This is a genomic window from Chryseobacterium sp. c4a, assembly GCF_009900745.1.
Lineage (GTDB): Bacteria > Bacteroidota > Bacteroidia > Flavobacteriales > Weeksellaceae > Chryseobacterium.
The window spans coordinates 1-57671 of the sequence record NZ_WXVU01000008.1; the positions used below are offsets into that span (position 1 = coordinate 1).

At 36.2% G+C, this 57671-nt stretch carries 51 protein-coding genes and 1 pseudogene (1 of these 52 running past the window's edge); 22 read left to right on the plus strand and 30 right to left on the minus strand.

The annotated features are described in order from the left end of the window. Positions 1–64: 64 nt before the first annotated feature. The 3 genes and pseudogenes from GTR01_RS12070 to GTR01_RS12080 form a co-directional block, all read right to left on the minus strand. Positions 65–412 (minus strand): annotated as a pseudogene (locus tag GTR01_RS12070) (helix-turn-helix domain-containing protein); the annotation flags it as partial. A 240-nt stretch (positions 413–652) separates the two neighbouring features. Continuing rightward, complete coding sequence (locus GTR01_RS12075; protein ID WP_160138096.1) at positions 653–1576, minus strand: DUF3078 domain-containing protein; 924 nt, start codon at positions 1574–1576, stop codon at positions 653–655. 226 nt (positions 1577–1802) lie between these two features. Further along, positions 1803–2729, minus strand: coding sequence for a DUF3078 domain-containing protein (locus tag GTR01_RS12080; RefSeq protein ID WP_160138097.1), 927 nt, complete (start codon positions 2727–2729; stop codon positions 1803–1805). Between the two features lie 247 nt (positions 2730–2976). On the opposite strand from GTR01_RS12080, the gene GTR01_RS12085 reads away from it, so the two are divergent. The 4 genes from GTR01_RS12085 to GTR01_RS12100 all read left to right on the plus strand — a co-directional run bounded on the left by GTR01_RS12085 (position 2977) and on the right by GTR01_RS12100 (position 6938). Then, positions 2977–3744, plus strand: a complete 768-nt coding sequence (locus GTR01_RS12085; RefSeq protein WP_160138098.1) for a rhomboid family intramembrane serine protease — start codon at positions 2977–2979, stop codon at positions 3742–3744. A 34-nt stretch (positions 3745–3778) separates the two neighbouring features. Beyond that, a complete protein-coding gene (gene dprA / locus GTR01_RS12090; RefSeq protein WP_160138099.1) occupies positions 3779–4888 on the plus strand; it encodes a DNA-processing protein DprA in 1110 nt (369 codons plus the stop codon). Positions 4889–5078: 190 nt separating this feature from the next. After that, complete coding sequence (gdhA, locus tag GTR01_RS12095; protein WP_068940834.1) at positions 5079–6437, plus strand: NADP-specific glutamate dehydrogenase; 1359 nt, start codon at positions 5079–5081, stop codon at positions 6435–6437. A 132-nt stretch (positions 6438–6569) separates the two neighbouring features. After that, positions 6570–6938, plus strand: a complete 369-nt coding sequence (locus GTR01_RS12100; RefSeq protein WP_160138100.1) for an iron chaperone — start codon at positions 6570–6572, stop codon at positions 6936–6938. Positions 6939–6982: 44 nt separating this feature from the next. On the opposite strand, the gene GTR01_RS12105 is transcribed toward GTR01_RS12100, so the two are convergent. The 3 genes from GTR01_RS12105 to GTR01_RS12115 form a co-directional block, all read right to left on the minus strand. Further along, positions 6983–7294: a hypothetical protein gene (locus tag GTR01_RS12105; protein WP_160138101.1), complete on the minus strand. Its 312-nt coding sequence runs from the start codon at positions 7292–7294 to the stop codon at positions 6983–6985. A 202-nt stretch (positions 7295–7496) separates the two neighbouring features. Next, complete coding sequence (locus GTR01_RS12110; protein WP_160138102.1) at positions 7497–7985, minus strand: YkgJ family cysteine cluster protein; 489 nt, start codon at positions 7983–7985, stop codon at positions 7497–7499. Further along, complete coding sequence (locus GTR01_RS12115; protein ID WP_160138103.1) at positions 7986–8957, minus strand: ion channel; 972 nt, start codon at positions 8955–8957, stop codon at positions 7986–7988. A 143-nt stretch (positions 8958–9100) separates the two neighbouring features. On the opposite strand from GTR01_RS12115, the gene GTR01_RS12120 reads away from it, so the two are divergent. Beyond that, entirely contained in the window at positions 9101–9481 is a 381-nt protein-coding gene (locus GTR01_RS12120) for a group III truncated hemoglobin (RefSeq protein ID WP_160138104.1), read from the plus strand. 56 nt (positions 9482–9537) lie between these two features. Here GTR01_RS12120 and GTR01_RS12125 read toward each other — a convergent pair whose 3' ends face one another. The 10 genes from GTR01_RS12125 to GTR01_RS12170 all read right to left on the minus strand — a co-directional run bounded on the left by GTR01_RS12125 (position 9538) and on the right by GTR01_RS12170 (position 19671). Continuing rightward, positions 9538–10608 carry a calcium:proton antiporter gene (locus tag GTR01_RS12125; protein ID WP_160138105.1) on the minus strand — a complete coding sequence of 357 codons (1071 nt, stop codon included), beginning with the start codon at positions 10606–10608 and terminating at the stop codon, positions 9538–9540. 66 nt (positions 10609–10674) lie between these two features. Further along, a complete protein-coding gene (locus tag GTR01_RS12130; RefSeq protein WP_160138106.1) occupies positions 10675–11013 on the minus strand; it encodes a DUF6122 family protein in 339 nt (112 codons plus the stop codon). A 27-nt stretch (positions 11014–11040) separates the two neighbouring features. Further along, positions 11041–12279, minus strand: coding sequence for a hypothetical protein (locus GTR01_RS12135; RefSeq protein WP_160138107.1), 1239 nt, complete (start codon positions 12277–12279; stop codon positions 11041–11043). After that, on the minus strand, positions 12280–14295 hold the full coding sequence (locus GTR01_RS12140; RefSeq protein WP_160138108.1) for a hypothetical protein: 2016 nt from the start codon (positions 14293–14295) through the stop codon (positions 12280–12282). A gap of 17 nt (positions 14296–14312) precedes the next feature. After that, positions 14313–14981, minus strand: a complete 669-nt coding sequence (locus tag GTR01_RS12145; protein ID WP_160138109.1) for a hypothetical protein — start codon at positions 14979–14981, stop codon at positions 14313–14315. A gap of 121 nt (positions 14982–15102) precedes the next feature. Then, positions 15103–15825, minus strand: coding sequence for a DNA alkylation repair protein (locus GTR01_RS12150; RefSeq protein ID WP_160138110.1), 723 nt, complete (start codon positions 15823–15825; stop codon positions 15103–15105). A gap of 20 nt (positions 15826–15845) precedes the next feature. Then, on the minus strand, positions 15846–17132 hold the full coding sequence (locus GTR01_RS12155) for a cation:proton antiporter (protein WP_160138111.1): 1287 nt from the start codon (positions 17130–17132) through the stop codon (positions 15846–15848). A gap of 22 nt (positions 17133–17154) precedes the next feature. Beyond that, positions 17155–17784 (minus strand): DUF4919 domain-containing protein, encoded by a 630-nt coding sequence (locus GTR01_RS12160; RefSeq protein ID WP_160138112.1) that lies wholly within the window; start codon positions 17782–17784, stop codon positions 17155–17157. Next, positions 17784–19007, minus strand: coding sequence for a GTPase HflX (gene hflX / locus GTR01_RS12165; protein WP_160138113.1), 1224 nt, complete (start codon positions 19005–19007; stop codon positions 17784–17786). The genes GTR01_RS12160 and hflX overlap by 1 nt, the downstream gene beginning before the upstream one ends. 229 nt (positions 19008–19236) lie before the next feature. Continuing rightward, positions 19237–19671: an META domain-containing protein gene (locus tag GTR01_RS12170; protein ID WP_228452226.1), complete on the minus strand. Its 435-nt coding sequence runs from the start codon at positions 19669–19671 to the stop codon at positions 19237–19239. Positions 19672–19757: 86 nt separating this feature from the next. Here GTR01_RS12170 and GTR01_RS12175 point away from each other — a divergent pair, with 86 nt between their 5' ends. Both GTR01_RS12175 and GTR01_RS12180 read left to right on the plus strand, forming a co-directional pair. Then, positions 19758–21965 carry a S46 family peptidase gene (locus GTR01_RS12175; protein ID WP_160138114.1) on the plus strand — a complete coding sequence of 736 codons (2208 nt, stop codon included), beginning with the start codon at positions 19758–19760 and terminating at the stop codon, positions 21963–21965. A 76-nt stretch (positions 21966–22041) separates the two neighbouring features. Then, entirely contained in the window at positions 22042–22518 is a 477-nt protein-coding gene (locus tag GTR01_RS12180) for a YdeI/OmpD-associated family protein (RefSeq protein ID WP_160138115.1), read from the plus strand. A gap of 17 nt (positions 22519–22535) precedes the next feature. Here the strand turns inward: GTR01_RS12180 and GTR01_RS12185 are convergent, their stop codons facing one another. Beyond that, a complete protein-coding gene (locus GTR01_RS12185; RefSeq protein WP_160138116.1) occupies positions 22536–22817 on the minus strand; it encodes a hypothetical protein in 282 nt (93 codons plus the stop codon). A 220-nt stretch (positions 22818–23037) separates the two neighbouring features. On the opposite strand from GTR01_RS12185, the gene GTR01_RS12190 reads away from it, so the two are divergent. Beyond that, positions 23038–24261, plus strand: a complete 1224-nt coding sequence (locus GTR01_RS12190) for a spondin domain-containing protein (protein ID WP_160138117.1) — start codon at positions 23038–23040, stop codon at positions 24259–24261. A 96-nt stretch (positions 24262–24357) separates the two neighbouring features. Here GTR01_RS12190 and GTR01_RS12195 read toward each other — a convergent pair whose 3' ends face one another. The 4 genes from GTR01_RS12195 to GTR01_RS12210 all read right to left on the minus strand — a co-directional run bounded on the left by GTR01_RS12195 (position 24358) and on the right by GTR01_RS12210 (position 32461). Further along, complete coding sequence (locus GTR01_RS12195; RefSeq protein ID WP_160138118.1) at positions 24358–27465, minus strand: amino acid adenylation domain-containing protein; 3108 nt, start codon at positions 27463–27465, stop codon at positions 24358–24360. A gap of 627 nt (positions 27466–28092) precedes the next feature. Next, entirely contained in the window at positions 28093–29628 is a 1536-nt protein-coding gene (locus GTR01_RS12200; RefSeq protein WP_160138119.1) for a YifB family Mg chelatase-like AAA ATPase, read from the minus strand. A 268-nt stretch (positions 29629–29896) separates the two neighbouring features. Then, entirely contained in the window at positions 29897–31852 is a 1956-nt protein-coding gene (locus GTR01_RS12205; protein WP_160138120.1) for a right-handed parallel beta-helix repeat-containing protein, read from the minus strand. Between the two features lie 111 nt (positions 31853–31963). Next, entirely contained in the window at positions 31964–32461 is a 498-nt protein-coding gene (locus GTR01_RS12210) for a hypothetical protein (protein ID WP_160138121.1), read from the minus strand. Positions 32462–32679: 218 nt separating this feature from the next. On the opposite strand from GTR01_RS12210, the gene GTR01_RS12215 reads away from it, so the two are divergent. The 9 genes from GTR01_RS12215 (at position 32680) to GTR01_RS12255 (ending at position 41762) form a co-directional block, all read left to right on the plus strand. Then, the gene (locus tag GTR01_RS12215; RefSeq protein ID WP_160138122.1) at positions 32680–34278 is read left to right on the plus strand and encodes a Na+/H+ antiporter; all 1599 of its coding nucleotides are present in this window, start codon (positions 32680–32682) and stop codon (positions 34276–34278) included. 169 nt (positions 34279–34447) lie between these two features. Continuing rightward, positions 34448–35122: a 3,4-dihydroxy-2-butanone-4-phosphate synthase gene (gene ribB, locus GTR01_RS12220; protein WP_160138123.1), complete on the plus strand. Its 675-nt coding sequence runs from the start codon at positions 34448–34450 to the stop codon at positions 35120–35122. A 13-nt stretch (positions 35123–35135) separates the two neighbouring features. After that, positions 35136–35897, plus strand: coding sequence for a siderophore-interacting protein (locus tag GTR01_RS12225; protein ID WP_160138124.1), 762 nt, complete (start codon positions 35136–35138; stop codon positions 35895–35897). Positions 35898–35973: 76 nt separating this feature from the next. Next, the gene (locus tag GTR01_RS12230) at positions 35974–36411 is read left to right on the plus strand and encodes a universal stress protein (protein ID WP_160138125.1); all 438 of its coding nucleotides are present in this window, start codon (positions 35974–35976) and stop codon (positions 36409–36411) included. Between the two features lie 71 nt (positions 36412–36482). Continuing rightward, positions 36483–37823, plus strand: a complete 1341-nt coding sequence (locus GTR01_RS12235; RefSeq protein ID WP_160138126.1) for a TolC family protein — start codon at positions 36483–36485, stop codon at positions 37821–37823. A gap of 26 nt (positions 37824–37849) precedes the next feature. Continuing rightward, on the plus strand, positions 37850–38890 hold the full coding sequence (locus GTR01_RS12240) for an HlyD family secretion protein (protein WP_160138127.1): 1041 nt from the start codon (positions 37850–37852) through the stop codon (positions 38888–38890). 6 nt (positions 38891–38896) lie between these two features. After that, positions 38897–40450, plus strand: a complete 1554-nt coding sequence (locus GTR01_RS12245; protein WP_317167598.1) for an MDR family MFS transporter — start codon at positions 38897–38899, stop codon at positions 40448–40450. A gap of 42 nt (positions 40451–40492) precedes the next feature. Then, positions 40493–41176: a siderophore-interacting protein gene (locus GTR01_RS12250; RefSeq protein WP_160138128.1), complete on the plus strand. Its 684-nt coding sequence runs from the start codon at positions 40493–40495 to the stop codon at positions 41174–41176. A 10-nt stretch (positions 41177–41186) separates the two neighbouring features. After that, a complete protein-coding gene (locus GTR01_RS12255; RefSeq protein ID WP_160138129.1) occupies positions 41187–41762 on the plus strand; it encodes a Crp/Fnr family transcriptional regulator in 576 nt (191 codons plus the stop codon). 154 nt (positions 41763–41916) lie between these two features. On the opposite strand, the gene GTR01_RS12260 is transcribed toward GTR01_RS12255, so the two are convergent. The 4 genes from GTR01_RS12260 to GTR01_RS12275 are packed head-to-tail and all read right to left on the minus strand — an operon-like array spanning position 41917 to position 45548. Then, a complete protein-coding gene (locus GTR01_RS12260; protein ID WP_160138130.1) occupies positions 41917–42879 on the minus strand; it encodes a T9SS type A sorting domain-containing protein in 963 nt (320 codons plus the stop codon). Between the two features lie 45 nt (positions 42880–42924). After that, positions 42925–44319: an outer membrane beta-barrel protein gene (locus tag GTR01_RS12265; RefSeq protein WP_160138131.1), complete on the minus strand. Its 1395-nt coding sequence runs from the start codon at positions 44317–44319 to the stop codon at positions 42925–42927. Continuing rightward, positions 44312–44935, minus strand: coding sequence for an RNA polymerase sigma factor (locus GTR01_RS12270; protein WP_317167599.1), 624 nt, complete (start codon positions 44933–44935; stop codon positions 44312–44314). The genes GTR01_RS12265 and GTR01_RS12270 overlap by 8 nt, the downstream gene beginning before the upstream one ends. Positions 44936–44972: 37 nt before the next feature. Next, entirely contained in the window at positions 44973–45548 is a 576-nt protein-coding gene (locus tag GTR01_RS12275) for a DUF4840 domain-containing protein (RefSeq protein ID WP_160138132.1), read from the minus strand. Between the two features lie 276 nt (positions 45549–45824). Here GTR01_RS12275 and GTR01_RS12280 point away from each other — a divergent pair, with 276 nt between their 5' ends. The 4 genes from GTR01_RS12280 to GTR01_RS12295 all read left to right on the plus strand — a co-directional run bounded on the left by GTR01_RS12280 (position 45825) and on the right by GTR01_RS12295 (position 48764). Next, positions 45825–46709, plus strand: a complete 885-nt coding sequence (locus tag GTR01_RS12280; RefSeq protein WP_160138133.1) for a helix-turn-helix domain-containing protein — start codon at positions 45825–45827, stop codon at positions 46707–46709. 182 nt (positions 46710–46891) lie between these two features. Beyond that, positions 46892–47494, plus strand: coding sequence for an isochorismatase family protein (locus GTR01_RS12285; RefSeq protein WP_160138134.1), 603 nt, complete (start codon positions 46892–46894; stop codon positions 47492–47494). Positions 47495–47517: 23 nt separating this feature from the next. After that, the gene (locus GTR01_RS12290) at positions 47518–48261 is read left to right on the plus strand and encodes a pirin family protein (RefSeq protein ID WP_160138135.1); all 744 of its coding nucleotides are present in this window, start codon (positions 47518–47520) and stop codon (positions 48259–48261) included. Between the two features lie 11 nt (positions 48262–48272). Then, positions 48273–48764 (plus strand): cupin domain-containing protein, encoded by a 492-nt coding sequence (locus GTR01_RS12295; protein WP_160138136.1) that lies wholly within the window; start codon positions 48273–48275, stop codon positions 48762–48764. Between the two features lie 79 nt (positions 48765–48843). Here the strand turns inward: GTR01_RS12295 and GTR01_RS12300 are convergent, their stop codons facing one another. Genes GTR01_RS12300 through GTR01_RS12310 form a run of 3 tightly spaced genes read right to left on the minus strand, consistent with a single transcriptional unit; the run spans position 48844 to position 54552 of the window. After that, on the minus strand, positions 48844–50259 hold the full coding sequence (locus GTR01_RS12300) for an efflux transporter outer membrane subunit (protein WP_160138137.1): 1416 nt from the start codon (positions 50257–50259) through the stop codon (positions 48844–48846). Then, positions 50246–53404: an efflux RND transporter permease subunit gene (locus tag GTR01_RS12305; protein ID WP_160138138.1), complete on the minus strand. Its 3159-nt coding sequence runs from the start codon at positions 53402–53404 to the stop codon at positions 50246–50248. The genes GTR01_RS12300 and GTR01_RS12305 overlap by 14 nt, the downstream gene beginning before the upstream one ends. 29 nt (positions 53405–53433) lie before the next feature. Beyond that, on the minus strand, positions 53434–54552 hold the full coding sequence (locus GTR01_RS12310) for an efflux RND transporter periplasmic adaptor subunit (protein ID WP_160138139.1): 1119 nt from the start codon (positions 54550–54552) through the stop codon (positions 53434–53436). A gap of 304 nt (positions 54553–54856) precedes the next feature. On the opposite strand from GTR01_RS12310, the gene GTR01_RS12315 reads away from it, so the two are divergent. Next, positions 54857–55447 (plus strand): porin family protein, encoded by a 591-nt coding sequence (locus tag GTR01_RS12315; RefSeq protein ID WP_160138140.1) that lies wholly within the window; start codon positions 54857–54859, stop codon positions 55445–55447. Between the two features lie 447 nt (positions 55448–55894). Here GTR01_RS12315 and GTR01_RS12320 read toward each other — a convergent pair whose 3' ends face one another. After that, positions 55895–56659 (minus strand): LytR/AlgR family response regulator transcription factor, encoded by a 765-nt coding sequence (locus GTR01_RS12320; protein WP_160138141.1) that lies wholly within the window; start codon positions 56657–56659, stop codon positions 55895–55897. Then, positions 56656–57671, minus strand: partial view of a sensor histidine kinase gene (locus GTR01_RS12325; RefSeq protein ID WP_160138142.1) — the 3' portion only. 103 nt of this gene lie beyond the right edge of the window; 1016 of the gene's 1119 nt are visible here — the last part of the coding sequence; its start codon lies beyond the right edge, outside the window — the gene reads right to left on this strand; the stop codon is at positions 56656–56658. Before GTR01_RS12325 ends, GTR01_RS12320 begins: the two co-directional genes overlap by 4 nt.

Genomic DNA, 57671 nt, shown 5'->3' on the forward strand with positions numbered 1-57671 from the left:
AATCTGCACAGTCTTGATATACTTATTCCTTGTCTGTGGAGTTTGAAGATTGTTGGGAGCAAAACTTTTTTCTGATTTGAGTCCCATATTGCTTATCTGAGAGATCAATCATCGTATTAAGAACCTTAGTTTTTAACTTTTCATCAGCTAGTTCTTTTTCTAAACGTTTAATTTTTTGAGCGGGAGTTTCTTTGGAATTATGCATAGTATGAAGTTTGGGTTTACTCCACTCTAAGTTACCATATCTTCGCAACCAAACCAAAACGGTACTCTTTCCCTGAATACCATACTCTTTTTGAGCCTGCTTGTAAGTGTAATCGCCGTTTTCTACTCGAGAAACAATTCTTAATTTAAAGGCTATACTATAGTCCTTTTGTGTACGCTTTTCTCTTGTTAATCCTTGATGTTTCATAAATAAGTCGATTAGTTGTCAACTTATTTCAGGACGGGACATTGATACATAAAAAAGCTCTTCATTTTGAAGAGCTTTTTTTATTTTTTACCTGCAAGCTGCAACCTTTTTGTTTTTTTTCATCTTATAAGAAACAAACCATGAAAGCTCTTATATAAAGACTATATGAATTTATTAAAAGTTAGTAAAAAAAATAGCTCTTCATTTTGAAGAGCTATTTTCTATTAATTATATTGGAATTTATTTCTTTAACCAGCTTTGGTTATCCTTATTATCCGAACGCTTCTTTCCGTTATCAAAATTATAAGCCAAACCTACTCCTAATGTCTGTTTCAGCTGAGTTTTCCATATCTGGTTGTGATCATATAATAAATCCAGAGTTACATTTGTAGAAATATATTTATTGATTTTCATGCTTAAAACACCACTATATCCAAGAACAAGTCTTTCCGGATGATCCAGATAGTTTGAGAATACAGAAGCCGTATTAAGCAAAGTAATGTTTTCCATAATTTTCAGCTTATACATTGCTGTTCCCAGGAAACCGAATTGAAAAAGAGAAGAATCTCCATCATTTTTAAGCCCGTAAGTTCCTTTAGTTTGAAGATCTTCATCCAAAACAAAAGTCCATCTGGCATTAGCAGGACGTAAAGTCACTGTAAGGTTATCATTAGGACGGTAAGTAACCCCTGCTCCAACACTCAGGTAACCTGGTGCCATAAAGTTGGAAATTTTCTTTGCATCAGGATTATTTCCATCTTCATAACCTGGTGCAAATTGAGTCTGAAGACCCACACCCGCAGAGATATACCAATGTTTCGCAAACTCTCTACCATAGTTTGTAGATAAGTTGATCACATCTTGAGTTTTTCTTACTCCTGTACCTTGTGTGTTGTTTTGCCCATAACCAAGAATAATAATGTTTTCCCAAAGATCTTTACCTTTTTCATAAGTAAGGTTGTAATTAACCCCTGCAAGCCAGCCTACGTTGTTGGCACCACCACCAACCCAGTTTGAGAAGGCAGCCTGATTAAGCATTAAAGTATTTTGTCCCTGAATAGACCAGGCTTTAACGGTATCTGTTGCAGGAGCATCAGTTTTTGTTTCTTGAGCCCAAGCGATAGCTCCAAAAGAAATGGAAGCGATTAATAAAACTTTTTTCATAATTAACGATTTCCTACAAATGTATAAATAATAATTTACGCCTAAATAAAATTCACTTTAAATTGAATTGAAATCCAGGACTACCAGGCACATAATCTAATGAAAACAAAGCCTTTAAAAAACCATCCTACACATAGTAAACTTAAAACAACTTAAAATTGTAAGCTTAAAAAAATAAAAAGCACCTCATGACTGAAGTGCTTTTTTATTATTGAATTTGTATTCTTTATTTTTTAATCCACCATTGACTGTCTTTACGATCAGAGCGCTTTACTCCATTATCCAGAGTATAAGCAAAACCAATTCCCAGTGTTTGTTTTAACTGTGTTTTTTCAATCTGGTTGTGATCATACAGAAGATCTAACGAAATATTGGAAGAGATATACTTATTAACTTTTAAATTAAGAAGAGCTCCATACGCCAATACAAGCCTATCAGGACGATCCAGATAATTGGAAAAGACAGAAGCGGTGTTGGTCAAATGAATATCTTCCATAATCTTCACTTTATACATAGCCGTTCCCAGGAAACCGAATTGTAATAGTGAAGTAGCCCCGTCACTTTTTAAACCATAATTTCCAGCAAGCTGGAGCTCTTTATCCAATACAAACGTCCATCTGGCGTTGGTAGGACGCAAAGTTACCGTTAAGTCATCATTCGGTCTGTACGTAAGACCCATACCGACATTCAGATAACCGGGAGCCATAAAGTTTGAGATTTTTTTTGCCTCAGGATTATTTCCATCTTCATATCCCGGAGCAAACTGAGACTGAAAACCAGCACCTAAAGATAAATACCAACTTTTAGAAAACTTTCTCCCGTAGTTAGTAGAAACATTAATAACATCCTGTGTTTTTCTTATTCCTAATCCTTTGGTATCATTTTGCCCATATCCGAGAATAATAATATTTTCCCATAAATCTTTATCTTTTTCATAGGTAATATTGTAATTAGCACCCGCAAGCCAGCCTACATTATTGGCACCCCCTCCTACCCAGTTTGAGAAGGCTGCCTGATTAATCATTAAAGTGTTTTTCCCTAACACTGACCAGTATTTTACTGTGTCTACCACGATGGAATCTTTTTTCAATTCTTCTTGTGCACTTGCATACATTCCCATAAATATGGAAAGAATCAATAAAAACTTCTTCATTACTCTAAATAATTTTCAATGCAAAAATATTAATATAATTTTTTTTAAAGGCAAATTTTCCCTTAAACAATATACTTTTTCTAATTTCAACCCTCTGGCAAAAAAATACTTCAATAATCAATGCCAAAATAATTGATTCAAAAATAAAATTTGACACCTTTTGTCTTAAAATCAGGTAAGTAGAAACCATTTCATCGACAAATTTTCCGAAATTTAGCATTGGCTTTTGATTTGACGTAAAATATTCATGTTTAAAAATGTAATTTCCAAAAGAGCGATTATATACCCATTGCTGATGCTTTCTGCAATGTGGTTCGGATATTTTTTACAAATGCATGGCTTTTTTGGAAGTTGCTTCGGAGCCATTATACCTCTTGTTCCCGAAGGACTTCTGGGAGTGATTACCGCTCCTCTTTTACATGGAAATATTGATCATATCATAGGAAACTCTATTCCAATTGCCGCCCTGATGTTCCTGTTGTATCAATTTTATCCATTAGTGGCCAACAAAGTTTTCTTTACCGGATGGATAGCAACAGGCCTTTTGGTATGGCTGCTTCCTCCTATTGATATCATGACCGGCGAATATATGTACACTTGCACTATCGGAGCCAGTGGCGTAGTATATGTACTTGCCTTTTTCCTCTTCTTCAGCGGAGTTTTCAAATGGAACATGAAGCTTCTGACCATTTCCTTGCTTGTCGTATTATATTATGGAAGCTTAGTTTGGGGAATGCTTCCCGAAGAATTATTCTATAATATGCAAGAGCCAAGTAAAATATCATGGCAGGCACACTTATCCGGAGCAATTGTGGGCAGTATTATAGCTTTTATCTTTAAAAATGTAGGTGAAAAAAAGAAAAAATTCATTTGGGAATACCCTAATTATTACAGTGAAAAAGACGATAAATTGTGGCAGGAATACAAAGAAAATCACCCTGAAGATTTTCTGGAACTTCCTTACAAAAAAAGAGATGATATATGGGATCATTTGGATGAATTAAGAAGAAAGTAAAAACTTAATTCATTACATTTGATAAAAAACACACATGATCTCCGAAGAATATTTATATGCCATCGCTTTGCGCGAAAGCAGCCAAATTGGCGATATTAATTTCCATAAACTTATAAGAACCTTTGGAAGTGCTGAAAATGCATGGAAAAAAGCAAAAAAAGAATACAAAAAACTAACGGGCATTGGTCAAAAAACCGTTTCAGATATTGGAAATGAAAACCATCTGAAATTTGCAGAAAAAGAATTGAAATTTTGCGAAAAGAACAATATCCATATCCAATTAAGGCATCTTGAGGAGTTCCCTACCCTTCTTAATGAATGTATTGATGCTCCTTCTATTCTTTATCAGAAAGGAAATATCGACAATTCTATTCAAAAAATAAGCATTGTTGGAACCCGAAATATGACCTCCTATGGAAAGCAATTCATTGGAGATTTTTTTGAAGCCACTCAATCTTCAAAATATGTTTCGGTAAGTGGTCTCGCTTTAGGAGTAGACAAAGAAGTTCATGAAAAATCTATTCTCCATCACAAACCTACTGTTGCAGTTCTTGCTCACGGTTTTGAGTTTTTGTATCCTGCAAAAAACAGAAAACTGTCAGAGAAAATTCTTGAGGAAGGAGGCATGTTATTAACAGAATTCAATTCAACAAGAAAACCGGATCGTGAAAACTTCATTCAAAGAAACAGAATTGTAGCGGGACTTTCTCCGGCAACCATCGTTGTGGAAACAAGATTTGGAGGTGGATCTGTAAGTACTGCTGCTTTTGCTAATGATTATAACAGAGAAGTCTTTGCTCTTCCCGGAAAGATTACTGACACCCATAGCCAAGGCTGTAATCAATTGATATTATACAACAAAGCCATTGCTATTTCTACCATTAAAGATCTTATCAGCATGCTTGGACTAAACAGTCCTAAAGAAAAAATTGGAGAGCTATTTCCTTATAGTGAAACAGCAATACAATTAACTGATAGTCAGGAAACAATTTATCAAATCATAAAAGACCATCCTCAAATCTCATTAGACGATCTGACTCAGGAAATTGCCATTTCTTCCCATAAAATATTACCAATAATTTTAGAATTAGAACTTTTGGGGAAAGTAAAATCATTTTCCGGGAGGCAATTTATAGTAATTTAAGAATTAACGATTTCTTAATACTGCATTATTTCATACATAACATTTCATTTTTAATAAATTTTAATCACAAATTATCAATTTAATAATATTTCAAAACATTATTATTTAATTTTTAACAATGTTAAAATAGAGTGTTGTGAATCTTGAAAAAAAAATTAAATTTGTTGACAATAATATTCAACCTTAATATATGGAACAATATAATATTGACCAGAAAATCCAAGAGTTTATTGCAAAAATTGAAGCAAAAAATCCTAACGAACCGGAATTCTTACAGGCTGTAAAAGAAGTTGCCGTAACTGTAATTCCATTCATTGCTACGAGAAAAGAATATAACGGAATGAAGCTGCTTGAAAGAATGGCTGAAGCTGAAAGAATTATTATTTTCAGAGTTCCATGGGTTGACGATAAAGGAGAAATTCAGGTTAACAGAGGTTTCAGAATCCAAATGAACTCTGCTATTGGACCATACAAAGGAGGAATCCGTTTCCACCCTACTGTAAACTTATCAGTTCTAAAGTTCTTAGCTTTCGAACAAGTGTTTAAAAACTCTTTAACTACTCTTCCAATGGGTGGTGGTAAAGGAGGTTCAGATTTCGATCCGCAAGGAAAATCTGATATGGAAGTAATGCGTTTCTGCCAGGCTTTCATGACAGAATTATGCAAGCACATCGGCCCTGAAACAGACGTACCTGCAGGAGATATTGGTGTAGGAGCTAGAGAAATTGGTTACTTATTCGGACAATACAAGAAAATCAGAAACGAGTTTACCGGAGTTCTTACAGGAAAAGGTCTTGCTTACGGAGGTTCATTAATCCGTCCTGAAGCTACAGGATACGGTGTTGTATACTTCGCAGAGCAAATGCTTAAAACTATCGGACAGAATTTCCAAGGAAAAACAGTAACGGTATCAGGTTTCGGAAACGTAGCTTGGGGAGTTATCAAAAAAGCAACTGAGCTTGGAGCAAAAGTGGTAACACTTTCTGGCCCAGACGGATATATCTACGATAAAGATGGTATCAGCGGAGAAAAGATCGATTATCTATTAGAACTTAGAGCTTCTGGAAACAACAGAGCTGAGGACTATGCTAAAAAATATCCATCAGCTGAATTCCACGCTGGAAAACGTCCTTGGGAAGTGAAGTGTGATGTAGCATTCCCTTCTGCAACTCAAAACGAACTAGATTTAGATGATGCTAGAAAATTAGTTGAAAACGGATGTCTTTGTGTAACTGAAGCAGCTAATATGCCTTCTACACTAGATGCTATCAACTATTTCTTAGACAATAAAGTATTATTCTCTCCTGGTAAAGCTTCCAATGCTGGAGGTGTTGCTACATCAGGATTAGAAATGACTCAGAACTCTATCCGTCTTAACTGGACTTCTGAAGAAGTTGACGCAAGATTAAAGGAAATCATGATCGGTATCCACAAAGCTTGTAGAGACTACGGAAAAGACGAAGACGGTTATGTAAACTATGTAAAAGGTGCAAATATTGCGGGCTTCGTAAAAGTAGCAGAAGCAATGTTAGCTCAAGGAGTTGTGTAACACAAAATAACAAAGGTTGGGAGAAACTCCCGACCTTTTTTGATACAGCCTGTTCCCGGGATAATGGGAAAAAAGTAAAAAGTGAAAGGAGAAAGCGTTGCTATATGCAACGCTTTTTTTATTTTTATGGAGATGAAAAACACCTTCAAAAATATTGATGAATATATTCTCCTGTTTCCTGTAGAGGTTCAGGAAAAACTTATTGAACTAAGAGTATTCATTAATTCTCAAGTTCCCCATCTTGAAGAATATATTGGCTATCAGATGCCTGCTTTTCGGTATAAGGGGAAACCTCTTGTCTATTTTGCCGGATACAAAAGGCATATTGGGTTTTACCCGGGAGCCGGTGGTATCAAAAATTTTGAAAAAGATTTTGAAAAAAGAAATTATAAGTTTTCCAAAGGTGCTGTACAGTTTCCGCTCGATGAAGAGAATCCTTTGGATCTTGTACATGAAATCTTACTATTCAGAATAAAGGAAATTGAACAAAAAAAATCCTGAAATACAAGATTTCAGGATTCCGACTAGTGTTTGCTAAAGTACTATCACTTTTTCTTCTTAGACTTTTTTTCTTCTTTTGTTGCTTCTGCAGGCTTAGTTGCTTCCATTGTGGATCCTATAGTTGCAGTGGCTTCTGCTGCCGGAGTTGCTGTTGAGGCTTCCGTTGCAGTTGTATTTTGGCTTTTCGTGGTGGTAGAATTCCAATCCGTCTTAGCTTCTGATGTCTGTGGTTGAGTTTGATGAGTTGTTGTTGGGTTATTAGTCGTGCTTTCTACTGGCTTCTGAGTCTGTGTCTGAGCCGATACTGCGATTACTCCGACTAACGTAAACGCTGCTGTTAAAAATAACTTTTTCATAATGTAATATTTAAATGATTGTTTAAACTAAACGGAACATCATTTATAAAAATTATGCGTAAGTAACTTATTTAACGTACTTTATTATTTTTTAAGAAGAATTTACAAAAAATAATTGGGCTTATTTTCTTTGAAAAATAGGAGCTGAACGATGGAAGTATTTCCTGTATGAAAGGGTTTTCTCTGCTCTTCGGCTTCAAAATTACTTCCCTATATTCTTCATCATTTTTTCAACAAACTCAAAAGCCGCTGGACAGATAACCGTATTCTTCAGCATCAAGTTATTGATTTGATAGATTTTTTTACGGTCTGTATGTGGATATTCTCTACAAGCTTTCGGCCTTACTTCGTAGATAGAACAAGTATTATCATCATTAAGGAAAAAACAAGGCAGATTTTGCAATACTTTATCATTGTCTTCATCCACTCTTAGAAATTTAGCTTCAAAATCAGCAGGCTTCATGCGCAGATGCTTGGCAATACGTTCAATATCTTTTTCGGTATATAATGGCCCTGTAGTTTTACAGCAATTGGCACATTGTAAACAATCTATTTCTTCAAAAACTTCATCATGGGTTTCCTGCACTACATAATCGAGGTTTTTGGGCGGTTTTTTCTTTAGTCCGTCCAAAAATTTTTTGTGTTCTTTTTGCTTTTGTAAAGCTTGTTTTTTATAAAAATCTAAATTCATTTATTCTTTATTTCCTGCCTGAACGGGAAGATCAGCTTTTTGATATTCATTAATCTTATCCAGGTCTAAAATGGTGGCCAAATTCTTTTTATCAGGATAATACATTGGGACAAATTTCGCTCCATATACAATTTCCCCCGTTACAAAAGATGATCTCTGGACTACCGTGTTAGAAAATACTTCATCAAATGCCCGTACCTGAACAATAATTTCAATATCTGTACTTTTAAAATCTGCCTCAGAAAAGCCATAAAATGGAGAATTTTCATCAATCTTATGAACAACTGTCCAGTTCAATGCCAAGGTATTTATTTTACTTAAATGGGTTTGTAATCTGTAAAAATTACTTTTAGCAACATCATTTTCAATTACTTCAATAGCTGTAGATACAATCACATCAGCATCCGTCAGGGCATTATTTTTATAAGGAGCCAATCTGAACATTAAAGCTGTAGCATCTTCAAAAGGGGCAATCACGGCAATATCAGAAAACCTTAAATAGGCTCTCGGGCGTGAAAATCTTCCATAGAAAAGTCCTGTTGCAATGGCAAAGGTAAGCAATCCCAGAAAAGCTTCAAAAGTGGCTACCAAACTGGCTAAAAATCCAATAGGAGCAATCCTTCCATACCCTACTGTTGTAAAGGTTTGTGAACTGAAAAAGAAAACATCAATAAATTCATTCAACGGATCGCTTTTATCAATTCCTGTAAGGTGTTCTACTCCAATCAGATAATAGATCATTGCAAATACAAGATTGATCAGGATATAAGCCACTACCAGATATGAAATAAATCGAAACGAGGATAAATTCAGCATAGTATGATACCAACTGAGACTGTTGAAAACATTCACTCCTGTTCTTTTCACATTCGGGAGGCCATCCTTATTGATAAACCTTCCTGAGGCATTGCTTCCAAAACCACTATTTTCAGTGTTTTTCTGGCGGATCTTTTTTCTGAATCCTCTTGTCATTTTATATCATTTATTTCTGAATAATTTACTCATTGATCATTCCCTTGCTTCTATTTCCGGATACAAAGATAAAATATTGTTTTCATGAATTTTATCAATCGAATCATTAGTTATTCAATTTGATTTTGCAGTAAATTTGGGATATGAAAAAGCTTGAATCAAGAGAGGATATTGAACACCTGGTCAATTCATTTTATACCAAAGTAATCAAGGACGATACCATCAGTTTCTTCTTTAACGATATTGCCAAAGTAGATTGGGATAAACATATTCCTAAAATGTATTCGTTCTGGGAGTCTATTCTTTTCGGACAGATGACTTACAAAGGAAATCCGATGGGTGTACATTTTCCAATCAATGAAATACAAGCTATGGAGCAAAAACACTTCGACAGATGGTTGGAACTATGGAGAACCACTATTGAAGAGAATTTTGTAGGTGAAAATGCAGATATGGCCATCTACAAATCCGAAAATATTGCCAAGCTGATGGCTTTTAAAATGGAATTAGCGAGAAGACTCTAATGAGTTTCGGGGTTCGGATTCCGGGATATGAAATTCATACTACGAGGCAGCTCTCTTTAAGGGACAATCACTGTAAAGATATATGCAGCCAAATTTACCAATAACACTGTTCCGTACAGGATATTTGTCTTTCCACGGCTTAATGATAGCATTACGATAAAGACCGATAAAGAAAGCAAAATAATATCCTTTTTATCCAATCCCAGCACTAATGGGATATCATAGATAATACATACTACTGAAACTGCTGGAATTGTCAATCCGATACTTGCCAGTGCCGAACCTAATGCAAGATTTAAACTGGATTGGATTTGATTAGCTCTCGCAGCACGTATCGCTGCAACACCTTCAGGAAGAAGGACAACGGCTGCAATAATTACTCCCACTAAAGATTTAGGAGCTCCTACACTTTGTACCATCCCTTCAATGGTATTAGATAGTCCTTTGGCCATCAAAACAACAATGACAAGACAAACCACTAAGAATCCAAAACTGATAAGTGTTTTAGCTAGGGTGGGAATATAATGTTCTTCAGGATGTTCATCGGGAACTATAAAGTAACTTCTGTGTCTCACTGTCTGTACCATCAGGAAAACACCATAGATTACCAGACAGGCAATAGATACAAAAATAAGCTGAGCCTGATTATAGAACGGGCCATTGACACTTGATGTAAAATTAGGAAGAACCAGGGTAAGAATAAGAATTGAAACCGTACTTACCAGATAAGTAGTTGCTGAAGTTCTTGCAAAGAACTGTTCATGATATTTAACGCCACCTACCAGAATACAAATTCCTAAAATTCCGTTCAGGATCAACATTACGGCAGCGAAAACGGTATCTCTGGCCAGCGTGATCGCCTGATCTCCGCCGGCAACCATCAGTGAGATGATCAGAGCAACTTCAATGATGGTTATACAAAGAGCCAGAATAATGGTACCAAAAGGTTCTCCTACTTTATGAGCTACCATTTCTGCATGGTGAACTGCCGATAAAACACTCCCAATGAGTAAAATACCAGCAATAATATCATAAACAACGCCACTTCCCATAAGTCCGGAAAAGTAGTAACCTACCGCAAGGATAGGAAAAATATAGGTGTAATGTAAAAGTTCTTTCAGTCTCATATAGTGACTACAAAATACAAAAAATCAATAATATTTTCAATATTAAAAGAAAATATTAATGTTATTTTAATGAGGCCAGAAGTTAAAGTCCTGATAATCTGTAAACATATGAAACAGAAGTCCAATTCCTATAATTCTGACATTTCCTTTGAAAAATAGCATCAAAAAATACACCGCAATGGCATAATATGAATGTAAAAAATGAAAACCTATACTTTCTCTTGATGGATCGAAAATGGGATTGGCAAAAAGATGATCCAAATCTACCAGCATAGTTGCCAATAATATAAGATACACCCTTTTCCAGTCTTTAGGATAAAAGACCAATGCTATAAACACCGGAAAAATTAAATGTAAAAAATAATGCGTGCAAGTTTTGAGCAAAGCAATTTCTGATGGAGCCATTAATGGATTTTTTTTCAGGTTCTATGATTACCATCGTAAAATTAAGGGTAAATCTCCAGTTTTCGCCTTTATTTTTACCCAATAATCTTGTGAATGGTTTGCATACAACACATACTCAAATTCAGAAATAATTCGTTTCTCGGTGGTATTCAACGTTTTTAAAGATGAAAACAACAGTGCATTATTTCGGATCAGAATATAATTTTCTTTGAATGAAGGTGATAATGTCAAAAGCTTTTGGGTAGATTTTATGACAACTCCATTACTATTCTGACTGATTTCATTAGGCTGAAAAGGAATTACAGTAAATTGGTTTTCTCCATTAATCCACTTTTGAGATTGGAAGTATGCCCAGGTTCTTACAGGATCTGTACTTTGAATATCTATCGCATAATTAGGCTGAGTAATCTTTTGAAAGGTTTTTTGTTCAATTTCATTAAAGTTATCATCATACCCGTAACTGATAATAGTATCGTTGACTTGTTCTAGATCAGCAATACCTTTTAAGGAAGTAATTCTTGAGGAATCAACCAAACTCTTATTAAAAAAGCGGGCGAAATTTTTAATATTTTCTTTATCTAGTTCCGCTTGTAGAAAGTGCTTATCCTTTTGAAGTTTCGAAATAATTGAATTAAAAACATCCGGGTTGGAATTATTTTTTATTTCAATTTCATCGTGATTTAGTTCAATGGAAAAGTTTTGAATTTTCTGTCCTGAAATGAATGAAATACTTCCTAATGAACTTTGAATAAACTGATCTGCATCTCTAACAGAGTTCTCAGATTTCTGCAAAAGCTGTTCATTAATGCTTTCAAATGCATGCTCAGAGGTTCCTGCAATACAATGACTCCCTTTTATCATAAAGAAAACCTGTTCCTTTTGAAAAAGGTTATTTCCCTTGTCAGTAAACTGCTCCTGCTTTAAGAAAGCAATAAATTTTTGAGAATCTTTGAGTTCTAAAACGCTATACCACTCTGTGAGCTTAGTGTCTTTAATATGGAAGATCTGCAAAAAGTCAGGAATTCTGATTCCTGCATCTTTCAGCGAAATAAAGCTTTTTCTTTTTGTTTTATTTCCCATCCACTTTGAAGGGTGAATAGCTACATTGAAGAGGTATTGTCCCGTTAATTTCTTACTATCAATGAGCACCACTGCATCTGCATTCTTATGAATATATCTAAGGTTCTTATCTTTATGAAAAACCATAAAATATATTGCAACAGCGAGCAATAAAAGTAACGGGATAATAATCTTCTTTTTTTTCATCTATAAGACTTGTGATTTTTTTTCCGATTCTTTTGTTTTAAAAACCTGATCGAAAACATCAAAGAAATACATTAAACTGTTTTCTGAAGAGTTTTTGATATTATAATTCATTTCAGTTTGGATACTTTCTCCTTTTACTTCTGTTTTATAATACAATTCTCCTATATTTTTTTTGATGGCATCCAATGCCTTTCTCTCTTTAGGACTTTTGAATTCTTTATCTAAACCGGTTAAAAGTTTTTGGATATCTAACCTTCCGGATAAAGGATATTTAGCAGAGTCTTTCGCCCATTTTCTGGAAATATCAGATTGATTGACAGGTAAAATATTATCTGCAGAACTCATCAGATACACAACTCCATCTTTTACAGTAAAGAATAATTGCTCAATATAACCTCCATTTTTCTCTTCTTTAAAGGTGTATAAATTTCCTTTTTTAGAGAACTTTTTAGACAGTTTTTTATTGGTAGTCAACAAATCAAAAATACGAGTCCAATATCCTTCATTCTCTGTTGCAAAAGCAAAAGTAAAGTTAGGAACAGCGATTTCTTTAGTTCTCTTTACTTCTTTTTCGTTAAAGTCTACATCGTATTCATAATCCGTGTACTCTACTTTTTTAGATTTTAATTCATTCAAAACAAAGATCCCATTTCCAGGTGCTATTTTAGCAATTGCTTCTTCATCCAGAACAATCTTCATGGTTTCCATGATCAGTTCCATTTCTTTTTTGTATTCATGTTCTCCTGAACTCTGAAGAAGGCTGTACATCATGTCAAAACATTTCGCCCCATTTACGTTCATTGCATAGTAACCGACACTTTTTTCATTGATCAGTTCCAACAGCTTTTTATTTTTCTTTCCTTTATAAATGGCCGATATATTCTTCTGAATATCATTATTTCGATATTGATAATTATTAACCAGTCTTACTTTATCTTTATCAAAATACAGATTATATGAAGAGTTGGAATTGTACATATTTTTGAAGAACTCTCCATACGCATAATACTTCGTCATCTTCCCATAAATCCCTTCATTTACAATTCTTCCATAGTCCGTATAGACAAAAACATCGGAATTCGCATCTCTGAATGACAGCATTTCTTTGGGAACGTCAATTTCTAGATTTGAACTGAAGTATTGTTCAAATCTATCTTCAGCCTTCTTTTGAACAATTTTGAAGTTTTCTCTGCGGATAGAATCCTGTTCTTTCTGATAGGCTTTTTCATACTCATCATCGTAAGCGTCATCAGGCATTCCCTCTCCGTTTTCAGGAGTCTCAGCACTTTCCTTTTCGGCAGGATATTGGTGATGCTTTTGTAGGTATTTGATATCTTTCTGAATTCTAGCGATCTCGTTATTATTATCTTTAATACTTTCTTTAAGATACTTAATATCTTCCTTCAGATTTTTGATTTCTTCTTTATAGTCAAAAGGTTTTTCTGGCTCATCAGCATAAACATCTACTGCAACAGCAGAATCAGCAACAGCAACGGCAGTACTGTCTGTAACAGCCTCTGCATCTGTAGCCCAAATATCTTTATAAGGTCTGGTATAGCTAATCATACTGAGAACAGCACGACTTCCGTTCCAAGCCACAAAAATATCATTATCAATATCTACGTAAGAATAGTTCTTCCTATTGAAAACTTCCTGCCCTTTTTTCTTCATAGAGTTAACAAACTCCTGGAATTTCTCCTTATTATCGATGATAAAATGAGTATTGTAGGTCTTTATAGAGTCATTAAAACTTGCATAATGATATTGAACTGCATCGTATTTGATTCCTGTTTTGGAATAATCTGTCCATGTAGGCTTTTCATTACTTTTCTTACTAAGTTCATGCAATAAAGGATTCAGTTTGTTCCAGTTGATTTTATTATTAAGCTCCTTTCCGTTGACTTCCATATAAAATACGGCATCAGATGGAAGTTTCATGCTGCTTTGAGCAAAAGCCAACATAAAACCAAAAAGTAGGAAAATAATTTTTTGTGTTTTTAAGAATATAGATTTCATGACTATAGTTTAGAAATTTATTGAAAAAAAATTGTGTTTTGTATTTGTTTTTTCTGAAGAATCAGATCCAGAATATCAGCTTCTAGTTTAAGCGCTTTTTTATTCGGAGAAAGCACATAAGCATTATTTGTTTGTGATTTCACCGTATTTTCAAATTGCATGATAGAAGTATATCGGGCATCATTGAAGACTTCCTTATCGGCTTTACTCATCTTATTATAATCTTCTTTGAAAGTATTGACTTTATTTCGTGTCAATGTCTTTTTACTAAGATCCTGGCTGTAAACTTGTCCTGGAATCATCTTACCCAATATTTTCTGAGCTTTCAGCTTTTCCAGTCCGGCATTGATGTTTTCAATATTTTTGAAATTACAGCTCAACTTGATGATATAATTATCAAAGTCCATGGAGGTTTTCACATTACTGATGCCGGGAGTTCCTTTAAAAATTTTTGCAGCTTCATTGATTTTATTTTCAATTTCAGCTTTTTTTGGGACTTTTTTTCCATTAATGGTTTCCGTTTTAGAAATAGAAGCCAATCTGGTTTTGCTTTTACTCGCGTTAAGAATAATAGTATATTCCCCCGTGCCATCAGCTTTTACATTTACCTTATCAAGAATATCGAAACAACTTGTCAGGAATAGCAAAGGAAAAAATAGAAGAAATAATTTTAGAAAATTTTTCATGATTGGTTTAAAACCACAAAATTACTCAATTATAGTCTTAAATTCTTATAATCTTCGATCTTTTGAGTATAAATAGCTGTTTTCCGGTACTTTTTCATACAGGATACAACACTACTCTTTTTTAAATACGTCCTTTCAGATAATCCTGACGAAGATCTTCATCTAGCTTTTCAATGGCATATCGAAGACAGGTTCTGGGCATTTCTTTGTAATATTGATTCAGGTAGTTAATCAATGTTTTTTCATCCTTATTTCCCATCTCTCTCAGCAGCCAACCATTGGCTTTATGCATAAGATCGTGAGAATGCTTCAAATTTCTGGTTACCAATTCTTGGGTAAGATCAAATGATCCTTTTTTGATATAATGCATGGTTCCCACAACAGCAATTCTCTTGTGCCACATTTCGTCTGATTCTGAAAGATCCCTCAACAGATTTTCCTTCTTATTTTCATAAGCATATCTGCCAAGAATCTTATAACAGCTGGAATCTACCAGATCCCAATTATTAACATAGGGCAGATGAGTAAAATAAAATGCTATGATTTCATCTTTTACCTCTTTATTTTTTGTCTTTTCAAACTTTGAAATCAATATAAAAAGAGCCGTAAGTCGATGTTCATGATATTTTGAAGAAAGCAGCTCACTGAGTTCATTTAAATTGATTTTTGAGTAATATTCCTTAGCAACAGTTCTCTGATCAGGAACTTTCACTCCTAAAAAGAGATCACCTTCTCCATATTCTCCTTTACCCGTTTTAAAAAATCTTGGAAAGAATTCGGCTTTTTCAGGAATGGATAAAACTGCCAGAGCTTCCTGTACTTCTTTAACAATACCAGTACTCATTAATCGTGTAATTTTTTACGCTAAGCTTTATTCTCTAAAGCATTACTTTCCTGTTCCTCTTCTTCTTTCACAATCTGCTTAGGATTCGCCACTTTTGCTATGGTAAGCCCCTGAACAATGATGGAGAACACTACTACACAATAGGTAATACTCAAAATCGTTTCACTATATTCACTCTTAGGAATAGACATCGCCAATGCAATAGAAACTCCACCACGAATTCCACCCCAAACTAATACTTTTACCGTCTGCGGACTAAAACTTTTTCTCAAAGAAGTAAATTTCGTAGGCCCCCAAATGGAGATAAATCTTGCAAAAAGAACTACAAAAATTGCTAATAGACCGGGGATCATAAAATGCTTCAGGTCTTTAATCATTAAAAGCTCAAATCCGATAAACAAGAATAATACAGCATTCAAAATTTCATCAATCAGCTCCCAAAATTTGATAAGATAGTCCTGGGTAACAGACTTCATTTTAAAGTTCCTGTTAAAATTCCCCATAAATAATCCTGCGGCAACCATCGTTAATGGCCCTGAAATATGCATCTGTCTTGCAATAAGATATCCACCCATCACCACAGAAAGTGTCACCAATACGGAGATAATATAATCATCCACTTCACGCATCAATCTTGAGGTAACCCAACCTAGCAGAACTCCTAATAAAAGACCTCCACCAGCTTCATGAAGAAGAAGCAAGCCAATATTTTCAACTCCTAGATCAACTTCTTTTCCTACGGCTAACTGTAGTACTACTGTAAAGACCACCACTGCCATACCGTCATTGAAAAGAGATTCTCCGGCTACTTTTGTTTCCAGTGATTTAGAAACATTAGCTTGTTTCAAGACACTCAGAACCGCTACCGGATCAGTAGGGGAAATCAAAGCTCCAAAAACAAGACAGTAAATAAATGGAAGTTTAATTCCTACATAAGGAAGTAAATAAAACATTCCAAAACCTACTACAAAAGTGGAAACCACGACTCCTACAGTAGAAAATATCAGCACGGGTCTGAATTGTTCTTTGAGATCGTTGATATTAATATGGATTCCTCCTGCAAAAAGAAGAAAGTTAAGCATTGCTCCCATCAAAACTTCAGTAAAATCGATACTTCCCATCAGTTTATTAAGGTGTCCAAAAGTTTTGGGAAGCACTGTTTCGCCAAACATAACCAGGAAAATAGAGACTACAATGGCAATCACCATGATTCCGATAGTACTCGGAAGTTTCAAGAACCTGTAATTAAGGTAGGCAAATATGGATGCTAATACGATTAATGCTGAAAATGAATAATATAATTCCACTAAGTGTTTTTTTAAAATTAATTTATAAGTCTAAGTAAAGAACCTTGATATATATTTTTTGACCACCTTTTTCCCAAATGTCAAACATTCCGTCCTTTGAAGGCTTTGATCCTCTTGTATAATCATTTCCTATATTCAGAATATTCAAAAGAATATATTCATCCCCCACCGAATTGACTAGGTAAGCTGTTTTCTCAGACTTTCCGTCTCCGGAACTTTTGATTCCGTCTGCCAAAGCCCGAAACTGATTCAGGTGATGCATAAAGTTATTCCCATCTTTTGAAGAATCATAAGCCCTGAGTAAAATAAGCAGAATGTCAAGATTGGTAGGGTCTTTATCATACAAAGCCTTTCCCTGCTTGATACAATCTTCAAATTTGTTTTGCTTAAAAGCTTCTGCCAGATTTTTAAACCCTTCATCTGAAGTAGTTACCCTATCCGTTCTAAAATTTCTTCCATAGTAAAGGTATTGTGCTTCTATACTATCCAAAGACTTTGGGTATCCTTTATATTTGAAAAGGAGTTTCTCATAATTATACGGTGAATCAGAGTTTTTTTGGCTTTTTTCAATAGCCTTAAAGTCTATTTTTGATTTCTGGCTGAAACCAAAAATCGAAAACAGAATGAATAAAAGGAAAAAATGATGTTTCATTAATTGTTATTTTCATCTTCTTCGTCATCGAAGTACTCGAAAAGGAAATCATTGTATGGAAATCTTGAAATATGGATCTTCATCACCTCATCATAAATCATCTTTTTCATTTCCGGGAAGTTTTCCTTCGTTAATGCAGAAATGAAAACAGTTGGATACTTTGATTTGGCCATCCATGTCTTCTTCCATTCATCCAGAGAGATGTTTTTACGCGTTGAAGGAGTAAGATCATCTTCATCCTTTTTTTCGTAGCTGAAATCATCAATCTTATTGAAAATCATAATCATTGGCTTTCTGTGAGCATCAATTTCCTGTAAAATATCGTTTACCGAAGCAATATGATCTTCAAAGCTTTCATGGGAAATATCAACTACATGAATCAATAAGTCTGCTTCTCTTACCTCATCCAGTGTAGATTTAAAAGATTCAACCAATTGAGTAGGTAATTTTCTGATAAATCCTACCGTATCAGTAAGCAGAAATGGTAAGTTTCCAATCACAACTTTTCTTACAGTAGTATCAAGGGTTGCGAACAATTTATTTTCTGCAAAAACTTCAGATTTTGAAAGAGAGTTCATCAAAGTAGATTTTCCTACGTTGGTATATCCCACTAAGGCAGCACGTACAACTTTTCCTCGATTATTACGCTGAGTTGCCATCTGTCTATCAATAGTCTTTAATTTATCTTTCAGCAAAGTAATTCTGTCACGAATGATACGACGGTCAGTTTCAATTTCCGTTTCCCCGGGACCTCTCATCCCAATCCCTCCTTTCTGACGCTCCAAGTGAGTCCACATTCTTGTCAATCGAGGTAAAAGATATTGGTATTGGGCTAGCTCCACTTGTGTTCTTGCATAAGAAGTCTGTGCTCTCTGCGCAAAAATATCAAGGATCAAATTGGTACGATCCAGAATTTTCACTTCCATTTCTCTTTCAAGATTTTTCAGCTGTGAAGGAGAAAGTTCGTCATCAAAAATGACAGTTCCAATTCCATTTTCTTTTACATACTCCTTAATTTCCAATGCTTTTCCGCTTCCAACAAATGTTTTGGAGTCCGGTTGGGACATCTTTTGAGTAAATCTTTTATCCACTGTAGCTCCTGCTGTATAAGCAAGAAACTCCAGTTCGTCCATATATTCTGTTAACTTATCTTCATCTTGGTCTTTAGTAATTAATCCTACCAAAACCACCTTCTCATAATTATGTTCTTTCTTTTCTAACATTAAAGTTTATGTCTATGTTTATGATTTTTACAAGATAATATTTTTCAGAAAAAAAACAAAATCAAATTTTAGTTAATAACACTTTTTAATATAAATTTAAGTTGCTTATCAACGAAACCCGTTGATTTGTCAATCTCCTGTCAAACAGTATAAAAAATATAAAATTAAGTTTTTCCCACAAAAATAAGTCCGCTCAATAACGGACTTCTTATATTTTAAAATGAGACCATCAGTCCCAATCAGCGGCAACAAATTTCATAGAATTTCCATGATCATCAGACAGGGTAAGGAAATGACCTTCTACAGTATATTTGCTCATGGTTTCAAATTTTTTTTGAAAAGAGGTTTCAAGATTCATATCCTGACAAGCCTTCAAGGTGCTTACCCCTTGGGAAATCTTTACTGTTCCGCCTTTTTTAAATTCAGAAGTAAAGGACATCTGGTTGCACCCCATATAAGCACTTCCATAGATCTTCCCTTTTTCCATTTTTCCGGTAAGGTTAATTTCAGCTTTATGGGCAATCAGCTGATCTTTAGAAAAGCCATCGAAAGAAACCAGCATCCATTGTCTTTGGAGATAAGGATTTTTTTCAGGTACTGATGAGCAATTTAACACAAGCCCAAAGAATAACATGGCAAAAAAGGGGAATAATATTTTTTTCATGCTGATTATCATCCCATTTTCGTACCAATCCGGGACAGAATCTCGTAAAAATTAGTAAATTAGCGACACAAAAATTATTTTATAAAATGAAAAGACTATTTCTACTATTCACTTTCTTGCTGAGCTTTGCTCAGATGAGGGCGGATGAGGGGATGTGGCTGCTAATGCTCATCAAACGACTTAACGGTGTTGATATGCAAAAAGAAGGTCTACATCTTACGCCTGAGGAAATTTATTCAGTTAACAATTCCAGCTTAAAAGACGCTATCGTAAGTTTCGGTGGTTTCTGTACAGGAGAAATTGTTTCTGATAAAGGACTTTTATTCACGAACCACCACTGTGGATACGGAGCAGTAGCTGCTGCATCTACTCCGGAAAAAGATTATTTGAAAAACGGTTTCTGGGCAATGAAACAGAAAGACGAATTCAATGCAAAAGATCTTTATGTAAGATTTTTAGTGAGAATGGATGATGCAACTCAAAGAATCACATCCAAGCTAAACAACAATATGACCGGAGCAGAGAGAAAAGCTGTTATTGATGCTGAAACAAAAGCAATCCAGACAGAAAACTCTGAAAACGGAAAATATACTGTAGTGGTAAAAGATTTCTTCAACGGAAATGAATTCTACTATTTTGTATATCAGGACTACAAAGATGTAAGATTAGTAGGTGCTCCACCTTCATCTTTAGGAAAATTCGGTGGTGATACTGATAACTGGGAATGGCCAAGACATACTGCAGACTTTACAGTTTTCAGAGTATATGCTGATGCTGCTGGAAACCCAGCTGAATATTCTCCAAGCAATGTTCCAATGAAACCTAAGCATTTCTTACCGGTTTCTCTAAAAGGAATTAAGCCAGGTGACTTCTCAATGATCCTTGGATACCCAGGTAGAACAAACCGTTATTTAACTTCTTACGGAATTCAGCAAATGGTAGGTAAAGATTACCCGGCTTGGGTTGAAGCTTCCAAAACTGCAATGGATGTAATGAAGAAGTATATGGATAAAGATAAAGCGACTCAGCTTAACTATGCTTCTCAGTACGCTTCTGTAGCGAACTACTGGAAAAACAGACAGGGAACAATTGATGCTGTAGAGAAAAACGGTACGATCACTGACAAGCAAAAGATTGAAGACGTTTACAAAAAATGGTCTGCAAAGCCAGGAAACGAGGCTTATGATGGTATTTTACTTGATATTGAGGCTTATTACAAGCAGGCTTCAGACAGAAATGTTGAAAGAAACTACGCTTCTCAGTTCACAAGAAATGCTAAATATATTTCACTTGCTTTACAGGTAGGTTCTGTTTTAAAAGCTTATGCTGCACAGGATATGCAGGGAAGATTAGCAATGAAAGCTAAAACTGAAGCTGCAATTAAAGCTGCTTATGAGAATTTCAGCCCATCTTTAGAAGGTGAAATGCTTGCTGCAATGACTAGCCTTTATCAGGCTAGAGTTAAAAACCAAGAAGTAGCATCTGCTACGATCCTTGGATTAGATGCTAAAACAGTTTCTAACTTAGCTTATTCTTCTATTTTTGCAAACAAGACTTCCGCAACCAACTTCCTGTTGAATCCTGATGCATTAAAACTTGATGCTGATCCGCTTTGGAAAGCAGCAAACGGTATTGTTGCAGATCAAAAAATGAGTGCTGAAAGATACGTAAAGATAGATGACAATTTTGCAAAAAACAGCCGTCTATTCTTAGCTGGTTTAGTAAAAGCAATGCCTGAGAAGAAATTCTACCCGGATGCTAACTCTACAATGAGATTAACATACGGTACTGTAGATAAGCTTCCTATCAGAGAAGACAGAAACTACTTCGGTGTTACAGATAACTATTATACAGATATGTCTGGTCTTGTTGGAAAATACAAGAAAGGAGATGAAGAATTCGATCTTCCTCAAAGAGTGATCGATCTTTATAACCTTAAAGATTTCGGACAGTATGCTGATGCAAAAGGTTATATGCCTGTAAACTTCCTTTCTAACAATGACATTACAGGAGGTAACTCAGGTTCTCCGGTAATTGATGGTGATGGAAACCTTATTGGTATTGCATTCGATGGAAACAGCGAAGCATTAAGCGGTGATATCGTATTCGAGCCTGAATGGCAGAAAACAATCAACGTAGACGTTCGTTTCGTTCTTTGGACAATCGATAAGTTTGCTGGCGCAAGAAGATTAGTAGATGAGTTGAAGCTTGTAAAAGATGCAAACACTCCTGCTGATACAAAAACTAAAAATTCTGGGACTACAACAATGCCTAAGAAAACAAAGAAAAAATAATCTTATCTGATATATTTTTGAAACCGTGAAAATTATTTTCACGGTTTTTTTATTTTTGAATATTAAAATAGTAATCATGAATTCTCAACCTGTATTATTCACTGCCATCATACAACAAAATGAAACAATGAATGCTGCTTTTGTGGAATTTCCTTTTTCAACAGAAGAGTTATTCAACAAAAAAGGGCAGGTCAAAATTTTGGCTATATTTGATGGAAAGGTAGAGTATCGCGGAAGCCTGGCTAAAATGAAATCAGACTGTCATATACTAGGATTGACTCAAGAAGTCCGAAAGCAGCTTGGGAAAACTTTTGGAGATGAGGTTACCGTATCTCTTATGGAGGATAAGAAAGAACGGATTGTTGACCTTTCAGATGATATTGCTTTGGTCTTTAATAACCATCCAGATGCCAAAGCACTATTTGATACGATGAGCTATACTCACAAAAAGGAGTATATCCGCTGGATTGAAGAGGCGAAGAAGCCGGAAACAAGGGAAAACCGAAAAACAAAAATGATCCAGATGATTCTGGATGGAAAAAAAGGAATATAAAGTCTTTTCTTTATTTTCTATATTTTTACTTTTGCTTCCAGATATTGTTGTCCCCCTCCATTGGTAACCGTCAGGAATCCATCATAATGAGCCACCTTTACTCCAAGGTCGTTATTTATTTCTTTGAAATATCCTCTCCTTTCTATAATGTTGGATTGCCATAAAAATTGTGCACACTGTCCTTTTTGGTTTTGGAAAATCAATGAATTCAGCTTATTTTCCACTCCGGATGATTTAAGATCTATCACTACACTTTCATTGGCTACAAAATCCTTAGCTAATACCATAAAATTATTCATTTATTGTTCTTTTAATTATAAGTTTTGTTTATCCTACAACAAAAGTCTTGATCTGCAGCGACAAAACTCGACGTATTATTCATTAAATAAAAAAAACACATCATCCTGACTTACAATACATAACAAAATAATTCTTAATAATTATTCATTTTTTCGTCAGGATTTTAGAATATACCCGACTATGGATGTAGATACCAGTTATAACTATAAAATTCACGTTATGAAAAAGACTTTTTTTAAAACCACAGTATTTGCGGCAGCTATTACAACTGCATTGACGCTTTTTTCATGTAGCGATTCAGACAACAACATGATGGACGACTCTTATCAAAGGACAATTACCTTTGAAAATGTTGTTACACCTAAAGACTTTGTACAAAGTGGAAGCTTTCAGGGAATGGGAAATCCTCCGGTTATTATGCCGGGACAATCTGTTTCTATAAAGTTCAGTGCCGGAAAAGCACAGGCTCTTATGTTTGCTACCATGTATGGACTTTCTAAAGATTGGTTTTTTGCTTCTCAGCAGCCTGGAATAAAACTGTTTGATGCTAATGGAAAAGCTATTACAGGTGATGTTTCCTCAAGTGTATTGTTATGGGATAATGGAACCAAAGATAATATGACTGGCCAGTCAGAGAGTAAACCTATCATGCAGGTTCCTAATGTAAATGCTTCACAACTGATGAAACTTAACCTTGCCTACGATGAGATGTCTTCTGAGTTTACTTTAACCATAACCAATACTTCAGGAGGAACAGCTAATGAAACTCCTTTTTCTCCAGGAGTTTGGGCCGTTTCTAATTATAATGGTACCCAGCTTCTAAACAGCGCACCATTCTTTACACCTAATGCCTTATCCAATCCTGAAATTACAGATATAGCCCAGATGGGGAATATTGATAAAATGAAAGCTAAACTTATGGCTAATACGGGAATTATGACAGGTCTTTCTCCTACTCTTGTAGTGATCTATCGAGGTGATAAAAATCCAATTTATGAAATGGGAAAAATGGATAACGGAATGGGGTTAAAGGAAATTGCTCAAATGGGAAATGTAAGTAAGCTTCAAAACAGTTTAAAATCTTTTCCTGGGGTTAAAGGAATTTATGTAGCAGGAAGCGCTCCTGTTCCTCCGGGAAACAAGGTGATGACGAGCTTCAAAGCAAATCCGGGAGATAAAATTGCTTATGCAACAATGTTCGGTTTCTCTAATGACTGGTTCTATGCTAATGAGCAAAGTATAGATGCCAATGCTAAAGGAGACCTTACTTCAAAAACTTCTTTATTTGATTCAGGAACAGGAGTAGACCAATATCCGGGTGCAGGAAATCGCCAAGCATTATTCGGGGGAACTCCACAAAGTGAAAATATGCCTATTTCTAAAGTTGGAACACAATACCCGGTTCCTGCTGTACAGAATGTGATAAAAGTAACCGTGAATTAGAGTTTGCTGGAACCAACCTCTCAACATTTCGTTGAAGGGTATGGTTTTATCAAAAGTCCCAGGCAGCTTTGCTGCCTGGGATTTGTTTTAAAATGATCAGGAAATCGGAATTCCTAGATATCTCAAATAAGAGTCCAACATTTTTTTATCAAATACAGGTTCTTTAATCCCAGATCCATCCAAGAATTTAATCACATTAGAGCAATCCCACACATAAGTATTCTGGTAAAGCTCAACAGTTGATAAACCTTCATGCATATTATCTCTGAAAAGGCTAGTTAGAGGATAAAGTCTATTTTTACTATCATCTTCCCATTGTTTTCTCCATTCTTTATAAGGAAGGTCTTTCAATGTAAATGGATAATATTTTTTCATGAGGCCAAAAAAGTCTTCTAGTGTAAGATTCGTTTCCGGACTGGCAATAAGGTTAAACTTCTGCCCTATTGCCTCTTTATTTCTTGTAATATAAGCCATAGTTTGAGTCATATAATCTACGGTTATTAAACCTTCTCTCAATTCGGTAAGTGCCGGATAAGATTGGAACTCCACGCAATTTTTCACCAATCCCGACCACCATTGATAAGGAGCACTTGCTCCCGTCTCACTGTGGCACATGGCATAGCCTAATCTATAAGTAATAAGAGGTAATCCTTCTTTTGCTGCCAGATCTGCGATCGCTTCCATCACCCATTTACTTCTTACATAGCCTATATCTTTACTTACTGACATCAGATTTTGAGCTATATCATCAGATTCCAACATCACTTTTTTTCCTGTAAATATATGCCCCCAGCTATACACTGATATCGTAGACAGCAGCGCAAGACATTTTGTTCTTTCTGCACCTGCAAGCTTTATAATTTCTCGCAATCCTTCTACATTTGGTGCTTTCATATAAGAATAAGGTTCGATAAAATTTACAGAGCTTCCAGAATGATAAATCACATCTGTTTTTTCTGCCAGCATTTTAAATGTATCTTCTGAAAGTCCCAAGAATGGTTTTACAAGATCTCCTACTACTGGAATAATTCTTTCTTTTTGTTCTTTCTTTTGAGAAACAGCAAATTGTTTAAAGCAACGATCAATTTTTTCTTTTGCATGAAAATCGTCCTGAGCCCTTACCAAACAATAGATATCAGCATCTGTGGTATCTAAAAGTTCCTGTAAAAGATGAATTCCAACAAAACCTGTCACTCCGGTTAAAAATATAGTTGAAGGATTTTCAAGCTGTTTAGGATCAAAGCCTCCCGCAAATACAGTTCCTGGTGCGAGATACACATCTTGTTGTAATTCTACATAAGGTTCTACATCTTCTTCCGGCATGGCTACTCTTTCTTCTTGGGCTCTGGCAATCAAAATTTCTGAAAGCTGTTTCAATACAGGGTATTGATAGACATCTCTAAGGTATACTTTTACCCCAAGACTCCTCTCTAATGCTACTGCAACAACCGCAACCAACAAAGAGTTTCCTCCAATATCAAAAAAGTTATCCGTGATATTAATAACAGGTCGTTCCAGTTCTGCAGACCAGATCTTTGCTATGCCTCTTTCTGTTTCATTAGTTGGGGGTTCAAAAGAAACCAAATCTTTAGCCTCTTTATCTGCCAGATCTTTTAAATATTGAGAATCTGTTTTCCCATTAGTCGTAAGAGGAATTTTATCTATAAAAATGATCTGGGCAGGGATCATATATCCTGGTAATTCTTCTTTTAGGAGATTTCTGATAGTGGTAACTTCTTTTTCAACACCCGGTTTCGCTACAATAAATGCAATGAGGTATTTATTACTTCCTGTAGTATCTTTTGTGATGACCGTAGCTTCCTGTATGTTGTCCTGTTGGCTCAAAGTTCGTTCTATTTCTCCCAGCTCCACCCGGAATCCCCGGATCTTTACCTGATTATCTATCCTGCCTAAGAACTCAATATTTCCATCAGGCAGCCATTTGGCAAGGTCTCCGGTACGGTATATTTTTTCCGTTTCCCTGAAAGGATTATTGATAAATTTTACAGCAGTCAGCTCTTCATTATTAAGGTAACCTTTTGCCAGAAGATCCCCTCCTATGAATAATTCTCCTACAGCTCCTACAGGAAGCAATTCCAAACTTTCACTCAGAATGTATGCTTTAGCATTGGCAATCGGCTTCCCTATTGAAGACACATACTGGCCTTTTACCTCTTTAACTTTTCTAAACGTAGCATATACTGTACATTCCGTAGGCCCGTAATAGTCTATAAGTTCATAACTCAATTCTGTAGTAAGCACTGGCTTCAGCTTTTCACCTGCTGTGAAAAGATATTTAAGAGCCAGATCATTGTATTTTCTGGTCTTATCTATAAAAGGAGGAACAAGAACTGTTGGTACAAAACCATGGGTAATATGATTTTTATGGAAATATTCCACCAAAGCAGAAACATCCGTTCTTTCTTCGTTTTCTGCAATAAAAAGGGTAGCTCCGGAAGTAATACCCGACCATATTTCCCATACAGAAATATCAAATGCAAGCCCGGCAACAAGAGTTACCTTTGAAGTCTGATCCACATGAAAATAATGATTATGCCATGTTACCAAATGCTGAATAGCAAGATGCTCCACCATCACTCCTTTAGGTTTCCCTGTTGAACCGGATGTATAAATTGTATACGCCAGTGAATTCTGGTATATTTCAGCATCTGGATCCTGCAAAGAAAAGGATTCCAGATCTTTCATTGTATCAAACTGAAGCACTTCAATTTTTTTATTTCCTGATAAGAGTGCTCCAAGATCATGATTGGTAATCATAATCTTAGCAGCAGTATCTGAAAGGATATATTCTACTCTTTTTACAGGGTATGCAGGATCTATCGGAACATACGCTGCACCTGTTTTTACAATTCCTAGAACTGCAACCACCCATTCAAGGGATCGGTTGAGCCAGAGAGGAACAAACATTCCTTTTTGTATTCCTTTGTCTATTAGACTATTGGCAAGTTTATTACTCTTCTGATCCAACTCTTTATAAGTCATTGCCTGATCTCTGTATACTATTGCAATCTGATCAGGATAAAGCTGCACCTGTTTTTTGAAAAGAGACACCAATGTTTCTTCCTGTTTGTAGTCCCATCCCGTTGTATTGAAGTCATTTAAAAGTTTTTCTCTATCCATTGAAGACAATAGTACAGCCTCTCCCAATGATTGGGAGTCTAATGGTGATGTTAAATTTGACATGATAATGATGTAATTTGGTTAAAAGTCTACTTTTTCTTATCACTTTTCTGCCAAGCATCTTCTATGCGTGATTAATTTTTAATGTATACCCTACCCTATCATTTAATCAAAGAAATAGGAGATATAATAGAGTATACAAAATGTGCACAATGATAAATTCAACGTGTAATAATAACTTTATAAAAAGTACTTGCAGAGAAAGTTCAGATGATCTGTTTAATGAACAGAACTGTAAATAAAGCCTTACTTTATTTATGACTCTCAAAAAGAATCTTTATTCTTTTAATTTCAGTTTTAAAACAAAATTACTTGACTAATGATTTGAATTCAATACCATCATATGACTAATGATTCAATATTCAAATTTAACATAATAAATAATATAAAGTGTTACATAATTATCATATCATCCCACACTATATATTAAATTTATGAAACAACAAATTGAATAACAATAAGATACATTTAAAAACACAACAAGTAAAATATTCATACTATGATAAGACTTTAATTTTTCGGCAAATTATAGAGATCAAATTTTATGGAAAAAAGGCTCATATCAAGAGAATAGATATATGAATACTCCATTGAATTCTTTAAGATTTTAATTTCATTAATTTTACATCATTAAGCATTCCAAAATTCCCGATCTAAGCTTCTGTATTGTATGGCTTCGGAAATATGATGAGAAAGAATTTTTTCAGATTCTTCAAGATCTGCAATGGTACGTGCTACCTTTAAAATTCTGTCATAGGCTCTTGCGGAAAGATTCAGCTTTTCCATAGCTAATTTGATAAGACTGAAAGAAACCTCATCTAATTCACAAAATGCTTCTATTTCTTTTGGCCCAATTTGAGCGTTACTACTGATATTAAGATCTTTATATCGTTCATTCTGAATTTCCCTTGCCTTCAAAACCCGTTCCCGGATATCTTTACTTTTCTCACCTTTCCTTTTCTCTGAAAGTTGCTCAAATTCTACTTTCTGAACTTCAATATGAATATCGATCCTATCTAAAAGCGGCCCGGAAAGTTTATTCATATACCGTTGCATTTCATAAACAGAAGAGGTATTGTTGGGATCATCAGGAAAAAAACCGCTTGGACTAGGGTTCATAGAAGCCACCAGCATAAAACTCGCAGGATAATTGACGGTAAACCTAGCTCTTGAAATAGTTACTTCACGATCTTCTAAGGGCTGTCTCATCACTTCCAAAACGGTTCGTTTAAATTCAGGCATTTCATCAAGAAATAAAACCCCATTATGAGCCAGTGAAATTTCCCCGGGTTGAGGATAACTTCCCCCACCAACCAGTGCTACATCGGAAATGGTATGGTGCGGAGATCTGAAAGGACGAACAGTCATTAATGATGCTTCTGTACCGATCTTCCCTGCTACAGAATGGATTTTTGTAGTTTCAAGAGCCTCTTTCAACGTTAATGGCGGGAGTATACTTGGAACTCTTTTGGCCAGCATTGTTTTCCCGCTTCCGGGAGGGCCAATCAGTATAATATTATGTCCACCGGCAGCAGCTACTTCCATTGCTCTTTTGGCGGCTTCCTGCCCTTTAACTTCTGAAAAATCAAAGGGAAAATTATTTATTTTTTCATGGAATTCCTTTCGGGTATCCAATATAATTCTTTCAATAGCTTTTCCTTCATTAAAGAAATCGATGACCTGCTTTATATTTTCTACTCCATATACCTCAAGATCATTGACAATAGCTGCTTCTCTGGCATTTTGAATAGGAAGAATAATCCCCTTAACCCCTTCTTCCCTCGCCTGAATCGCAATGGGCAGTACTCCTTTTATGGGCTGTAAGCTACCATCCAACGAAAGCTCACCCATAATGATATAGTCTTGAATTTTTTCAGCCAGAATCTGATCAGATGCAGTTAAAATACCAATTGCTATACTTAGATCATAGGCAGATCCTTCTTTTCTAAGGTCAGCAGGAGCCATATTAATTGTAATTTTCTTTCCAGGAATTTTATATCCTACATTCTTCAATGCAGCGGAAATTCTATAACTGCTTTCTTTGATCGCATTATCAGGAAGTCCTACCAAATGGTATCCAACGCCTCCAGTATCTACATTTACTTCAATCGTTATGGTCTGGGCAGCAACTCCATGAATGGCGCTACCATAAATTTTGATCAGCATGTGTATTTTTAAAGTAAATATAATCAATATACTATTTTAAAAATCTGATAGTTACACTGATAATTTTCTACAGAAAAGAGTTTTTAAGAAAAATAAATACTTTATATTCTCCACAAGTAAGTCTCCTGAAATAAGGGTGGCTCCCAATTCATTTTCTATTACAAATTATCAGATTTGAAGATTTGATAAAGGTCAAAAAACATCTATAAAAAAACGATGGCAATATCTGCCATCGTTACTCTATAAGTTAGATATAAAATATCTTTTATTATCTGATATCTTGTACATTTATTGTGGAATTGGATAAAATCTTATCCGGGCCGAAGTTACTATTATTATGAGAATGCAACGTTCTGAATGTACAATAATTCATTTGTGGAGATTCTGCAATAATTCCTACTGGCAAAAATGTTGGATCTGCATAATTAGCTAAAATGTTATTTTCACAAATAATTTCGCTTGCTTCACCTTGGATCATAATATGGCCATACTCTTTATTATTTGCCAAACCTACATTATTAGTCTTATTACCACTAATGATTGCTCGTTTTGTATTTCCTATTTTGATCCCATCAGTGCCGGTTCTCAAAATCGCATTATCTGTTATGGTAAGTGAAGTATATTCCAAGATATCAATAGCACTTTGCTGTACTGACTTTAGGTTATTGCTATTAATGGTAATATTTTCTTTTTTAAAATTGGTATGATCGTCTGTAATACATGTTTTAACTGTTTCAATGTAATTTCCTTCAATAGTTACGTTATCAGCTCCTTTTCTAATCTTAATTCCGTCTCCATTTCCAACCATTTCAAGGTCACTGATTTTTACATTATGTACTTTATACAAATCAACCAGAGGAGCGTCAAATGCATTTTCAATCCTACCATTTCTTACTTTAACCCCATTTGCTCCTTCAATAAAGATTTGCGATGCTTTATTTCCTGAAGATGCCAGGTTTTGTACATTGATATTAAAGATCGTATGAGAATACTCATCTCCTTCTGTTTTACACGCAAAGCCATCAAGACCATTATTTCTTGTTGCCAAATTCAAAATATTAACATCGGATACTCCAGCAGTTGCATCCGGAGTTGTTATCAGTAATCCATAACCATTGTTCTGATCACAAATACAATTCACTATGTTTACATTCCTAACTTTTTGATTTTTATTGGGTTCTATATCTATTCCTGTTTCCGGGATAGTTCCGCTAGTTTTAATAAACTGGCTATCTACCACGTTAACACTGTCACAATCTATGATTGAAAGGCCTTGTCTACGGTTATCAAGACAAATAACATTTTTAATATTCCCATTATAGGAATCTTTGATATAGATACCATCTCCCCAACATTCTGAAATCTCTACATTTTCTATAATGAAATTACGAGCTTCAAGTACCTTAATACCAAATCCCCATTCTCCGAGATCAAGGTTGTTTACACTTTCATATTTAATGGAACCATCAGTCATTTCAATCAGAATATTTTCCTTATAATCTATATTACAATAAGATGGCTTTTTATCCGGAGTTATCTTTTCACATGGTACATTCGGATATACCCATGGTTTCACTCCACCTGAGATTCCAGCTTTTTTCACTTTCAAAGGCGTATTATTTACATAAACATAATCACCCACCTGATAGGATTCATTAGGTTTCCAAATTTTGTAATAACTTTCATTTTCAGCCTTAAAACTATATTTATTACCTTTAATTTTCCCACCATTCAACGTTGTGTTTACTGTTCTGTAAAAGGAGATTAATTCATATTCAGGGTATTTTCCTGGAAGTGCTTCAACTCTGCCATTCAAATAATAATTGGTATCACTTTGAAGCTGAATTTTTTCATATTTATCTACATCAATCTTATACAGACCCGAAAGAATAATATTTTTAATATTCATAGCGCGTAACCTTACCAGAGCTATATTGACTTTTTTAATTTCTTCGGGAATACCATCACCTTTAATACCACAATAAGCAAGATCCACAGTATCTCCAAATGCTGCTTCCAATTTGTATTGCCCATTGTTGGTAAGTTTAATAATACTGAAATGATCCTCTGAAACAGCTGTTTCCGATAAATAATAGATAACAGGTTTATCATAAGGAATTCCCGGATAATATCCCATTAGCTGAACATATTGTGGTTTTTTATCTTCAAAAGATGTTATGAGTTCTGAAATCTCAGCTACACTTAGATTCTGTAACTCGTTCATTGAATTTTTAATGATTGCCATTGTACTTTATGATTTTGGTTTTAATTGTCTTCAAAAGTACAAAGGCATAACGCCAAAAGACGACGTATTATAAATATAATGACTTTTATTTTACCCTAATCCTAAAAGCTCTTTTCCATCAAATATCCACTTCCCATTCCTTTGTTTAAAAAAATAAATTTCAACCTTGGAGCCTCCTCCACGGTTCTTTACAACAGTAATCGTTGCAAACTTTCCAGATTGATCCATTAGGCAATTTAGGAGCTCAATATGTACAATATTATCTGGTTTGGGAATCTCTTTAACCAAGTTAATAGGATAATTATCAACAGAGTTCATCGGAATATGGGTGATCCCAAAGTATAAAGGTTCAAATTTTTCCTGTTTTAGTTTAAATTTCTCTTTAAATAAGGAAATGGCCTCTTGTAAATACATCGTTCCGATTCCTGCATATAGATGAACAGCTATGCTATCACTCTTTCCTCTATTTTGAGGGATTTTTGACATATCAAAATATGAAATATTATCCATCAAAACCGTAAAGTTCTGATCAATAATACGAGCTGCAACATGCTCGTTATTCTTTTGTTCATCTTTGCATGAGAACATGAGCAAAATAAAAAATATAAACTTGAACTTTCCTATCCTATTCAACAACATCATTGATTATTTATGTTAATTGCAATATATCAGATTCCCCCAGTACCAACAAACAGATTACGAAATATTTTTCTTAAACAATAACTTTTTTCCATCAGTCGTTTTTTGACTCAGATCAAAGTTTTGCCTTTTGCAGCATTATAATTTTGCAGCGTAATAAAAAACTCATGGCAGAACTTGAAAAAATTATATGGATTTCTATTATTCTGATTATCATTATTTCGGTAAAAGAAAAACTTAAACTAGCACTTCCCCTTTTACTTTTATTGGCTGGACTTATTTTAAGCCTTACAAGATTGGTTCCTTCTATTGATATGAGCCCCGAAATGATTTTCTATGTGGTTTTACCACCCATCTTATTTGATGCCGCATGGAATACTTCGATTCCGGAATTTAAAAAAGAATTTTCCAAGATTTCCCTTTTAGCTGTAGGATTAGTGTTCCTTACAACTACTATTATTGCATTGATTGCTCATAGTATCATTCCAGGTTTTACATGGCCGCTGGCTTTTATTTTAGGAGCCATTATTTCGCCACCTGATGCTGTAGCTGCTACCAGTATTACAAAAGGACTTCCTTTACCTAAAAAATTAGTTACCATACTTGAAGGGGAAAGCCTGTTGAATGATGCTTCTGCTCTTATTGCCTATAAATGTGCCTTGATAGCTATCATGAGCGGAGTTTTTTCTTTTTGGAATGCAGGATTTCAATTTGTAACCATCAGTTTAGGGGGGATTATCGTTGGGCTTATCATAGGCTATGCTTTTTTGAAACTGCACAGATTTTTGAACGGAAACAGCAACACAGAGACATTTGTCATCATTTTATTACCATTTGCAACGTATAGCATGGCTGAACATTTAGAATGCTCCGGAGTACTTGCCGTTGTGGTATTAGGAATGTTTCTGTCATGGAATTCTTTTCCTCTTTTCAGTGCCAACAGCAGAATACAAATGAGTAACTTCTGGGATGTCATTGTATTCGTACTCAACGGACTGGTATTTCTAATCCTGGGTATGCAGCTTCCTCAGATCATTGCAGATATTCCACATGCTGAGATCCCCGTTTTAATTCTGTACGGCCTTCTTATTTTCGGAGTTCTTATCATGATCAGGTTGTTCGTCATTTTTACATTTCCTTTATTTTCAGGGAATAAAGTAACAAAAGAAACAGGCTTCTTTTCGCAGACAAAAAAGGAATACATCATCTTATCATGGTCAGGAATGAGAGGTGTAGTATCCTTAGCTGCAGCATTAGCAATGCCTTTACAAGATAATGATGGAGTGGTGATATCCCAAAGAAGTACTATCCTCTTTATCACATTTGTTGTGATTATTTTCACATTATTAATACAAGGGCTGACTTTACCTAATCTCATCAAACTTATAAAACCTACTGAAGAGGATGAAAAGAATGAAAAAGAATTGAATATTCTCTTAATTGATCAATCACTCTCTTTCCTGGAAAATAAAAAGTGGGATCACTCCATCGCTGAAGGGATTGTTTCGGGAATGATTGAAAAATTAAAAAAAGAAGAAACTGAGTTATTCCATGTGGAAACTTCCGAACCTGTCGACAGAGTAGAATGGCGGAAGAACTATTTCAATATTGAACTTCAATTGATAGAGTTTCAACGCAAAGAACTTATCAAAAATTATTACAAAGGTGAATATTCACTTGAAGTAATCCGCAAAAAGGAATGGGAATTAGACTTTTGGGCGACTACTGTTTATCATGAAATGGAAACATTGGAATTTAAAAATTAGGATGATCCTTTCTTTTTTGACCTAAGTCAAAGTTTTTCATTCCTCACATGTCCAATTTTGCATTATTAATTTGAATTACGGGTTGAGGATTATCAAATCACTCACCATTATACAACTACAAAGAAACAGATAACCCATTGGGTACTCTACACAATTTAAAAATTTATTTATGGAAAATATGTTAAAAATATTTGGCGCAAATTCCAAAACACGAGTTGAAAATGCAATAGAAGAATTGCAAGTTGGCAAAGGTGTACTCCTTATCGATAATGAAGACAGAGAAAATGAAGGAGACCTTATATTTTCTGCGGAACATATAAACGAAGAAGATATGATTCAAATGATCCGATATTGCAGCGGTGTAGTTTGTCTGTGCCTTACTCATGAAAAAGCTGATGAATTGGAACTTCCATATATGGTAAATGATAATTCAAGTCCGTATCAAACGCCTTTTACTGTTTCAGTAGATGCTAGAAAAGGAGCTACAACTGGGTTATCAGCAGCAGACAGAATTGCAACAGTAAAAGCAGCCTTTGCTGAAGATGCACAACCTGAAGACCTGGTTCGTCCCGGCCATATATTTCCTTTAAGAGCACACAATGATGGTGTATTGGGAAGAAACGGACATACAGAAGGAAGTATAGACCTTATGCGCCTGGCAGGATTAAAACCAATGTCTGTTCTATGTGAACTGATGAATGATGATGGAACGATGTCCCGATTTCCACAGATTGTAGTTTTTGCATTAAAGCATGATTTGATGGTTTTATCCATAGAAGATATCATCGAATATCGACAAAAACATACTTCAGATAATTTATTAAAAATAAATGTCTTACAATAAAAATTACACCAAAATGAATTCAACCGAAACAAAAAAAATACGTTCAGTGTTTCATGTGAAACATAAGGAGTATATTACCCCCCATTTTATAAGGGTTATTTTCAATATTAATGATAATCAAGCAGAAATGCTCACTAATGTAAAATCAGGTTCAAATAACAAAATATTTATCCCTACAAATGAGACAGATACCCAAGAAACCGTAAGAACTTATACCAACAGAAAAATTGATCTTGAAAACAGAGAACTGAGTATTGACTTTGTAGCACATGGAGACAATGGCCCGGCATCCGCATGGGCATTAAAAGTGCAGGAAGGAGATTTTTTAGGGATAGGGATGAAAGAAAGTACCAGGCCTTTGGTTCCTGAAGCAGATTCTTATTTCTTGGTAGGTGATGCCACTGCCCTACCCGTTATCAGTGCCATTGTAGAACAACTTCCTGAAGGAGTAAATGTAAAAGTACTTATGGAAATCTTCGGAAAGGAAGATGAAATACTCTCCTGCTCTGCAGCCAATGTAGATATTGAATGGCTTTATAATGCAACACCTGAAAAAGGAAGCAAGCTTGCAGAGCTGGCTAAACAGTTTAAATTTCCAGAGAATGAGCAGAGAAAATACGTGTATGTGGCTGCAGAATATTCTACAGTAAAGGAACTTCGTGATTATTTTAAAGCAGACCCTTCTCTTGAGCCTCGTGCTCTGCATGCTGTATCTTATTGGAAATCTGGCGAATCGGAAGATCAGGCTGGGTTGCATAAAAAACAATCATTATAAGGTCGTTTTTTAACTCAGGTCAAAGTTTTCATTCCATGAATAGCGGAATTTTGCAACATGATTTTAAATATAAACTATGAACATTCAATCAATAGTCATCGCCTTGGATGAAAGTATTTTTTCTCCACGAATTGCTACCCGGGGGTTTGAACTAGCCGTCTTCTTTAATGCTACGGTAAAGCTGTTACTGGTAAGAAATAATACAGCTATCCTCAATGCTTCATTAGCTAATACTTCTATAGAAAATGATGATACTATGGAAAGGCAAATGGGTAAAATAAAACAAATCACAGAAAAGTACAGCTTGGTGGAGCATTCAACGACAATACTCAATGGAGATCCTCAAGAACAGATCATTCAGTTTATGGCACACAACCTGGCAGATCTATTAATTGTGGGGACTCATGGAAGAACCGGGCTAGATCACCTCATCAGCGGCAGTACTGCAGAATATATCATCCGCCACTCTACTATTCCTGTATTGGTTCTTCCCTACAATCACGAAACACACTAAATCTTATTCATAATAACTAATCTCATAAGCAAGCAAACCGCCTGCCTGGCGGAGCTATGCCTTAAAAACAAATGAAAACATTAATTAATAAAATTCTCTGGAAACCACTCCTGCTATGTATAGCCACAAGTATGAGTATTCCCGGTATTTACGCACAAACTCGTTTATTAACCTTAAATCAAACGGTAGAAATGGCTCTTTCCAACAGTAATGCTCTCAAATTGAAACGAACATCTGTAGATCTTGCCATCAATAAATATCACCAGGCAAAAGATCAGTCTCTTCCTACGGGAAGCGTCAGCGGAACATTTTCTCACACTGAAAATATCGCTAACCATATTAAATTGGGATCTCTTGACTGGATCCTTCCTAAAAGAGCCGAATCTTATGTAGGAAATGCTTCACTCAATGAAACTATTTTCAATGGTTTTAAACTGAAGTATGCAAGACAGTCCACACTCCTCCTTTCTGAAATTGCGAAAACGAATGTTACTCTTACTGAGGATGAGGTGATTTACACTGCTGTACAAATGTATTTTGAACTGTACAAAATTTCTCAAAGCCAAAAAATTGTACAACAAAATCTAGCCGCAGTAGATACCCTTATCCAACAAGCGGAACAGTTTTACCGCCATGGCATTGTTACTAAAAATGATGTCCTTCGATTTAAACTTCAAAGATCCGGAATAGAGATCACTGCCTCAGACCTTGAGGCCAACCGCAAAATTGTATGCTATAATATGAATGTCCTGCTTGGACTTCCGGACAATCTTGACTTACAGACTGATTCGGTGCTTTTAAAAGAAGAAACACCTTTTTCTTTGGAAGAATATCTGAATATGGCTTTCTCTCAAAGAAAAGAATTGGAACAAAATACCCTGCAATCTAAAGTTCACGATTTTTCATTTAAGACTCTGAAAGCTGATGAACTTCCCAAATTATCCGTAGGTACAGGGATAGGGTACAACCATGCAGGTTCTACTTTTATTCCTTCTAATGGAACTTTTATCGCTCCTTTTTCTTTGGGTGCAACCGTTTCATGGGATTTTTCCACCTTATGGATGAATAAAAATAAATTATCTGAAGTTGAAATCAATAAAAAACATACTTCAATAGAAAAGAATATCTGGACAGACAAAATCCGCACTGAAGTCAATCAGGCTTATCAACTGTATGTCAGATCCTTAAACAAAGTTAATCTTCTCCACTCCTCTATCGAGGAAGCTACAGAAAATGACCGTATGCAGGCAGACCGTTACAAAAACAATGTCACCACTGTTACAGACCGTATTGATGCAGATGCTAAACTTTATCAAGCTCTTACCGATTTAGAAATTGCGCGTGCTGAAGCTTCTGTAGCATGGTATAACCTTCTGAAAGTTTCAGGAAAAATTTCAACGATTACTCAATAATAACAACTATTAATACTAACAATACTATGGAAGCTACGTCTTCAAAACAAAAAAAATACATCGTTCCCGTCATCCTTCTGATCGTGATTGTTGCAGGAAGTATTTTTGGAATTAAACAATATTTTTACCACCAAAGCCATGAAGATACAGATGATGCCCAAATAGACGGTGACCTCAGCGCTGTAGTCACTCGTGTTGGCGGCTACATCGACTCTATTGGATTTGAGGACAATCAACGAGTAAGCAAGGGGCAGGTTTTGGTCAAATTAGAAGATCATGAATACCGTCTGAAACTGGAACAGGCTATTGCAGCTCAGAAAACTGCAGGTTCAAAAATAGGAGTTTCAAAGACTCAGGTTTCAACAACTCATTCTGCATCATTGGGATATAAAGCTAAAGTAGATGAGGCAAAAGCTAAATTATGGCAGGCTAACCAGGATTATGATCGTTATGCAGCTTTGATTAAAAATGGATCTATTCCGCAACAAACTTTCGACAAAGCCAAAGCAGACCGTCAAATTGCTGAAGCGGCTCTACAATCTGCCGAAGAACAATACAAAACAGCCGTTGCTCAGATTGGAAACAGCCAATCTGAATTGATTGTAACAAACACTGCCACAGGCCAACAACAGGTTGATGTAGATTATGCTAAACTACTTCTCTCCTACACTACCATTAAAGCACCTGTTTCAGGAATTGTAACAAAGCGTCGGGTACAAATGGGACAATTGCTTCAAGCCGGGCAAACTTTATTTGCTGTTGTGGATGAAAACAATCTTTATGTAACAGCCAATTTTAAAGAAACACAAATGCAACACATTCGTGCAGGGCAAAAGGCTGAAATTATTGTGGATGCCTATCCTAATGAACCTATACAAGGAGTTGTACACAATTTTGCAGGAACTACAGGAGCCAAAATGTCTCTGCTACCTCCTGATAATGCGACAGGTAACTTCGTAAAGGTGGTACAACGTATTCCTGTGAAAATAAAAATAACCGCTACTCCAGAACTGCTTAAAAAGATTCGTCCGGGGATGAATGTGGAGGTAAGTGTATTAACTAAATAACTCAACATGATGGCTGAGAAAGGATTTAGAAAATGGGTGATCACGTTTACGATGGTACTGTCATGTATGCTTGAATTTTTAGATACCACCATTGTGAACGTTGCGATCCCTCATATTCAAGGAAATATGGGTGCCATATTAGAAGATGTTGCCTGGGTTTCTACTGGTTATGCTGTTGCCAATGTCATTATTTTGCCCATGTCCGGATGGCTGGGAAGCCGATTTGGAAGAAAGAATTATTTTCTGTTTTCCATTATTCTTTTTACCATTGCATCCATGCTTTGCGGAAACTCGCATACCCTGGTAGAACTGGTGGCTTTCAGAATTTTACAAGGATTAGCCGGCGGAGGTTTAATTTCTACTGCACAGGCTATTTTATTAGAAACCTGGCCGCCTGAAGAGAGAGGTACTGCAACCGCCATATTCGGTTTTGGTGCAGTGGTAGGGCCTACAGTGGCTCCTGCATTAGGAGGATATCTTACGGATCATTTATCATGGCCGTGGGTATTTTATATCAATCTTCCTTTGGGAATTTTAGCGGCTATTCTTACCTATCAGTACGTGAGAGCAACGCCTAAGGAAAGTACGGGGAAACCTGTCGACTGGTGGGGAATTCTGTTGCTGACTATTGCTGTAGGAAGTTTACAGACTGTCCTTGAAAAAGGAGAAGAAAAAGACTGGTTTGCCACCAATTATATCACAGTCCTTTGTGTGACTTCAGTAATTGGGATTTTATTATTCATCTGGCGGGAAACAACGACGGAGCATCCTGTTGTAAATCTTAAATTATTCAGGTACAGAAGTTTTTCTGCCGGAATGGTTACCTCATTTCTTTTTGGAATAGGATTATATGGATCGGTATTTATATTTCCTCAGTTTTGCCAGAGTTTATTAGGTTTTTCAGCACAACAAACAGGATTTTTATTGCTTCCCGGCCAGATCTTTACAATTGCACTGATGCCAACCGTAGGAAAACTATTGAAAAAAGGAGTTCCACCACAGCTTTTTGTAATTGCCGGATTCCTTTGCTTCTTTATATTCCCGATGATTATGAGCAAAGCAACATTAGCTTCCGGAAATACAGATTTCTACTTTCCACTTTATTTTAGAGGAATCGGAATTGGGCTTTTATTTGTTCCACTGATTACATTAGCAATTAAAGACCTAAAGGGGCCGGAAATCGGTCAGGGAGCAGGATTATACAATATGATGCGTCAACTGGGAGGTTCTTTTGGAATTGCAGGACTCGCAACCACAGTGCATATTGGGAAAGGACAACATAGAAATTATCTACTGGAAAACATCAATGAATATGGTTCTCCTTATTGGGAAAGAACACAGGATTATATTTCAAGCTTCATGGGTAAAGGTTTTTCTCATTCTGATGCTTCTGAAATGGCTTTACATGCTATAGATAAAATCATCAATAAGCAGGCGATGCTAATGGGATTCACAGATGCTTACCAATATCTTGGGATTGCCATGCTTTGCTGTATTCCGTTTGTACTGCTTCAAGGATTTAAAAAGAAAAAAACAGAAATCCCTGCAGATGCTCATTAATATTTGATTTTAAAACAATACTCACTCCAAAATGGTCACAAAATGAAATCAGAATTAACTAATATCAACAGTGGTGAGATTATTTCTTCAAAAAAACTCACCTCTACAGCATGGCATATTAAGCTCAAAGTCCCTTTTTATATAGAATTGGATATGGATAGAAATCCGGGATACATTTTTCCTTTATTAACCGGAGATGAGGAGCAGGAAAATACCCTACTCATCAGATCTACTTTATGGAATTATGATGTGGTACGCAACACTGTAGAAATTATCATTTATGAGCGGAAAGGCAATGAAGAATGGCTTGAAAATTTGTCATCAGGGCAGATGATCCGGTATTTGGATCCTGAAGAAATCATTATTCAGGGGTTGAATGCAGATAATTTTTACCTTATTGGTAATACTGATGCACAGGCATTTTTTTATCAATTCAACAGAAGTCTTCCCTTTACCAATACGGTAAACAGCTTTATCTATAGTAAAAATACAGGGGAATTTTTCCCGGATATTGATGGAAGCTACCCGCTCAACTATCACATTATTTATCCTTTCAGTCCCGAGCGGGTACTTCATCTTTTCAAAAAGAGTCTTATTCGAGAGAATGAAAGCTTTATCATCCTGCTTTTTTGTGAACATGAAGTTAATATGCTGTTTTCACAGTATTTTAAAAAGGAATGGGGAGCTGCTGAACACCAGATCAGAATTGCAAATTATAATCACTAATACTTCTATCATGTATTCATTATTGGCTGAAAAAATTTCTCAAGTCACATCAATTGATGAAGAAGGGATGGAAACTGTTCTGTCTTACTTTAAGGACTTCAAGATCAAAAAAGAAGAAATTCTTCTGAATGAAAAGGAACATTCTTCCAGGATATATTTTGTAGTAAAAGGATGCCTCAGAATTTATTTTTTACAAGCTGATGGTACTGAGGCTACAAGATATATTGCTTTTGAGAATAATTTTGCCAGTAATCTTGTGGGATTAATTACGGGTGAAGGCTCTGAAGAATATATCCAGGCACTGGAAAGTACAGAGTTACTTTATATTTATTTCAGGGACTTTCAAAGTCTTCTAAGCAGGGTTCCGGGATGGGAAAAGTTTTATATCTATTACCTCGAAAATGCTTATGTCAATAATACCCGTCATTTGATGAGCTTCTTAACAATGGATGCCACAGAGAGATATAAACATCTTCTGGAACAGAATCCGGCTGTAGTACAAAGGCTTTCTAACAGAATGGTGGCTAATTATCTGGGAATATCACAGGAATCTCTGAGTAGGCTGAAAGGAAGACTCTACAAATAACAATAACCAACTAACATCTTTATTTTTTTTACCAGGTTCATGATTGGGCCTGGTTTTGTGTATCAATATAAACCGGTACAAAATAAAATCGGCACAAAACAGATTGTGCCGATTTAACCACTATTAAAAACTAACGAAAAGATTATTTAATCCTTTATTTTTTTATAAATTTATTTCTATAGACCTCTCCCTTAGTGCTTTTGGAAACAATGATATAGTTTCCAGGTACTAAATGGCTTACATCAATTCCCTGCTTGTACTGATGATCATTTTTCTTTAGAACTAATTTTCCTGACATATCCATGATTGTTATCTCATTATATTGTTCTGATTCTTTTCCAATATAAAGGAACTGTGTGGTAGGATTCGGGTATATATTTAATTTATTTTCTTTTTGTTTTACTTCTCCTGTTCCTAGTCCCCCACAAAATTCCCAGTTATCATATTGAAGCTCTACAAAAGTAAATGGGTCTAACATTTGGCACTGAGTAGGGCAATATTCTGTGCAGGCATAAAATCCATATACGCCAGGCTGAGAAGTAGTATAGCTATCTCCAGTCACATTAGGAATCACACAAGGATCTCCGGTAAAGGGTGCTGTGGTCGTGGGAACACATTTAAACCATGTATGAGGCCCATACACCACAGGAAATACATCATCAAATTTTACAGGTGCTTCCGTGCATACATGTACAACTCCACCATCTACAATTTCATAAGTTCCCGGAAGAAACGTAGACATCATTGCCGGAAGGCCATAAACATATCCATCTGCCATCACTGCCGGACTTTCTGCCGTGCAATCTCCTTCGGTAACTGCTACTTTAAAATAATACAACTGGTCATTTCCATTGATGGTTAGCTGCTGAGCTGTAGCTCCTGGTATTGCTACCCAGGGGTTGTTATTAGGAGTCTGCCAAGTCCATTCCTGTTTATACCATTGATAAGAAGAATACGTTTGCGTAGTGGAAAGGATCTCATCCTCCGTATCACAGAACAGTATCTTATCCGCAAATATAGCTCCTAATCTAGGGCTGGTAATGGTAGGGTTACATTGTGCTCTTACCATCAGAAGGTTGAATAATAAAAATGTTAAAAAAATCAGTTTTGTTTTCATATATATTGACATTTAAGGTTGATTTCTATTTTAAAAATCTCAGCATTAATCAATCAACAATCTGATCCCAAACTTCACATTAAAATGCAGGGGCTTTTCTTTATAAATGGTGTTGGGTGAATCTTCATCTTTGAAATGATATCCAATCCCCGGTTCTGCATAAATCCCTACTCTATTAACCACCTTCACTTGAAGCCCAACTGCAGTATTCACCGAAAACGACAGCGGCTTATGTTCCATATTCTCTTTTGATGTTTCCCTCACCTCATCATGCACCACATAACTTGTGGTAACACTTCCTGATATAGGCTTTTCCAACATCGCTCCACCAGTAACATATCCTGTAAACCTTCCTTTCTGAATGACATTATAATTAATCTGAACAGGGATTCCGATATAATGCACCACCTGCTCTCCTTTAATATAATTATCATTACTTCCTGAATGGAGTTCTGAGGCTAGTTTGGTATAATTCACTCCTGTTCCTATTCCCCATTTTTTACCCAGATTATAATACAAAGACAACCCGAATGTTACCGGAATTTTATGTCTGATCCTCGCTTCTACCGGCTTGCTCTGATTGGCCAGCAGTACTTGCGTTAAAGGATCATCTACATATTCAGAAGCACTCCATACTTGTTCAAAGTTCATTGGCTTTCCATTAACGGAGGCATAGCCATGGAACTGTTGTTCCGCTGAATTGGAAGACGCATTTCCTGTAAGCATACTGAGCATCCATTTCTTTTCTGATTTGGACTTTATCTTTGCCTTTGTATTATCTGCATATTTTTCAGGCCATTCATTTCCTGCCTTATTTACCTCTTTATCAACAACTTCATTTTTTATTTTATCATCAGCCAAAGACATTTCCTTTGGTTTATTTTCCTCATAAGCAGATACAGATCCTATGACTTCAGGTACTTTGATTGTAGCCTGATCATTTTCCCGATTTGCTATTATTGTGTTTCTCACCTGCTCGGATGTAGTATATTTTACATTTTTTGCAGAAAGATTTCCCCTGTCAGCATTATTTTGAGCTAAAGAAACATCCGCCTTTGCCTCCTCTTTTGTGCCTATCTTTTTTTCTGGTTCTCCATGTTTCAAAGGCAGATTTTTCTCTATTTCTTTATTAGAATCTATTGAGTTTTGCGAGAATTTCTTCTGATCATCCTCCGGCAATACCTTTATCATCACAAAAATCAAAACTGCTGCCGCTGCAATACCTCCAATACGGTACAGCCAGGACTTACTTTTGGTATCTTCTGCTATCTTTTTTCCTTCATTCTCAGCATCTATTGCAGGAATAAACCCTATTACCTGCTTATTGTCCTCTTCCTGAGAAAATAATTCATCTTTAATGTCATCCCACAATCCTTCCGGAACCTCTTCTTCATGGTTCTCCATTCTGCTTCGCAGGGTATTGAGCCATTCGTTATTCATATTGTGCTTTTTTTGACATTTTAAATTCCTTTATTTTCTGAACCAACAACCCTTTTGCGCGATGAAACTGTGATGCTGAAGAATTTTCTGCAATTCCCAGCAATAAAGCAATGTCCTTATGACTTTTCTTTTCAAATACGTAAAGGTTGAAAACTGTTCTATATCCATCTGGAAGAGAACGGATTAAATCCATAATATCTTCTTTTGGCATTTCTTCAAAATCGGGTTCCTCTTCATTCGCTAGATCCGGAAGATCATCTACTTCAACGGAAGATTTAAAATCTCCTTTCTGCCTGATGTGTTTCAGGGATTCGTTTACTGTAATACGACTCATCCATGCCCTAAGGGAGCCTTCACCTCTGTATTCAAATGATTCTATCGAGCGGAACATTTTGATAAAACTATTTTGAAGTACATCATGCACATCCTCTTTTTCAGTGATGTATCGGGAGCATACATAGGCCAGATTACCTGAATAAGCTCCAAAAAGCTCCTTCCAGGCGGCTTCCTCCTTCTGCAGAAGGCGGTTTACCAAAATCTGTTCTTTACTTTCTCCCATGTCCTGCGCCAGTATACGATATATTCTTTTAAATTGTAGGGCAAAAATAGACTGCATCGTATAAATACAATCTATTTCTATTAATAACCATTAATTAATATTTTACGCAGAACGGAAAATTATAACCAATCGTCTCGTAAGGGGCAAGTACTGTTCCATCTACGGTAATTTTATCTGCTGTAACCACAAATCTTAGCGACCCGTCCATCCCTACATAAAACCCTTTCTGTTTAGCGGCTAATAGCACTTCTGCCTTTTTAGTTCCTCCATCTACTGGAATCAAAACTTCCAGAGGCTTAGGAGCTAAGGACAATTCGATTACATTGCTGGCTGTATTTAGTGAAGCTTTGTATTGAATATTATATTTCACCTTTCCTATCGCCTTCATTGCTGTTTCCGCTTTTACAGGGTCTTTTACTACGGTTTTCACAATTTCTTCTATTGGAAATTCAGAAAACATGATCGTATCCTTTTTTACTTTAAAATTCTTTATTGTTTCTGTCTTACGCTCTCCCTGTATCGTAATCAGTCTTCCTTTATAATTTCCATTCACATCTTCCAGCTTTACCGGTCTTATTTCCGGGCCATCAACACTACATGAATAGAAAGTAAAACCTGCGAATACAAGTAAAATAGCGGTTAAAAATTGAGATACTGTAAATTTTTTCATTGCATTATTTTTTTCATTAAACATTAATTATTTCGAGTACTCATTGATATAAATCTCATTTTCCAGAAATCTTGCATCTATTTTTTAAAAAAACGCAATATTTTTCATAACAAACTGATTTAAAGAATGAAAAAAATTATACACAACACCTATTAATTTAATAAAAAACAAAATTTGTTCGGAAATGTATATTTTCAAATTCTTAAAAAGGATTACTTTATAGCGAAATTTGTATCTTTAATATCATTAGGATCTTTCTTCTAAGAGGTTTAATTTATGGAAAGTATAAAAGAGGTTTCTCTACAGCATTTAACTGATAATTTCAAAGACCTTGCTCTTCAGGAAGGGTATATACATGTCCCGGATTTCAGAATTTCAGAAAGCCTCACCGAGCCTTACCGTTCCAATTATTATTGTATAGGATTTTTAAAAGAGGGAGAACTTGTGATTCACAGCAACCTCATCCGTCATGAGGTAAAAGCACCTGCAATAGTGTTTGCAGACCCGGTTTCCATCAAAAACTGGGAAATGCCGGAACTTCCCTATAAAGCGGAAAGCATTCTGATTTCTGAAGATTTCTTACAGGAAAAGATCATCGAAAGTAATATCCTTAAGGGATTTTCGAATCTGTCTGGAAATGGAACTTTTATTGTTCAGCTTAGAAAGAAAGAAGCCGAGCATATCAAATCTATATTTAAATTGATTAGCTCCTATACTCCGCCTCGATCTATTTTCCATAAAGAAATTGTACATGGTTCTGTATATTCTCTGGTTAATATTACAGCTGATATCCGTACGGAACAGGGAAATATCACTCCATCTACAAATAGCCTTAGTCTTCGATTCAGAAAAGCGGTAACAGAGTATGCGACCCAGGAAAGAGAATTACAGTTCTATGCAGATCTCCTGAATATTCACCCTAAATATCTCAGCCAGGTTATCCGTAAAGAAACCGGACGCACCCCGGGAGAATGGATACAACACCAGATTATACTGGAAGCCAAAATAATGCTTCAAAAGGAAGAAATGAGCATCGGAACCATTGCCGAACATTTAAATTTTCCTGACCAGAGTACATTTGGAAAATATTTTAAAAAATATTCAGAAACGAATCCCTCTGAATACCGTCATTACATTCAGGGAATCCAACAGTATGTTTAAAATAATAATGTAAAGCTATCACCATATTACTATCTGACCAAAACACATTACTTACAGCCCTTTTAGATATATGATTTATCAATTAATTTAGTGTTTTACAATTTATCAAATCAATAACCCTAAAGATAAAATTAACAATGGGGTATGCCACCCAATAATTGTAAACCCTAAATTTATATACAATGAAACATTTTAGAAAAGAAGATACGGTTATGCTACTTATTGACCACCAAACAGGAACTCTGCAATGGTGTGCCAACAGACCAAAAGAAATGATTATCAGCAGAACTATAGCATTGGCAAGAATTGCAAAAGCCCTGAATATTCCTGTAGTCTTAACAAGCAGCCAGGAAGATCGTGCACAAGGAATGCTGATTCCGGAGATCAAAGAAATTTTACCTGATGAATATGCTCAAAGGATAAAGCGTGAAGGAATAACCAACGCTTGGAATGATGAAAACTTCAAAAAAGCAGTTCTGGAAGCTGCCGGAAGTCGAAAAAATGTAATCATGGCCGGACTTACCCACGATGTATGTGTTGTATATCCTTCCCGATCTATGGTAGAAGAAGGGTTTGATGTACAGGTGGTGATAGATGCAGGAGGTTCTCCTACTCAGATCGCAGATGATGTGGCTCAAAACACCTGGGAAAATGCCGGAGTCCGCACTACGACCATTAACCAACTTGTTGCTGATATGATCGACAGCTGGGCAACGGAAGATGGAGAAAAAGCAGTACAGATCATATTTGAAGAGGTAATCTCCAAGATCGGGCAGTTTGTTTAATTTCCTTATTAAAATTAAAAAACATGTTGAAGAAAATAGATAATTCTAAAAAAATGGGCAATGCCCACATCTCCATCCTATATCCCGGATTAGACCTTACAGACGATGATACAGGATATTACAGCATCGGACGTATTGATCAGGCTCATATTCATGGAGGAGCAGTGATCAAAATGCATCCCCATATCAACGATGATATTCTTTCCTACTTCAGAACTGGAAGAGTAAAGCATACAGACTCGGAAGGTTTTACTGAATTCATTACGCCTAACCGTTTGATGCTGATGAAGGCTGGTCAGCTTTTCTATCACGAAGAGGCTATATTGGATGAGCAGGAAGGACTTCAGATCTTCATCCGTCCCGGAGAAAAAGATGCTCAACCGGAAGTTATTTTTCAGGAGTTAGATGAGGTTCATAGCATGAATCAATGGAGGTTAATCGCTTCCCCCGATGCTTCCAAAACGAAGCTTCAATTAAGCAGTAACACCTGGATATATGATATGCAGATTACTCCAGGACAGGATTTTTCACTTCCGGAAGCATTCGGAGAAGACTTTGGAGCTCTTTTGTATGTTTTTCAAGGCAGCCTGAAAGTGAACGATACTATGAGTCTAAGCAAAGGTGAAAGTGTATTTGTGAAAGGAGAATCTATCAGTTTTAATACCCAGGATAATGCAGAGCTTGTTCTGTTTGTTACAGATACCCGTTCTCCTTATTATGATGGTGGTATGTACAGTGGTAATCAAATCGATAAAATAACACATTAAAATGTCATCTTATGGAAAGTAATATCAGTATTGTAAGTCACGACCAAGGAGAAACACTTGGTGTCGCAGGCGGAAATTACCGGATCGTAGTTTCAGGAGAAACAACCAACAATGCCTATGCTGTTATAGAAATGCTGGTACCTCCGGGTGGCGGGCCTCCTCCTCATGCCCATCCTGCTACCCAGGAAATGTTTTATCTTATGGAAGGCGAACTGGAGTTTAAAACAGAAGCGGGAAAAACAACTCTGAAGGAAGGTGGTTTTGTAAATATCCCACTGAATGGCTCTGTTCATTGTTTTAAAAACGTTTCTGACCGCTATGCCCGTATGTTGTGTACCGTGGTACCGGCAGGGCTTGAAGAGGTATTCAGAGAAATAGGAGTTCCAGCAAAACCGGGAGAGTTTTTACCTGTCCCTGAAATGACTCCGGAAAGGGTAGCCTTATTAAAAGAAATCGACAGAAAATTCGGGCAGACTACCTATCCTCACGATTATTTAGATTAGTTTCAATGTTACCCACAATCAATAAAAAATGCAGCCATATCATACAGCTGCATTTTTTCTATCATTTATCCTCTACATTCTATTCTACTCCACCGCCTAATGCACGGTAAAGATCTACCTCAGCATTTAATCTTTCCAGCGTCACGTTGATCGCTTCCAGATCATTCTGAAGTTTATTATTTTGTGCCGTAATCACCTCAAGGTAAGTAGCCATTCCACTCTTATATAGCTTCAAAGCATCTCCAATTCCTTTATCTAAAATGGTTGTTCTCTGATCTAAAAGCTGTAGTCTTTCAGAAGACCCTTGGGATTTTGCCATTGCATCAGAAACTTCTCCAACTGCCGTCATTACCGATTGTTTAAAGTTGATCGCCGCCTTTTCCTGTTCAATCAATGCCGTTTCATAGGCGGTTTTCAACTGTTTTTTCTGAAAAATAGGTGCTGCTAAATTCGCTGCAACAGCTTTCGTAATAGATCCTGGAATATCAAACCATGAGCTGAACTTATTGGAATTTACTCCAATCTGAGGACTCAGACTAATGCTTGGGTACATCGCTGCTTTTGCCAAACCTGTTTTTGAATTCAGGCTGATCACATTAAATTCTGCCATTTTCAGATCCGGTCTTCGGCTCAATAATTGTGCAGGAAGTCCTTCTGAAAGTTTATTTCCAGGAATCATTGCTCTCAGATCTCCTGACCTTTCGATCTTACTTGGATATTCTCCGCAAAGGATACTCAAAGCATTTTCCTGGATAGAGATATTCTGTTTAGCCAAAGGAATCAAAAGTTCAGCGGTTTTCTTCTGTGCTTCTGATTGCTGTACCGCTAGTGAATTGATCTGCCCTGCTTTAAACTGAAGATCCATCATTTTAAGCGTATTGTTGCTTAATTCAATGTTCTGCTCCGCGATTTTCATCTGTTCGTCTAAACTTATCAGACTGTAATAAGCCTGAGCTACCTGAACAATGATTCTGCTTTTTACAGCATTTAGATTTTCCTTTTGGGCAAAGTATTCTGCTGCCGCAGATTCTTTCTGCATCTTCGCTTTTCCCCAGATATCTACTTCCCATGAAAGTCTCAGATTGGCACTAAAATCATCAATATGCGTTGTTCCCGCAAACTGCTCATTCAGTGAACCGTTCAAGGTGTTGGTAGAAGCCCAGCTTCTGTTAGCTCCTGCACTGAAATCCAGTGTCGGAAGAAGAGACAGTTTTGCCTGTTTGTAGATCAGATCCAGCTGTTCTATATTCTTCAGGGCAACATTTACTTCATTATTTCGGGTTAAAGCTTTATCTATTAAACCGATCAGTTTCGGATCTTTAAAGAATGTTTTCCATGGAAGGACTACGGTATCTCCTGTTACCTGTACGGATTCTTTATAGGTTGCCGGCACCTGAAGGTCTGTTCTTGCATAGGGTTTCCCCACGGCGCAGGACACCAGTACCGATGCCATTGCGCCTGAAATAAGGAAATTTTTTATATTAAATATTCTCATTTGTCAATTGATTTTGGATTACAGGATGGTTCTTTTTCGTTGAAAATTTCTCATCCAGATATTGGAAGAACATGTACAAAATAGGAATTACAAATACTCCTAATACAACTCCACTCAACATTCCTATGGCCGCACTCACACTGATAGATTTATTTCCTGAAGCCATTCCTCCTGTAGAGATCATCAATGGGATCATCCCCACAATAAAGGCTAATGATGTCATGATAATCGGACGTAATCTCGCCTTCGCTCCTTCCAATGCCGAATCCAGAATAGAGAGTCCTGATTTTCGTCTCTGGACGGCAAATTCTACAATAAGGATCGCATTTTTCGCCAATAATCCAATAAGCATGATCAATCCTACCTGTACATAGATATTGTTATCTAATCCAATGGCCTTGATTCCTAAGAATGCTCCTACAATTCCCGTTGGAATGGAAAGCATTACCGCTAACGGAAGAATGTAACTCTCATATTGTGCTGCAAGAAGCAGGTATACGAATAGTAAACATAGGCCTAAGATCATCACAGTTTGGTTTCCTGCTGATTTTTCTTCCAAACTTAATCCCGTCCATTCATAGCTGTAATCAGAAGGAAGTTTATTCAGTGTTGGTTCAATTTTATCCATCAGGGCTCCATTACTGATTCCCGGTTTTGGCACTACATTAATATTCAATGAATTATAAAGGTTATATCGTTGAACAGATTCCGGGCCATATACTTTTTTCAAAGTGATCAAAGTATTGGCAGGTACCATTTCTCCTTTATCATTCTTCACGAAAATATCATTGAAGGCCTGCTCATCCATTCTGAAAACTCCATCTGCTTTAATATTTACTCTGTAGAACTTCCCGAATCTTGAGAAATTTTGAGACTGATCTCCAGAGAAATACGTCTGTACTGTTCCTAATAAATTGGCAATACTTACTCCCAGCTGTTTTGCTTTATCTTCATTGACTTCAAGTTCCAGCTGAGGGTAATCTGCTCGGAACATGGTGTAAGCATAAGCTACTTCCGGCACCTGCATCAATTGTCCTATCACATCATCTGCCTTCGCTTTCAGAACCTGAGGGTCTCTACCCATACGATCCTGAAGAACGATTTCTGCATCATTCGTTACTCCATATCCTTCTACCGGAGGCATTCTGAAGCTCATTACACTTCCTTCTTTGATCACAGAAAGCTTTCCATTCACAATGTTCATGATCTCATCAATATCCTGAATGGCTCCTCTTTCTTTCTTAGGCTTTAACTTCACAAATCCCATTGCATAAGCTGGCCCGGCACTGTTACTTAAAAGGTTAAATCCTGTAATGGATGTATTCTCCTGAACAGCATCTACTGTTTTTAAAATAGCATTTATTTTATTGGAAACCTCTGTTGTTTTTGTCAATCCGGTTCCTGGCGGCATGCTCAATGAATAGATAAAGAATCCGTCATCTTCCATTGGAACGAAACTTTTAGTTGTGCTTGTCATCAACCATGCTGAAAGTCCGATAATTCCTGCAACCAATCCTGCTGCAATCCATTTTTTCCCGATTAAAAATCTTACTCCTTTTGCATAACGTTCTGTCATATTATTGAAACCCGCGTTAAAAGCAACGGCAAATCTCTGTCCGAATCCTTTAGCCTTTCCGCCTTCTTCTGCATGGTGATTTTTCAAGAATACCGCACATAAAGCTGGTGTTAGAGTAAGGGCATTCACTGCAGAAATAATAATGGCAATGGCTAATGTATAAGCAAACTGCTTATAGAATAATCCTGCAGAACCTGACATGAAACCAATTGGAATAAACACGGCAGACATTACCAATGTAATAGAGATTACCGCACCTGTAATTTCATTCATTGCTTTGTGCGTAGCATCTCTTCCTGAAAGATTTGTTCCTTCCATATTACTGTGCACCGCTTCTACTACCACAATGGCATCATCGACGACAATTCCGATTGCCAGAACGAGGGCAAATAGCGTCAATACGTTAATTGTAAACCCTAATACCAAAAGGAAGAAGAATGTACCTATAATCGCTACCGGAACTGCAATTGCAGGAATAATGGTAGATCTGAAATCCTGTAAAAAGACAAATACTACAATAAATACAAGGATAAATGCTTCTATCAACGTAGATTTTACCTGTCCTGTTGCTTCATCCAATCTTTCCTTGGTACTCATTACCTTGGTATATTTGATACCTGGTGGAAAGGATTTCGACAGCTGGTCAATGGCTTTATTTACTCCTATTTCAATTTCATTCGCATTGGATCCTGTGGTCTGCATAATGGCCACTGTAACCGCATTTTTCCCATTGGAAAGGTTATCTCCGGTATTATTGATGGATCCAAATTCTATTCTGGCTACATCTTTAAGCCTGATTACATTGGTTCCGTCATTTTTAACCACCATTTCTTCATATTGCTCCGGCTTATTCTTTTTACCTTTGTATCGGATTACATATTCCAAGGCTGCATCTGACTCTTCTCCCAATTTACCCGGTGCAGATTCTAAACTGTGATCTGCAATGGCTCTGGAAACATCAGAAGGTTCCAGTCCATAGGAAGCCATTTTCTGTGGATTAAGCCATATTCTCATGGAATAATCCTTAATTCCGAAAATCTGCGCCTGTCCTACTCCTTTTACCCTTTTAATCTGTGGGATAAGGTTGATATTGGCAAAGTTTTGAAGAAAGGTTTCATCATATTGCTTATTGTCTTCAGTATAAATATTGAAAATCAACACCATACTGTTCTGTTGCTTTGAGGTCGTTAATCCCATTCTTACTACTTCCTGAGGCAATATCGGAGTAGCCTGTTGTACTCTGTTTTGCACATTTACAGCAGCCTGATCGGCATTTACTCCCTGCTTAAATATTACTGAGATGGTAAATGTACCGTCATTACTTGCCGTGGATTTCATGTAGCTCATGTCTTCCACCCCGTTAATCTGCTCTTCCAGAGGTGTTACCACGGAACGGATCACTGTTTCACTGTTTCCCCCAGGATAAGAACCTGAAACCGTAATGGTAGGCGGAGAAATGTCCGGAAATCTGGTCACTGCCAATTGGTTTAATCCAATGATCCCCAAAATGACAATGATAAGGGATATTACCGTCGCTAATACCGGACGGTCTATTATCTTTTTTAACATTTTCGAATTTTCTAAGAATGATTATAAAATTATTTCGAAGGAGTTACTTTAGCCACTACCTGTGCTCCGTCTGTAAGAGCGTCCAGCCTATTGATGGCAATCTTGTCTCCTGCATTCACTCCTGTCTTCACAAAGTAATCCTGAGAAGTACTTCCCGATACTTCAATCTGAGTCATTTTTACTTTATCTTTTCCTTCCAGTTTATAGACGAAGAATTTATCCTGAATATCTTTTACAGAGGTTTTCGGAAGCTTTACCACACCCTCTAATGCATTGTGGATCATCACTCTTCCCGTTCCTCCTGATCTTAATAATTTATCCGGGTTCTGGAAAACCGCTTTCATCTGAATACTTCCTGTATTTTTGTCAAAATTTCCACTGGCATTTTCCAGTCTTCCTTTAAATCCATAAGTAGAACCATCTGCTAAAATAAGTTCCACATTCTCCGGATTTCCTCCTGAAGCTGCGGCTCTGCTATGAGCAATAAAGTCTGCTTCGTTCATTGAGAAATAAACATTTACAGTGCTGATATTGGAAAGTGTTGTTAATGGTGACGCATCAGCCGGGCTGATAAGATTCCCTACTCTGTTTGGAATTCTTCCTATGTATCCGCTTACCGGTGCTTTGATATAAGTAAAATTAGCATTGATTTTTGAAGACCCTAAAGAAGACTGTGCCTGAGCCACTTGAGCTGATGCAGCCTTTAAATTCGCCTGAGCCGTTTTCAGCTGCATATCGGAAACTACCTTTCCTTCTACAAGAGGTCTTAGTTTTTCAACTTCCAATTTTGCCGTTTCCTGAGCTGCCAAAGCAGATTTCAAAGCCGCCTGATTTGTATTTACCTGCTCGTTGTACACGGATGGGTTGATTCTAAACAATGTCTGCCCTTTGCTCACATATTGGCCTTCTTTGATGTATACAGCTTCCAGATATCCAGTAACCTGAGCTTTTATTTCTACATTATCCTGCCCTTCTATGCTTCCAGGGTATCCTGTTGAAACATCTTCATTTCCAGATTTTACCTGAACGAAGTCTGTAGGAAGTGCTACCGCCTGCTGGCTGTTTTCCTGGGCATTTCCTGAACCGCAGGAGTACAATATTGCTGTAGCTGCAAGTGAAAGCGCCAGATATCCTTTTCTATAATTCATAACATTTGTTTTAAATTTTACAACAGCAAAATAAGTTCATATAATAAGGATATTTACCTAAAAATATGGTGAAACGTAGTTAATCGCAGATGAAACGTATGATACCAAAAATGAAAAGAAAAGCGGCTATTTTCACCATTCAGATCGATAAAAAAAGGCTTTTTCGCTTTAGTATTTCAAAAATACGGTTGAAGTTTAATTTTATACACTTCACTTTTAAAACTCCCGGCTCGGGCTATTTCCCAATTTAATTTTGCTGTATTAAAACATCAAAAAATAAGTCAATAATTTAAATTTTTATCAAATGAAAAAGTTTTTAGCAATCACAGCGATCGTATTAGGATTAGGAGTACAAGCTCAAACAACAGAACCGAAAAAGGAATCAGGAATAGAATTGATCCCAAAAGCGGGAATCAACATTGCCAATCAATCTATAAAAAATGTGAATGGTGAAAAATCAAAGACCTCCTTTCAAGCAGGTTTAGGCGTTAATATCCAGACAGGTATAAAGAATTTTTCTATACAGCCTGAAGTGAACTTCATCAGCAAAGGAACAAAATTTAAAGGCAGTTTTGGAAGTGAGACCTACAACTTTAATTATATAGAAGTTCCGGTATTAGCAAAATACAGCTTCGGGCCGGTATATGTAAACACAGGCCCTTCTATCGGATTCCTTATGGGGAAAAATGATAAGGTAAAGGCTGCTTATGGCAAAACAAGATCAATAGATTTTGGATTACAGATGGGAGCTGGTGTAGCCATTCCTGCCGGCCCTGGAAAAGTAATTGTAGATGGTAGATATAATTTAGGATTAAATAATATCTCTGATGAGAAGGGTGTAGATGTGAAAAACAGAGGTTTTGCCATCTCTTTAGGATATGCTATCCCTTTATAAGCTTTAACTCATAGCTTTTTCTTTATATATGATCCCTTTACTAGCAATTGGTGAAGGGATTTTGGTATTATAGGGCTGGAAGCTGATTGAGGGAAGCTGAAAAGTTACTATTCAGCAAAGAACAGATGAAGTGCAGAAATTGAAGGTTTTTGCTGAATAAAACAGATTATTTTTAATCGCAAAGAAAAATAATTCGAATATTTTACTTTAGGGAGCTAAGAAGGGGGACTTTATTGCTGAAGAAGTTGAATATGCATTCGCTTAGAAAGAATCAATGAAATTGATCCCATAAATACAAATCATATTACCCGTTAGCTTTTATATAAACAAAGAACTTCTCATAGATATAGAAAAGTTTAAAGCCCTTTTACGGGCTCTAATTAAAAATGATTTTCATTTATATTCGGGCTTCAATGGCCTCCTTCTTTCAGCCTCCAACTTCCTTACCTAATAATCCATCCAAGATTTGAAAACAGATGCTTTTTCACGGCTTACAATTACTTCCATTTCAGGTTGTTTTCTAAGTTCCAGTTTAAGTTTTCCATTAAAATGATTGAAGATCTGCTTTACGGAATCGATGTGAATGATGAACTGTCTGTTGGCACGGAAAAAGAATTTCGGATCCAGTTGCTTTTCAAGCTCTTCCAGAGTCTGAGGAATATTTTCTACAACACCAGTGTTTAGCATTGCTTTACTAATTCCGAGTTCTGTATAAAAATATAATATGTCTTCTGCCAATACGGTTTTATACCCATCACGATGAACGATAAGGAAACGTTTTCTATAATCTTTAGGTTGGATATAATTAAGAAGCCCTTCAATGGCTGATCCTACAACAGGAACAGCTTCCATAAAGGTTTCATAACGCTTCAAAGCGGCATCCAGCTCATCTTCATCTATAGGTTTTAAAAGGTAATCTATACTATTATATTTAAAGGCCTGTACAGCATATTCATCATAAGCAGTGGTAAAAATTACAGCACTTTTAATTTCATGTTTATTAAAAATTTCAAAGCTTAAACCGTCTGCCAGGCGAACATCCATCATGATAATATCCGGAACGACATTGTTTTCCAACCAGTTGACGGTAGAGGTAATTGAATCTTCTACTGATAGAATTTCGATATGGGGTCTAAGTTTTTGCAACAATCTTTTTAATCGGTCTGCATTAGGTCTTTCATCCTCAACTATTAAAATTTTATTTATCTTCATATCAATGGGAGTTTTACAATAAACTTATCTTCAGTTTTTTCTATAATCGGTTTTGTGTATCCAAGGATTTCATATCTTGCAATAATATTCGTAAGCCCTACTCCAGAGGAATCCGGCTTATTTATCAGTGGTAAAAAGGTATTAGAAACCACCAGTTCGCCTTCAGGGTTTGTATAAACATGAATCTCCAACGGGTTTGCTTTTGAGGTCTGATTGTGTTTAATAGCATTTTCAACCAATAACTGCAGAGATAATGGCAGCGTGTACATCGATCTGTATTCTTCCTGAATATCAATTTTAAATATAACACCTTCACCGATTCTTTTTTCAATCAGGAAAATATAAGAGTCTAGAAATTTCAGCTCTTCCTCTACTGCAATGATATCTTTCTTGGAGTTCACCAGTAAATACCGGTATACCCTTGCAAACTTTTCTGAATATTCATATCCTAGCTGTTGATCTGAAAGAATAAGTTCTGAAAGGACACTCAGATTATTAAAGATAAAATGCGGATCTATTTGCAGTTTAAGTGCTTGAAGTTCAGCAGCCATAGCAGCCTGTTTATGCTTAGAGGCTCTCAGTTTATGCTGAGCCGCTTCTACGGCTGTTCTCTTCCAGTTTTGAAGTAAATAATCTACCGTATTAAAACCACTTATGATAAGTGATATCACAATATTGGTGGCTACCCATTGTCCCAGTAAAGTATATTCTTTCCGGGAATCCATTTCCGGCAAATTGTCTGAAGTGCAGTCTACAATGGTATTTATAATCATAACAATCAGAACGCTTCCTACAATCTGAAGAAACCCCTGGATGAGAAGCCTTTTAACAGTTCTGTCTTTCCAAGGAAGCAGCTTATTAAGAATAGAATCAATAAATATACTGACCTCTGAAATGATGATTGAAAAAAAAATCACCCACAAGGCATCTTCAATGAACATTCTCAATGGAGACTCCCAATAGCTCTGCCAAACCGGATCAAAGGGATCAATGAGATAGGAAAATCCACCGA

What these genes read in the sequence shown, in the direction of transcription:
- GTR01_RS12075 (WP_160138096.1), bottom strand. Translation starts at nt 1,576, where the DNA reads ATGAAAAAAGTTTTATTAATCGCTTCCATTTCTTTTGGAGCTATCGCT.
- GTR01_RS12080 (WP_160138097.1), bottom strand. Translation starts at nt 2,729, where the DNA reads ATGAAGAAGTTTTTATTGATTCTTTCCATATTTATGGGAATGTATGCA.
- GTR01_RS12085 (WP_160138098.1), top strand. Translation starts at nt 2,977, where the DNA reads ATGTTTAAAAATGTAATTTCCAAAAGAGCGATTATATACCCATTGCTG.
- dprA (WP_160138099.1), top strand. Translation starts at nt 3,779, where the DNA reads ATGATCTCCGAAGAATATTTATATGCCATCGCTTTGCGCGAAAGCAGC.
- gdhA (WP_068940834.1), top strand. Translation starts at nt 5,079, where the DNA reads ATGGAACAATATAATATTGACCAGAAAATCCAAGAGTTTATTGCAAAA.
- GTR01_RS12100 (WP_160138100.1), top strand. Translation starts at nt 6,570, where the DNA reads ATGAAAAACACCTTCAAAAATATTGATGAATATATTCTCCTGTTTCCT.
- GTR01_RS12105 (WP_160138101.1), bottom strand. Translation starts at nt 7,294, where the DNA reads ATGAAAAAGTTATTTTTAACAGCAGCGTTTACGTTAGTCGGAGTAATC.
- GTR01_RS12110 (WP_160138102.1), bottom strand. Translation starts at nt 7,985, where the DNA reads ATGAATTTAGATTTTTATAAAAAACAAGCTTTACAAAAGCAAAAAGAA.
- GTR01_RS12115 (WP_160138103.1), bottom strand. Translation starts at nt 8,957, where the DNA reads ATGACAAGAGGATTCAGAAAAAAGATCCGCCAGAAAAACACTGAAAAT.
- GTR01_RS12120 (WP_160138104.1), top strand. Translation starts at nt 9,101, where the DNA reads ATGAAAAAGCTTGAATCAAGAGAGGATATTGAACACCTGGTCAATTCA.
- GTR01_RS12125 (WP_160138105.1), bottom strand. Translation starts at nt 10,608, where the DNA reads ATGAGACTGAAAGAACTTTTACATTACACCTATATTTTTCCTATCCTT.
- GTR01_RS12130 (WP_160138106.1), bottom strand. Translation starts at nt 11,013, where the DNA reads ATGGCTCCATCAGAAATTGCTTTGCTCAAAACTTGCACGCATTATTTT.
- GTR01_RS12135 (WP_160138107.1), bottom strand. Translation starts at nt 12,279, where the DNA reads ATGAAAAAAAAGAAGATTATTATCCCGTTACTTTTATTGCTCGCTGTT.
- GTR01_RS12140 (WP_160138108.1), bottom strand. Translation starts at nt 14,295, where the DNA reads ATGAAATCTATATTCTTAAAAACACAAAAAATTATTTTCCTACTTTTT.
- GTR01_RS12145 (WP_160138109.1), bottom strand. Translation starts at nt 14,981, where the DNA reads ATGAAAAATTTTCTAAAATTATTTCTTCTATTTTTTCCTTTGCTATTC.
- GTR01_RS12150 (WP_160138110.1), bottom strand. Translation starts at nt 15,825, where the DNA reads ATGAGTACTGGTATTGTTAAAGAAGTACAGGAAGCTCTGGCAGTTTTA.
- GTR01_RS12160 (WP_160138112.1), bottom strand. Translation starts at nt 17,784, where the DNA reads ATGAAACATCATTTTTTCCTTTTATTCATTCTGTTTTCGATTTTTGGT.
- hflX (WP_160138113.1), bottom strand. Translation starts at nt 19,007, where the DNA reads ATGTTAGAAAAGAAAGAACATAATTATGAGAAGGTGGTTTTGGTAGGA.
- GTR01_RS12170 (WP_228452226.1), bottom strand. Translation starts at nt 19,671, where the DNA reads ATGAAAAAAATATTATTCCCCTTTTTTGCCATGTTATTCTTTGGGCTT.
- GTR01_RS12175 (WP_160138114.1), top strand. Translation starts at nt 19,758, where the DNA reads ATGAAAAGACTATTTCTACTATTCACTTTCTTGCTGAGCTTTGCTCAG.
- GTR01_RS12180 (WP_160138115.1), top strand. Translation starts at nt 22,042, where the DNA reads ATGAATTCTCAACCTGTATTATTCACTGCCATCATACAACAAAATGAA.
- GTR01_RS12185 (WP_160138116.1), bottom strand. Translation starts at nt 22,817, where the DNA reads ATGAATAATTTTATGGTATTAGCTAAGGATTTTGTAGCCAATGAAAGT.
- GTR01_RS12190 (WP_160138117.1), top strand. Translation starts at nt 23,038, where the DNA reads ATGAAAAAGACTTTTTTTAAAACCACAGTATTTGCGGCAGCTATTACA.
- GTR01_RS12195 (WP_160138118.1), bottom strand. Translation starts at nt 27,465, where the DNA reads ATGTCAAATTTAACATCACCATTAGACTCCCAATCATTGGGAGAGGCT.
- GTR01_RS12200 (WP_160138119.1), bottom strand. Translation starts at nt 29,628, where the DNA reads ATGCTGATCAAAATTTATGGTAGCGCCATTCATGGAGTTGCTGCCCAG.
- GTR01_RS12205 (WP_160138120.1), bottom strand. Translation starts at nt 31,852, where the DNA reads ATGAACGAGTTACAGAATCTAAGTGTAGCTGAGATTTCAGAACTCATA.
- GTR01_RS12210 (WP_160138121.1), bottom strand. Translation starts at nt 32,461, where the DNA reads ATGTTCTCATGCAAAGATGAACAAAAGAATAACGAGCATGTTGCAGCT.
- GTR01_RS12215 (WP_160138122.1), top strand. Translation starts at nt 32,680, where the DNA reads ATGGCAGAACTTGAAAAAATTATATGGATTTCTATTATTCTGATTATC.
- ribB (WP_160138123.1), top strand. Translation starts at nt 34,448, where the DNA reads ATGGAAAATATGTTAAAAATATTTGGCGCAAATTCCAAAACACGAGTT.
- GTR01_RS12225 (WP_160138124.1), top strand. Translation starts at nt 35,136, where the DNA reads ATGAATTCAACCGAAACAAAAAAAATACGTTCAGTGTTTCATGTGAAA.
- GTR01_RS12230 (WP_160138125.1), top strand. Translation starts at nt 35,974, where the DNA reads ATGAACATTCAATCAATAGTCATCGCCTTGGATGAAAGTATTTTTTCT.
- GTR01_RS12235 (WP_160138126.1), top strand. Translation starts at nt 36,483, where the DNA reads ATGAAAACATTAATTAATAAAATTCTCTGGAAACCACTCCTGCTATGT.
- GTR01_RS12240 (WP_160138127.1), top strand. Translation starts at nt 37,850, where the DNA reads ATGGAAGCTACGTCTTCAAAACAAAAAAAATACATCGTTCCCGTCATC.
- GTR01_RS12245 (WP_317167598.1), top strand. Translation starts at nt 38,897, where the DNA reads ATGATGGCTGAGAAAGGATTTAGAAAATGGGTGATCACGTTTACGATG.
- GTR01_RS12250 (WP_160138128.1), top strand. Translation starts at nt 40,493, where the DNA reads ATGAAATCAGAATTAACTAATATCAACAGTGGTGAGATTATTTCTTCA.
- GTR01_RS12255 (WP_160138129.1), top strand. Translation starts at nt 41,187, where the DNA reads ATGTATTCATTATTGGCTGAAAAAATTTCTCAAGTCACATCAATTGAT.
- GTR01_RS12260 (WP_160138130.1), bottom strand. Translation starts at nt 42,879, where the DNA reads ATGAAAACAAAACTGATTTTTTTAACATTTTTATTATTCAACCTTCTG.
- GTR01_RS12265 (WP_160138131.1), bottom strand. Translation starts at nt 44,319, where the DNA reads ATGAATAACGAATGGCTCAATACCCTGCGAAGCAGAATGGAGAACCAT.
- GTR01_RS12270 (WP_317167599.1), bottom strand. Translation starts at nt 44,935, where the DNA reads ATGCAGTCTATTTTTGCCCTACAATTTAAAAGAATATATCGTATACTG.
- GTR01_RS12275 (WP_160138132.1), bottom strand. Translation starts at nt 45,548, where the DNA reads ATGAAAAAATTTACAGTATCTCAATTTTTAACCGCTATTTTACTTGTA.
- GTR01_RS12280 (WP_160138133.1), top strand. Translation starts at nt 45,825, where the DNA reads ATGGAAAGTATAAAAGAGGTTTCTCTACAGCATTTAACTGATAATTTC.
- GTR01_RS12285 (WP_160138134.1), top strand. Translation starts at nt 46,892, where the DNA reads ATGAAACATTTTAGAAAAGAAGATACGGTTATGCTACTTATTGACCAC.
- GTR01_RS12290 (WP_160138135.1), top strand. Translation starts at nt 47,518, where the DNA reads ATGTTGAAGAAAATAGATAATTCTAAAAAAATGGGCAATGCCCACATC.
- GTR01_RS12295 (WP_160138136.1), top strand. Translation starts at nt 48,273, where the DNA reads ATGGAAAGTAATATCAGTATTGTAAGTCACGACCAAGGAGAAACACTT.
- GTR01_RS12300 (WP_160138137.1), bottom strand. Translation starts at nt 50,259, where the DNA reads ATGAGAATATTTAATATAAAAAATTTCCTTATTTCAGGCGCAATGGCA.
- GTR01_RS12305 (WP_160138138.1), bottom strand. Translation starts at nt 53,404, where the DNA reads ATGTTAAAAAAGATAATAGACCGTCCGGTATTAGCGACGGTAATATCC.
- GTR01_RS12310 (WP_160138139.1), bottom strand. Translation starts at nt 54,552, where the DNA reads ATGAATTATAGAAAAGGATATCTGGCGCTTTCACTTGCAGCTACAGCA.
- GTR01_RS12315 (WP_160138140.1), top strand. Translation starts at nt 54,857, where the DNA reads ATGAAAAAGTTTTTAGCAATCACAGCGATCGTATTAGGATTAGGAGTA.
- GTR01_RS12320 (WP_160138141.1), bottom strand. Translation starts at nt 56,659, where the DNA reads ATGAAGATAAATAAAATTTTAATAGTTGAGGATGAAAGACCTAATGCA.